Source organism: Clostridium hominis (assembly GCF_014287825.1).
GTDB lineage: Bacteria > Bacillota > Clostridia > Clostridiales > Clostridiaceae > Clostridium > Clostridium hominis.
Map to the genome: position 1 here is coordinate 1 of NZ_JACOOO010000015.1, position 57,671 is coordinate 57,671.

A 57,671-nucleotide genomic window follows, 5' to 3' on the forward strand; every position below is an offset into this window, starting at 1 on the left:
AAATAATCTTCATTTATTTCTTTTAGTCTATTATACTCCTCATTTTTTATAGATATTTCATCATCACTTACAACTATATCAACAACTTCTCTGTATGTATCTTTATTTCTCTTATACTCATTAAAAATTTTATATAAGTTATATAATGATAATATAAACACTACTGTCATAATATAAATTAATAATTTATTCAATAATTTTTTCATTTTCTCACCATCAACTTTTCAACATGTATTAGTAATATCAGTATTACATATTATAATTATATTATTTAATCTTAAATAAATATAGCCAATCACAAAAGTGATTGGTTATATTTAGAATATTGTTTTATTTACTTATTTAATATAATTGTCCTTAATCCTATATGAATACATGTAATTAATCATATTATTTTTTTTGTTTACGTTTCTTCGCTAAGAAAATAGTTGTGCCTGATGCTACAAGCATTGTAGCTGTAACTCCTAAAGAACTCATATCTCCAGTTTGAACTAAATTATTATTTCCTTTATCTGGTTTAGATACTTCCGGCTTTACTTCTTCCGGCTTTGGATTCTCAGGTTTTGGATCTTCTGGCTTTGGATCTTCTGGTTTCGGATCCTCAGGTTTTGGATCCTCAGGTTTTGGATCTTCCGGCTTCGGATCTTCTGGTTTTGGATCTTCTGGTTTTGGATCCGATTCATTTTTAACTAACCCATTAATTGCTTCATCAATTGCCTTAAATGCCTTAGTAATATTCTTATGTGTAGCTAACGATTCATCATTTAAAATAGTATTTGCATTTTCAATTGCAACTTGTAGTTTTTCTAATGATTCACTAGTATACTCATCTGTTTGATTTAAATATTCATTAGCCTCTAAAACACTTTTCTTTAATTGATCTAAAGTTACAGATTTTTGTACATTTATTTTTACATTTTCACTTTTTTCAAAACCATTTTTATTAAATGTTACACTTACCTCTGACATATTTTCACTAATAATAGTCTCTGGTTCATCCCAAGTCCAACCATTAGGTAATGCTATTGTTGATAAGGTATCATTTACGTATCCATCTAAAGATAATTCACTATTTTCTAAATCTGTTTGTAAACTACGCTCTTTAATTGTAAGATTAACTGTTTTTCTATCAAATTTATAATTTTCTTTAGCACTTGGTACTTCTACCCCACTAACACTTGAATCATACTTTAAACCTTTTGGTAATGCAGTATAATGTAAAGAATACTCACCAGCAGGTAGATTAGCTAATTTATTAAGATCATTTTTCCCTTTACATAATAAATCTACACTTGTAAGCCCATTTCCTAATGTCGCAGTTTCTTCTTTTATTGAAAATTGTGGTGAATCAGTTACCGAGAAATCAATATCCACGTTATCACTTATTGCTACATTAGATAATAAATCTGTATCACCTTCATAAATAGATATATCATCATATCCTAATATTTTTGGTGAATTACTATAGTATTCTGCTGCATCTGCTTTTTGTTGCTCATTTTGTGCATAGTAAACATAATCAATAGCATACTCAGTTCCAGCTAAACCTGGTGCAATTGGTCCTGGCCATGCTCCACCCATTGCTAAATTCATTTGAATATATTGTGGTCTATCTAAACATTTTTCTCCAATTGGATCACCTGCATAATTAACTGTAGCAACTATTTGATCATCTACATACCATTCTATTTTTCCTTTTGACCAATTCATTCCAAATATATGATATTCATCGTTGAAGTCTTCTGATATTGTATAGGAAGTACCACCAAACTTTTTATAACCATCATCTGTTCCATCTTGTGTATGAATTGTTTGATATACTGTTTTATTTCCAGCTCCACCTTCACCAGAACCTATTAACTCCATAATATCGATTTCACCACAACGAGCCCATCCATACCCTTGTTCACTATTAACATCTCCATCTAAAGTGAAATCTGATCCTAATGTCCAAAATGCTGGGAATACTGATTGCCCTTCTGGCAGTTTAGCTCTCATTTCAATACGGCCATATAAAAATTCTTCTTTACCATGAGTTCTAACACTTCCTGAGTTATAAATAACTCTTCTTGAAGCATCACGTGGATTATTATATTGTAATTCTGTCGGTCTATCAGTAGCTTTTAAAACTAATTCTCCACCTTCTTGATTCTGTCTCATGAAAACATTCTCTTCACTATCAACATAGTGTTGTTGTTCTATTCCACGAATTGATCCTAATTCATATTCCCATGTAGATAAATCTAATTGAGGTTCGTTGAAATCATCTGCCCAAACAATATCATAGCTCTCTTCAACGCCATCAGAATTCTTTTCTAATAATTGTACGTCATCTACATAAACTTGACCTTTATAAGTTGCACTAGTGTTATCTTCTGTCCATTTCATAACAGCAAGCCCTATTTGACTTTTATCTCCACTATTAAATTTTAGTTCTATATCTTGATATTGCCATTCTTGTTCTTTAGTGCAAGAAATAGTAACTTCAGCACCTTCTATTGACGAACTAAGATCTGGTGATTTAGCATTAAAAAATGCTGTTGCTCCTTCTTGTGCAAGTAAAACCTTTGCCTTAGCAATATATTCCGTGTTAGGTTTTACATTTACGACTTGGTAAACAGAAGCATTACCAGTGTTTGAAGGTAATAATCCACACCATTCACCTGTTAAAGCAGCACCTTCATAGTTTGTAAATTTACCATCCCCTGTTGTCTTCCAGTTACTTCTTTGTTCAAATCCACTATCTTTGATTAAGTTCTTACCATTTTTATTAAGATTTACTAAATCATACTGTGTCGATACAGTATTTTCTCTGTTAACATCAGCTTTTATAATAGTATTCATTCCAATGAATGATACCATCGTCATAGCAGTGATCATTCTCCATATTTTCTTTCTATTCATCAATATTTCCCCCTTTGTTTACCATATATTTTATAATGTTTATCTGTTTCTTCATTAACGATTAATTGAACGTGCAACCATTGATACAGTATGACGTACCCCACGAATCGCCTTGCTCATAGCAAAAATATTCTCATATGGTGCAATCCCACCGTAACCTGCATCTCCAATATGTTGAATATCTACTCCACAAATCTTATTTCTAATAGCTATTTGCTTAATAGTATCTTCATCAGAACTTTCTTGACTAGTTCCAATTGCACTTAATACAAGTGCACCTTTACTGTGTGATAATTTAACTACTTCTCTTAGCTCACTATCATCAAATCCAGGTACTGTTCCTACAGCTGGAACTAAGATAACATCTGCACCTGCTTCAATAAATCCTTCAATAGCTTTTATATCAGCAACTGGCTCATCAACACCTGCAGCGTGCATTTTACCTGCAATAATTAATCCTGAGAATTTTTCTTTTGCTAACTTAATTGTCTTTTCTATTTCTGTATTTGTTACCCCTGTACCTGGGTTACCTGTGAAGCAAACAAAATCCATACCAAGTCTTTCAATCTCTTCAATTGTCTTAACAGTAGCTTGTCTACCTTCGCTTATCGTTAAACGATCTTCAGCCATATCTGCCTCTAAATCTACTGGCTCTAAGTTTACTCCTATTGGACGTCCAACTAAACGATGTAATTCAGCTACAAATGACCCTTCTTTTACATCTAATCCAAAAATAACTGGATTTAAGACATCTACTCCGTTAAGGAGAATTAAATCTGCTCCAAAAGCTCTAGCAATTTCAGAATTAGTAATATCTCCTATAAATGATTCTCTTGGTGCTACGTTCTCTGAAAGAATAACCCTTCCTTCACTAGCTTTAATACTTTGTTTTAATTCTGCTGCAGTCATTTCTAATATTTCTGAAGCATTTGCACTAATAAGTCTTTTTCCCATAATCTAATCCTCCTAAATTTTCAGTTCATTATACTGTTATATCGCTTTCTGCTGCCTCTAACTCTAAGTTTTGTTTTTCCACTGTTCTGTAGAAGCCCCAGTAAATTGCTATGTCAACAATGATACATACTATTTGTAAAATAGCTCCGCTTATATGTCCTCCAGTTGTTAGGAATCCACTGATAATTGGTGGCATTGTCCATGAAACTGCAATACCAGTAGTTTTAGCAACTAATCCTGTTGACATTGCAAAGTAACATATTATAGCATTGGCCACTGGTGCTAATATAAATGGTATTAATAATGAAATATTCATTACAACTGGTAATCCAAACATAGCTGGTTCATTAATATTGAAAAGACCAGGTGTTAATGTTAATGGAGCCATAGTTTTAGTAATTTGACTAGCTTTCTTACGTCTTGCCATAATAGCAATAACTATTACTAAACCGATTGTGGCACCACCGCCACCCATATATACGAAGTTATCTATAAATGGTTCTGTAATAATATGTGGTAATTCTGCAAATTTATCTGCTTGGAATATTAAACGGTTAGCATCAGAATTCATTAACCAAATTGGTTTAAGAATACTATTTACAACGTTACCACCATGTATACCAACAAACCAGAATGCACTATTTAATAATATTGAAATTACAGTTCCAAATATATTGTTTCCAAGTAATCCTAATGGTCCACCTAAAACTTTAAGTAATAACTCATGAATATTACCAATACCAGTCATATCTAGTATTGCAAAAACAACTAACCATAAAGTAATAATAACTGCACCTGGAATTAAAGCACTAAAACTTCTAGCAACTGCAGGTGGTACAGCATCTGGTAATTTTATTTGGATATTATGATTAATAAACCATTGGAAAATTAAAGCTGAAATAATACCAAGTACCATTGCTACGAATAAACCTTTACTTCCCATAAATCCAACTGGGATTCCACCTTCACCAAAAGGTGTTACAACTATAAAAGAAGATAATGATATAATACCGGCTGAAACACCATCAACATTATATTGACGTGCTAAACTATTAGCTATTCCGAAACTTGCAATTAACCCCATTAGTCCGAAACTACTATCAACACCTTTCCATAAGTACCCATCAATTCCTATCTCAGTTAACCAGTTTGTCCACGCTTCGATTGGGAAACTAGCTATTACAAGAAATAATGACCCGATGATAATTAATGGCATACTTAATGTAATACCATCACGTATTGCAATTAATATTTTGTTATTTCCTAACTTTGCAGCTATCGGCAATAACTTTTCTTCAAGAACTTCATTTACTTTTTTCATATTTTTCTCTCCCCCATTTATTAATTAATTATAAAAAATAATTTATTTATATAATTAAAACCATTTCATATTGAACATTAATTATAAATAATTATTTATTAACTAAATAATATATTAATAGTAATAATCTGTCAACATCTTTTTTAAATTTATCCATATAGTTGTTTATAAATTATAATTAATATATACTTATATTAATTGAGAAAGGAGACAAATATGAAAATCACAAAAAATCAACAAAAATTAAGATTTAAAATTTTAGATAAAATTTATTCTAAAGGTCCTATTTCTAGAATTGATATTTCAAAAGAAAGCGGAATTACACCTGCAACTGTTAGTGAAATTACTGGTGATATGATTAATCAGAACTTAATTCATGAGATCGGAGAAGTTATTCCTGAGCAAAGTAAATCTGGGCGAAAAAAAATACTATTAGGTATATCTCCTAATCATAGCTTTTATATAGGAACTGAATTATCTCAAAAATATATATCCTTTTGTCTAACTGATAATATAGGTGAAGTTGTTAAGAAAAATGTTATTCAATTAACTAGTCACGATTCCACTAATGTCTTAACTCCAGAGCTTTACCTTAAGGAATTGCAAGGATTTATAGAAAGCTGTAAAGACTATAACCCAAAAGGGATAGGCTTTGCTATACCTGGTCACTTTGATTATAAAAAAAAATCAATCATTACCAATAATCAATTTTGGAAAGATTTCAATATTGAACTTATATTAGATAATATTAATCTACCAGTGTTCTTTGAAAATAACGTTAAATGCATGACATTAGCTGAAAGATTGTTCTCCAATAATAGTAATGATGATAACTTTATATTCTTCCATGTTGGTAGAGGAATGTTCTGTTCCTACATGTATAATGGTGAATTATATTCTAAAGATAATTATCTAGTTGGCGAAATAGGACACATAATCGTTCATCCTGATGGAGAGCTATGTGAATGTGGTAAAAGAGGTTGTCTTCAAACATACGGAAGTGAAGCTTGGATAATAAAGAAATCTCAAATTATTTTCGCTAATTCTGAAACTACATTCCTAAGACAATTAGTTACTGAAAAAGAAAAAATAACAATAAATACTATTTTAAAAGCATATAGCTTAGGAGATGAAGGTATAATACATATACTTCATTCAGCAATTAAATATCTTTCTATTACAATTAATAATTTATCTATGATGATAGATTCCAATAAAATTATTGTCCATGGGGAGCTATTCAGTGAACCTTTATTATCAAATCTATTAAAAGAATATTTAGATAAAAAAATTAATTTACTAGCTTTACAGAATAAGCAAGATGTCATAATTAAAGACTATCATAATTATACTGGTGCTTTAAGTGCTTCTGCTCTTTGTATATCTAATTTACTTATTAATTAAATCTAAATAAAAACCTCATTTACTCTTTTAAAAGTAAATGAGGTTAATTTTATCTATTACTTTCTCTTTCTAGCAGAAATTAATAACATCATTGGTCTACGCAACTCATCTTTCATGCCCTGTATTTCTTCTAACATTTCCTTTGGTGGCATTGGTTCAATTACTTCTTTTATTTCAAAACCACACTTTAATAAAGTATTTATGTAAGTAGTTAATGTTTTATGATATTTAATAACCTCTTCACCTAAAAAGTTACTGGTTCTTTTACCTTCAATGAAGTAATTATCTACAGGCCAATGCATAATATCTCCTGCCTCATCACTATACCACTCTTGCTTTCCTTCTGCTGTAAATATTGGATGTTCAACAGAAAATACAAAATCTCCATCATCTTTTAAGCCATCATATACCTTTTTACATACACTATTAAAATCTTTTATATAATGAAATACCAGCGAGCTTATTACAACATCAAAATAGTCTTTTTTAATAACTACTTCTTCTATTGATGAATTCATATATTCTATCTTTACATCATTATTAATCTCTCTTGCCTTACCTAACATTTTTTCAGAAGAATCTATACCAACAACTTCTTTAGCATTATTCTCAACAGCATACTTACAATGCCATCCATATCCACATCCTAAATCTAATACCGATTTTCCTTCTAAATTAGGAAACATTTTTTTAAATGTATGCCATTCTCCGGCACCCTGTAAACCGTAAATTGATCTTGCCATTTGACTATATTTATCAAAAAAATTTTCATTATCGTACTTATTCGTTCCCATTATTCATCCTCCATTAATCTTACTTATTTCACTAATCATTATTATATATATACTTAACAAATTCTTACTATAATTTATTCTCAATAATTATTATACATAATACATAGATATTAATTCCAGTTACCATGTTAATTTAACTTCATTTACACATTTTGTGGAATTATAATCCATAAATTATGTATAATGAGAATATAAAGTTTTGAACAATCGTATTATATTGTGAATTATTGAAGGTAGGCAAAGTTTTGTCTACCTTTAGTTATATATATCAATGAAAAGTAATTGTAATCTATGTAAAACTTTTTTTGATATCTCAAAATTGAATTGATTTTTAATAAAATATTTTCACTTGCATTATTCGACAAATATCACGAAAAAATCATGATATTATTAAAATGAATTTATATTATTATTGGAGGAACATATGCTTATAAATCTACAAGAAAATCAACTTAATATATTAGACGAATATAATAAGTGGTATAAAGTGTCACAGGAAGTAAAAAAAATCCGATATAGAAATAAATATATACATATATTACGTATAATACTTAAAATTTCATTCTATATTTTTGCTCCATTAGCAATACATAATATATTTGAAGGGTATCTATATGGTCCAGATTATTACTCTAAGCTTCTTATATTAGCAATACCACTTATTACAGCTTTTATTGTATTAATATATAGTGATTTAACCGGAAATAAAATAAAGAGAGATGGAATGATCCTTTATTATAAATCTGAAACTGCTAAATCAAACCCTTTTACCATAATAGATAGAGTTGAAATAGAAAGTACTTTATTACGCTTTTTTTCATCTGATAAACATTTAGAGATACAAAAAAAAGATATATTGATTGTAGATACGAAAAACACTATATATATTTGTTATAAAGGGTATTTTTTGTTTAAATCTGGAGTTGAATTTTGTATACCCCTAATAATTAATAAATCAATATTTAAAAGTAACGATGAAATCGAAAACTTCTATGAATCTATTAAAGATATAGATACTGTAACCTTATCTTAAAATTTTTAATCTCACAATATTAAATTTACATATGAATGGAGTATAACTATGGTATTAAACTTTAAAAATGATATTAATGATTTTGAAGACTGGTATTATACTTAGAAAAAATTAAAAAAACACTTACCGAAATATAGAATACTTAATATAATAAACTTTTTGTTTTATGTTTTTGCATTATGGTATATTTTATTTTTTCTAAAGAATGCATTTGCATCTAAAGGTAATAACGCGTTATCGATTTTTTTGGGAATTATATCACTTTTATTGTTTATCTCGGTAATTATATCAAAACTTAATAAAAGAATATTTAGAATACTTAATATAAATCGCTGGTATAAAAATTTATTAAAATTGGACAATAATTTTGAAGTAGAAAAGCAAGTTATTATTTCTGATAACATATTAAAAGTTATAGCTGGAAACTTTGAAAGAGTTATAGATGATGACTTTAAGATAGTAATAGATAATAAAAAAATATTTATTATAAAAGATGATACAAAATATGATACACTTCCAAAAGTAATCATACCTATCTCTGCAATTACCAAGTCTTATACTGAGGATGAATTTCTAGGAAAATTTAATAATGTTGAAATAATAAATATTAAGTAATAAAAAAACATCCTACTATTTCTAAATGAATATGCGATGTTTTTTAGTTCACAATTGTATTATTAAAAAAATTAATATAATGAGTAGGTTTGTGAGGAGGTACTAAATGGTTAAAAATATTTTATTTGGATTATTTATAATAGCAACAGTATCATTTGTTAGTTGTAATCATAGTAATCTTAATGTAAGACAGGAAGAAGAAATAGAAACTGGCAAAGAAGTAATTGATGGACAACAGAATTCATTTAAGTCAGAAGTTTTGTTAGAAAATGAAATAGTTAAAATTGTATCTACTGGAATAGATGAGAATAGTTCAGAAGGATCGGAAATTAAAGTTGAAATTGAAAATAAAATCGATAAAACAATTGTTGTACAAGCAATGTATACATCTGTTAATAATCTAATGTCTCAGCCTATGTTTATGTGTGAATTATTGCCTAAAGAGAAAGCAACTGATTCTATTGTTTTTTTTAAAGATTCTATTGAAGAACTAAAAAATATAGAAGGATTTTTTAGTGTATTTGACAAAGATGGTTGGGAAACAATTGGTAATTATCCGTTTGCTGCATTGGTAGATGAAAATAGTGCAGGATATAATATTAGTGATAATGGTTTAGTATTAATTGATAATGAGGCAATCAAATGTATATATACAGGACAAGGAGAAGATAATGTATTTGGGCCGTATATTATGCTAGAAATTGAAAATAAGATTGATGATAATGTAGTTGCACAGATACGAGAGATATCTGTCAATGGAAGTATGATGGATCCTTTATTTATAAGTGAAATAAGTGCTGGTAAAACTTCAAGGAATAAAGTTAAATTTTATGAAGAAGATGTCAATGGTTTTAAAGATGTAGAAGGAAAAATACATGTATTTTCTGGAGATACTGGGGATACAATTGGGGATTATCCTTTTAGTATTATAGAGTAAAATTTGAAATATAAAAATTATGTTAGTATTAACAAGTCGTATTATAATAAATGGTTTGTAAGTTAATTTGATTAATGAGGGGGATAATATGTTTGAGACAACAGGAATATTAAATGAAGATGTTTTAAAGATACTAAAAAAATATTCAATATCACCAAATGCTAAAAGGTTTTTTAAAATATTTGCTATTACATCTGCTATATTTTCTATAATATGCATTCCTATATCATTAAAGGGTTCTATATTTTTTGCATTTATGGTTTTAGTATTTATTTTAGAATATTTTTTAGCTATAAATATTTTTTACAAAAAGAGTCTTTCTATAATGAAGGAAAGCACAGAAGCAAATGAATATTGTTACAAAGTAGTTTTTGATGAAATTGGGGCAATAGTAAGTAATCTAACTATTGGAGCAACAGTTCAATTAAAATATGATGCATTTGTAAGGATAGAAGAAATTCATAATATGTACTTTCTTTTCACTAAATCGAATCAATATATTATAGTATTTAAGGATTGCTTAGATACTAAACAGGTAAATGATTTTAAAAGTTTTATTAAAGAAAGATGTAAAAATATAAAATAATAATTTCATTAGAATTCATAATTATATTATATATTTTAAGTTAACTACTTAAGAACATTCTTAATATTACACGAACTATATGTGGATGATAGTGAAATCTTTATACAATTAGGTGATTCAAAGTATATAGGATTAGTTTCAGTTGACTCAATATAAAATTGGATAAATGTGATAAAGGTAAAATTATAGAGAAACAATTTTAATATTTGGTTCGTTAATTAAAAAAGGAGGAGAGAAAATGTTGTTTGCATCAATATGGGTGTATCTGAATCTTATTTTAATATTAACTTTTGCAGTATTAGGTATATATGCTTTAATACTTCTAATAAAGGCTTTAAATATTTATATCAAGAAAAATTCCTAGAAGTCATTTAGAAGTAAAGTGGACAAATTACTTTGTCAACTTTTATAAGTCTAATTATCAAAATTAGTTTAAAGCAGAGCCTAAAAGTATTAAATCCAGCAACTGCTATGTTGCCGGATTTAATTAAATAACTTCAAATTTTATAGTAATGCTATCATTTTTTAACTCTTACTTTTGAAGTATTCATTATTTATTACTTCTTTCAGCTACTTCAAAATAATCTAGCTATTTCTCTTACTCATATATGTATAAATAGGTAATCCTATAATTGTTATAATTATTCCACCTAAAGATATCATTGGTGATGTTATAAGTTGATTTATTACAACAAATGCTCCTCCTAGTATAGCTATTATAGGTATTACTGGATATCCTGGAACCTTGTATGGTCTAGCAAGATCTGGCTTTTTCTTTCTAAGTATAATTACTCCTATAAATGTAAGTACATAAAATACCCAAACTGCAAATATAGTTAAATCGCTTAATAAATTAAATTGTCCTGTTAAAGCATAAATACAAGATAAAATTGCCACTAACCATATTGCATTATATGGTGAGCTACCTTTATTTACTTTTGATAATATTTTACTTCCAGGTATAAGTCCATCTTTAGTAAGTGCATATGGTATTCTTGGCCCTGTTAATAGGTAGCCATTTAATGTACCAAAAACTGATATCAATATACCTGCTGATATTAACTTTCCTCCAATTTGTCCAAAAATCTTTGTAGCTACAAGAGCCGCAGGTGAAGTAACTTTTGCTAATTCACTTGCTGGTGCTACCCATAAATATGCAATATTAATAGCTAAATAAACTGCCATAACTAGTGATAGTCCTCCAACTATAGCCTTTGGTAAATCCTTTCCTGGATTTTTCATCTCTCCAGCAATAGCTCCAACGTTTATCCACCCATCATAAGCAAATAATGTAGCTATAAGAACATGTCCTAAAGTAGTTACAGAATTCACTCCTTGGCCTACCATTGGATTAAATATTGATGTACTATTCCCTTTTACAAATCCAAAAATAATAATTAAAACTAATGGAACTAATTTTCCTAATGTTGCTATGGTTTGAATGTAACCACCAAAGGATGAACCTACAGTATTTAAAAATGCCGTTAATAATATTATTCCTAAGGCTATTGGCAACACCATCTTCATATTATCTGAAGTAGAGCCTAAAAGTTCTGAAGCTTGTTGCGCAAATATTACTGCAACAGCTGCAATTGTTCCTGGAAAGAATAAAACAGTTTGCATCCATCCAGTTAAAAATCCATAACGCTTACCATATATTTCTTCAATATATATCATCATACCTCCTGTCTTTGGTATAGCTGCTGATACCTCAGTTGCAGTAAGACCACCTGCTATAGTTATGAGTCCACCAATAATCCACGCTATTATTCCTAATCCTGGTGCTCCATTAGTTGCAGTATATATTGCCTGTGGCTTAAAAAACACTCCAGATCCTATTACTAATCCTACAACTGTAGAGATAGCAGCAGCGAATCCAAGATTTTTCTGAAGTTCTTTACTCATAAGTACCTCCATAATATTTAAATTATAAGGTTAGTATTTCCTCATTTTGATTAAATATTATGTCCTATTAAAGTAAAGCGTTGATATATTATGTCTTAAAGTGACTTTACATAAATATTCTTAGATAAATCCCTTAATTGATTTATATCTAATATATATATTTTTTTATCATCGCGTTTTATAATTAATTTTGATTCCATTTCTTTAAATGTCCTATTTAAATGTCTATATGTAGTACCTAAAAATTCTGCAATTTCTATATATGATGAGTTTAAAACTATATAATTTTTATCTTTTAAATTTTCAAGTAAATAGCTAGCTAATCTATTAATAAGTGGATATATAAAATTATATGAACTATTATTAATAGTTCCATAAAGTTTATCACTTAAAGAATCTACTAAATGATGTAATAGTCTTGTATTATTAAAAAACTTTTCTTTTATTACAGCGGAAGGTATTGCTACCATAAAAGTATCCTCTACAGCATCAATACTGCAAACTATAGGAATATCTTTTAAAAGTTCTAAATCTCCTATTGTATTATAATCCTTATAAAACTTTAAAATCATTGATTTACCATTCTCAAAGGGATAATGAACCTTAATTTTTCCATCCACAAAAAAATAATAATATTTAAGTTTTTCACCAGATTCTAATATATGCTCTCCTTCTTCATAAAAATGAAGTTGTGCATACTCCAATATCTCTTCATCAAGTATGCTTTCTATATTATGTTTTTTTATATAATTACTTAATAAACTACTCTCCAAAATTCTTTTCATAAATCCCCCTGGCATGACAAATGTCATGTTCTAACTTTTATAAATATATTATTTTATTTATATAATCTTGTAAAGAAATATAAAAATTTGAATAAATATAAGAAATTATCTTATTAAAATGTTATTCTTATATTAAATAAAAATTTAATTATTTATATAAACTAGGGGGATATATTATGAAATACGAAGTTATATTATTTGACGCAGATGAAACATTATTTGATTTTAAAAAATCTGAAAAAGAAGCTTTTAAGAATTCAATGATTCAGTTTGGATTTAATTATGATGAAAATTATCATTTAAAAATGTATCAAGAAATAAATACAGCTATCTGGAAAGAATTTGAGGAAGGACTTATTACACAAGCCAAACTAAAAATAGACAGATTCAAAAGATTATCTGATAGACTAGAAGTTAGCTTTGATGCTGAAGAGTTTGCAAAAGCATATATGGAGCATTTAGCTAATGGATCATTTTTATACGAAGGCAGTATAGAGCTTTTAGAAGATTTACATAAATCACACAAACTTTCAATAGTAACTAATGGACTTACTGCTGTTCAAGATAAAAGAATAAGAAAATCTACTGTAGCAAAATATTTTGATGCTGTAGTAATATCAGAAGAAATATTAATATCAAAGCCAAACCCAGAAATATTTGAACACACGCTAAAAACTATAGGTTATTCTGATAAAACTAAAGTTTTAATGGTAGGAGATAGCTTAACTTCAGATATACAAGGGGGAATAAACTTTGGTATAGATACATGTTGGTACAACCCTAAGAAGCTTGAAAATAAGACTTCGATAAAACCTACTTATGAGGTTTCTAATTTTGATGAGCTTAAAAAATTATTACTTAATTCATAAATAATAACAAAAGGTATAGAGCTAAATTTAACTCTATACCTTTTAGATATATATCACTACTTTCTATTAATTACAAAAAAGACACTAACTAAAATTAGTGCCTTTTAAATTACATAACCTTTTTATTTTTTAAACTTTATGATTAAAACTCTCTTGCTGTTGCTTGAGCTTTTTTAATTGCATTTTCAACAATTGCTTCTACATCTTCACCTATAACATCTACCTTGTCTGCTGATATTGTAGTAAAATCAGTTATTCCAAAGAAAGCAAAGATTGTTCTTAAATATCTATCGCCCATCTCAAACATTGCGGCTGGTCCTTCTGAGTATTCTCCACCTCTAGAAACAATATGCACTGCTTTTTTTCCTTCACATAAACCTACTGGTCCATTTGCAGTATATTTAAATGTAATTCCTGTAACACTTACATAGTCGATATACGCCTTTAATATTGCTGGTATATTTAAATTCCACATTGGTGCAGCTACAACATACTTATCTGCTTCAGCAAATTGATATGCATATTTTAAAATTGGATGATTTCTACTTTCATCATTTTTAGGTCCAAAAACAGCAGCTAAATCTTCACCCTTTAAGAAATCTATATTTTCTTCATATAAATCTAAAGTTACTATTTCATCTTCTGGATTTTGTAACTTATATTCTTCTATAAACTTATCAGAAACTTTAAATGTTCTTGATTGCCCTTCTGGTTTTACATTTGCTTTTATATATAATACTTTACTCATTTTTATATTCCTCACTTTAAATTAAATTTTTTTAAAAAGTCTATATTAATCTTACTACTTTTCTTTATTAAAAAGTACAGCTATTATTAAGTATCTCTTCAAAATTTTCTCTATAGTAGTATAATATAGTTAAAATAAATTTTTATCAAGAAGGCACTTTTTTGTCACATAGTTACCAAAAAGTCACCTATATGAATGTGAGGTATCTAAAATGATTGAAATATTAAATACGCATGATGAATGTTATATGAAAGATAAATGTGCTAAATATACAAAATGTCCCATGGTTTTAGTTCAAGATATAATATCTGGTAAGTGGAAAATACTAATTTTATGGTATCTAAGTTATAGTACTCTTAGATTTAGCGATCTTCAAAAAAAACTACCTACTGTTTCCCAAAAGGTACTTTCAAGACAATTAAAAAGTATGGAAGAAGATAATATTATAAATAGAAAGGTATATCCTGTTGTTCCACCTAAAGTTGAATACAGCTTGACAGATACAGGAAGAAAATTGATTCCACTCTTAGAAATGATGCATAAGTTTGGAGCTGAATATCTAGAAGAATCATTCGAAGCTTAAAGTAAAACTATATATAATTGTGTGTAATTGAATTTTTAGTTTATTAAATATTACTGGAAACCTTGATTCCCAGTAATATTTCTTTATTTATAAGCAAAGCTTACATATTTTTTCACCTTAAAAATTCGTCCTATAAATTATATAGTATATTATTTCAAACTTACCAATTAATCAAAAATAGTTTGCCAATTTTCATCTTCTGCTGCTAAAAAACACATCTTTATTTGTTCCTCATTATTCTTTTCTTCAGCTAATTTAGGTAATTCATCTAAGGCGAAATATCTACTTTCAGATGTTTCAATATTAGGCTTAAATTCTCCTCCAACTAAATTACATAAAACGAAAACCTTACATATTCCATAAGCATACCTTGGTGTATTATGCTTATTTCTATCTTGAACTGCTATTATTCTATCTGGAATAACATCAAGTCCAGCTTCTTCTTTAACCTCTTTAGCTGTATTTGAATAAATTGATTGGTTAACATCAACCCATCCACCAGGCAATGACCACTTGCCACTTTCTGTCTCTCTAACTAATAATATTTTATTTTCCTTAAAGATAGCCGCCCTAGTATCTAACTTTGGAGTTTGAAATCCAGTTTCATTACAAAATAAATCTTTTACCTTCTCAATGTTTAATTCACTTTGTGCAGAAACAATTTCCGCTGATATTTCACGAATTCTTTCAAATCTTTCTAAATCATAAGGATCCTTTGAATAAGTTAATCCAATCTGAGCTAATTGCTGCAACTCAACCGCCCAATCTAACCATTTCATATTAGATTCCTTCTTAACAATTAATAAGTCTAAAATTTCCTTAGGATTACTAAGCTTATAAGTAGCTGTTAACTTATCAGCATCATTTGCCCCCCATAAAGCTAATATAGAATCAACACCTGCATTTTTAGCACACTGCATATCATAAATTGAATCACCAATATATACAGTATCCTCTCTTCTGGCATCGGCAAGCTCTAAATACTTCTCCATAGGCTCTCCATCCGGTTTATGTTTTATAGTGTCATCAGCACGAATAACCACATCAAAATATGAATCTAATCCAAATCTTATAAAATCACCTTCATATTCTTTTCTGGTTTTAGATGTTATAATTCCTAAATTTATATTATTAGACTTTAACTCTTGTATTACTTGTCTTATACCATCAAAAAGAGTAACTTCATTAAGATATTTATTATAATTATTATCCCACTTTTCTAATATATCTTCTCTACTTTCTATATTTAGAATTTTTAATGCATCTTTTCCCGGTATGCCTAAAGCAAATTTTAACTCATCTAATTCTTTTTCTATTCCTACCTCTGTAATAAGTGTTTCCTGGAAAGACTTTAACACTGCCTTTTCAGAATTTATTAAAGTTCCATCAATATCAAATACAACATGTGAATATCTCATATACCCCTCCAATTATTTATATTTAATTTATTAATTCACTAGCCATCATGCTTAATCCAAATTCATAATCCTCTTTAAATTCATCTGATAATATAATTTTTGCCATTGCTTCTTCTGGAATTCTAACTTTACAATAATTCTTTATATCTTCTAACTTGCCCTTTATATAAACATTATTATATAAGACTATTAAGTTTGGATTTATTAAAGATACATATGATTGAATTACCTTTCCGTAATATTCAACAATATCACTTTCTCCAAATCCTTCTTTAGCATACTTAATATTATCATCACATATAGGAAGGTAATGAAGTTCACCAGCAAAGTTAGATTTCCCTTTCAATACTTTCCCATTTATAATCATACTAGCTCCCATTCCATTATCACCAATATATATATTTACTACTACTTCAATATCATTGCTACTGTGCCTATCCCAGTAACCCCTAACAGCAACATTCATATCATTTTCAATAATTACCGGAATACCATACTTTTCTTCAAAACGCTCAGTAATATTTATCCCTTGTAATTCTTTATATTCTATATGAGACATAATTTTACCGTTATTAACATTACTCGCTACCCCAATAACTATACTAGCTAATTGAGAATAAGATGATTTTATTGAATATATTATTTCATCCATCTCTTCTAATATTCTATCTTTACAATTTAAGTTCCCAGAAGCTATTTTATTTCTACAAAAATCACTTACTATCCAATTTAATTTATTTCCTTCTAAATATAATAATAAAGAAACTACATACATTGGATTTAAACTATATTTTTTTGCACATCTTCCTCCAATAGAATCTTCTACTCCAACCTCATTTACTTCATTTTTATAAATTAAATGCTCTATTACGGTACTAACTGTTGGAAAACTTAAACCTGTATACTTAGCTATATCACTTTTAGTTATAGACTCATGTTCACTTAAAGTCTTAAGAACACTTTTTATATTTATACTTTTTATAGTTCCTGAGTTTGCCATATACTTTTAACTCCTTTTTTCACTTATTAAAATACTTTTTAAAACTATTTTAATAAGTATATTGAAACATCTTATCCAACTAATGTCAATAATAAAATAGGATGTTCTAAAAAGAACATCCTTATATTACACTATTTATTTTTTTAACATTATTATTGTCTATATCCACTTCCAGCTCCAGTTAAAGCCTTTATTTGATGAAGATTAAGACTTCTATTAGCACTATTTAGTAATTGATTTATTTTATGACTTTTATGATTATAAGTCTCAGTTATATTATTGCTGATATTATTTATTATATTAACTATATTACTATGTTTATAGCCATTTCCTGCACCAGTTTGTGCTTTTATTTCATGAAGATTTACATTACTTCTTCTATTTGTTACTACATCACATATTCTCTCACTCTTATCAGTAGTAGTAACTACAGGAGTAGTATCACCAACTGAACTGTTATATCCATTTCCAACACCAGTCATAGCCTTTATTTCATGTAAGTTTAATCCTCTTCCATTCTCGTTAATAACCTCATAAATCTTTTTTATCTTATTGTTTTCCATTATAAATTCCTCCTAAAATATAAAACTTTTTTTATCAATTAATTCTGCTTCATTTCAAATTTCTTTTATACTACTATATACAAAAGTTATTTTTTCTTTAGGGACCTTTTAACTGAAAATCAAAATTTTAATTTTGCAATTTGAAGTTACTCCTACGAATTTACATAAGTAGCGAGTTTCCTTTTCAAAGCAAAAATTTTATTTTTCAACTTTAAATTACCCTTAATAACTTTGTCACTAATAAATACAATAATTAATTATCCTTTAGGTACCTTTTTAAATAAAAACATAAATTTTATATTAAAAAAATATTTTTTTTAATATATAACTTGTTAATTTTATAAGACATCTTTCATATAATAACTCTGTATTATAGTCCGTAAATTTAGGAGGCAAATAATGTATAAAATTGAAGTTGAAGAATTAGGAGAAGAAAAGGTCAGTCTTTGTGAAACTATAAAACATCTTTCTTATCATGACTTATATAATTTAATAAATCCTTATTTAAACATTGAACATCTATCCTTCTCTATTAGAAACAATTGCCCAGATGGTCGTGAATGGGGCTTCATATATGCAGGTAAAGAGCCTGTTGGCAAAATTAAAATAACTAAACTATTTGAGTAAAAACCAAAAGCCTACCCCATAAAGATAAAACTTTGGTGGCAGGCTTAATTAATCCCATCCTCTAACATTAACTTAAAGTCTTCCCAGCTTACAAACTTTCCGCCCATACTTTCTAAATGATTAGTATGCATTTGACAATCTAAAAATATATATTCTTCTTCTTCAAGTCTTTTGCAGATACTTATTAACGCTACTTTAGATGCATTAGTTTCAATTGAAAACATGCTTTCACCAAAGAAACACTTTCCAATCTTTACTCCATAAAGACCACCAATAAGCTTTTCATCTCTATATACCTCAACACTTGATGCAAAGCCTTTTTTAAATAAGTTTATATAAGCCTCCATCATATCATTATTTATCCAAGTACCCTCTTTATTTTCTCTAAGCTCTTTGCAATTTCTTATTACACCCTCGAAATCATTATCAAATGTAACTTTAAATTTACCACTATTAAATACTCGCTTCATAGATTTTGATATCTTAACCTCATTAGGTTTTATAATAAATCTTGGCTTTGGACACCACCATAATATTGGATCACCATCACTATACCAAGGAAAAATCCCATTACAGTACGCTAATAATAATCTTTCAAAACTTAAATCTCCACCTACTGCTAATAATCCATCCTCTTCTGCTAATTCTGGATTAGGAAATATTATCTCATCAGGGAGTTGATATATAGGCATAACTTATTCCCCTCTCTATCTTAGATATAAATCTTATTAATACTACTAAAATTCATAATATTACTTATTAATAAATATTTCAATTATAAAACAGCTCTTATTAAAGTTAATCATATTATTAGTGCTGATATTCAGCTAATACTTTTATCATTCACTGATGATTAAGAGTAAAACTTGTTTATTTTTGTAAAAACACCTATTATTAGTAATATAATTTAAATTTATATATAAAGAAAAAATACATTAAATCTGCAGCTAATAAAATGGAGGTTTTTTATGCAAAATATGAGATATTATTATGATTTTTCAGGTCAAAAATTCGGCTATCCTTTAAGCCTAAGTATTAACAGCTTTAGTCGACAGGTATTTTCTCGTCATAGTAGCCTAGAAATAACCTACGTTTTAAAGGGAGAATATGAAGTTATTACAGAAAATTTCTCTTATACAATTAAAGAACATGAACTAGTAATCATTGCTCCAAATGATATTCATATAATTCGCCCAAATTCTAAAGAAGAGAATGTAATTTTAACTATACATATTGATTTCTCCCTGTTTCCACCAGCAATGATAGGAGAAATAAAACATTCCTACGAATCGATTGTTTGCACTGATAAGAATAATCTAAAGTTATTGAAAAAATTAAAACTTCAAATAGGTAAATTAATCGGGGTTCTATTACGTGGTAACAACAATTTATTTGAATTAAATACAATAATGATGGAAGTCATTTATATAACTTCTAATCATATGGAGTATCCTATTGAACGCTTACCTCTTCAGTCCATTCATAGAGAAAACTATATGAAAGCTATTCAATATATAGATAGCCATTATCAAGAGGATCTACGTTTAACAGATGTAGCAGATACACTTATGTTCAGCGTTTCTTATACTTCCAAGCTCTTTAAGCAATATACAGGCATTCCATTTATAAAATATGTTGCTCTAGTAAGAATTCGTGAATCCATAGAACCTTTGTTAGAAGGAAAAAAATCCATTGAGCAAATTGCTGCTGATTGTGGTATGCCAAATTCTAAAGCCTATACTACAGCATTCAAAGAACTCTATGGAATTGTTCCTAGCCATTATCGTAAAAAGTTTGTTAATAACTTGAAATTTAATGAAGATAAAAAAGACCAGCTAATGTCTATAGATTATAACCAAAGGAAGCTTCTTGAACATTTGTTAGAAGCATCAGAAAATATCCTTTATGAAAATGCTGGTATAAAAATCAAAATGGAAGAAGGACATATTCTTTGCTCCATTCAAACAGATAAAGATGTAAAAAGCACTATAACTCACTATAATGATGAAATTATTGTAGATATTGCTAAAGTTTAAAATAAAGTCGCTTAAAATCCACCTTGTGACTTTCTATTATAAGTCATTTTTTACTTTAATCTTATCTCCTTTTGTCCTTAATCTTCAAATATGAGGATATATTTTAACCCTTAACATCAAGCTATGACAAGGATACCAGTTGAATAATATGGTAATATCAAGAAAAAGGAGATGAGGATATGAAAAAATATAATCATTTATTTTCACCTATTAAAATTGGTGAAACTACAGTTAAAAATCGTATTTTTATGCCACCAATATCTACAAACCTAGCAGATAAAGGTTATGTAACAGATACTTTAGTGGAACATTACGCTGCAAGAGCAAAAGGTGGCGTTGGCCTTATTGTAACTGAAGTAACTACTGTTGAACCTATTTACACATATTTACCTGGAGATATGTCCATAAGTGATGATTCTTATATTCCTGGTTGGAGAAAGTTAACAGATGCTGTGCATAAGTATGGTGCCAAAATACTTCCTCAATTATTCCATCCTGCTTATATGGCATTCCCTATTCCGGGAACACCTCGTTTAATTGCTCCATCAAATGTTGGACCTGCCTATGCAAAGGAAGCTCCAAGACCAGTAACCATACCTGAATTAAAGGTTATTATCAAGCAGTTTGGTGAAGCAGCCTTAAGAGTTAAAACAGCTGGAGGAGATGGTGTTGAAATCCATGCTGCACATGCTCACGGTCTACTAGGAGGTTTTTTATCTCCTCTATATAATAAAAGAACTGACGAATATGGCGGTGATATCAATGGCCGTTTGAAATTAACGCTAGAAGTTATTGAAGAAGTTCGTAAAACATGTGGAAAAGATTTTATCATTGATGTAAGAATTTCTGGTGATGAATACTGTGATGGAGGCTTAAATCTTAACGATGGAATATACATTGCTAAACAGTTAGAGAAAGCCGGCGCTGATATGATTCATGTATCTGGAGGAACCACTATCATGCGTGGCAGTTCAATACCTGCACCTGGTACAAAACAAGGTTCTCATGCTAAATTATCAGAAGAAATCAAGAAACATACTTCAATCCCAATAGCTACTGTTGGCCGAATTACAGAGCCTTGGATTGCTGATGAATTAATTGCTAATGGTAAAGCAGATATCTGCATGATTGGAAGAGCTAATTTATGCGATTCCGAATTTGCTAATAAAGCTGAACAAGGTATGGATGCGGATATACGTCCATGTATTGGATGTCTTCGCTGCCTAAACGGTATAATGTTTGGAAATCGTGTAGCTTGTACAATCAATCCTTCTCTTGAAATTGAAAATGAGGATACTATTAAATTATCTGACACAAAGAAAAAAATTCTTGTTATTGGTGGTGGACCTGCTGGTATGGAAGCAGCCTATGTTGCAAAAAAACGAGGTCATCATGTAGTACTTTGTGATCAAAATGAAGAGCTAGGTGGGCTTATGCGTATAGCCTCTGTTCCTATTGCTAAGCAAGATCTTTCAAAGGTTACACAATACATGGTTAGAAAGCTCAAAGAAGCTGGAGTTGAGATCCGTTTAAATTGTAAAGTTGATAAAGAGCTATTACAAAATGAATTCAAAGATTATGAGGTCATTATAAGCAATGGTGCTTCACCTATTGTTATCCAACCATTTACAGCCTTTAAACATTGGGCAACTGCCGATGATATTCTAGGTGGTAAAGCCTTCCCTGGCCGTAAAATAGTTATTATTGGAGGTGGTTCTGTAGGATGTGAAACTGCAGATTACCTAGCACCTCTAGTTTATGATCGTCTTCCTAGAAACAGAAAAGTCACCGTAATTGAGATGGCTCCAGAAATTATTGCAACAGAAACAGGAGCAGGTAGAAGTTTACTTGTACAACGCATGATGAATAAGGGCATAGAGCTAATCTGTAGCGCCAAGGTTGAAAAAGTAGAAGAAGATAAGATCTACTACAGCAAAGACGGTGAAATTCACTGCATAGCTGATGCCGATACCCTTATCTTTGCCGTAGGCTACCGCACAGATAATGCACTAGCTGATACATTAAAGGAACTTCAAATGACTTATCACACTATAGGCGACGCGAACAATGTTGGAACAATAAAAGATGCTATTCATGCTGGATATGATATTGCTAAAGAATTGTAAACTAATCCTACATTCTAGCCAGAGGATGGTAACGAGCTTAGTAACAAGCGCTCTCAAAACCCTACGCGTGTGTACGTGTATGAGAGTATCTTATATGCATATAATTTATATTTCATATTATAACTCTTGTTACCTTGTTACCAATCCCACTGTAATGTACTTATAGACTCATTATTGGTGGTAACAAGAATAGTAACGAGCTCAATTCTTGTTATCGCTCGTTAGCATTTTCCATATTAATTCTTGATTTTTAAACTTTTCTGCCACTTCTCATAACCTGATTACGAAGCTTGTTCCCTAGCTTGTTCCCTAGCTCGTTCTCTATCCTATCCCTTTCAATACAAATTGGAATTTATAAATTAGCTTCCACTTGATAACAATCATCAATCAGAATATAATTACAGTTATATTTTTCGCACATATCCAGATAGTAAGCGTTATCTTCAAGCGTAGAATCTATTGTACACCATGAGTCATCAATGCGCTTCTCAATTACATTGGCGTAATTCTTTATATCCGAAAAGTGATTTTCAATATATTTTCTGCTCATCACAAGACAATAATATTGAATCTCTTTCAAATATTCATCATCAAAACACTCCTTCCAATCAAACGGAATGTAATAGCCTTCTACCACAAGATTTTGTTTGTTCTCGATTGCTGTCTTTATCATTTCTTTAACAATCGGCCATAGTTAAGGGATGGTATTGGATATGCTTGAATTAATTATAAAGAGCTTTGTTGTTATTTATATAATTAGATTGGTTTTAAAACATAATCTTTTGGTTCATTATTTAAAGTCCTCCCTATAAATTGAAATTTATAATGAAACATTAATTTAAACCCATTATTTTTTAGAACTTAAATATTAATAAATCTCAATTCTTTTTCAGCTTCTAATTTAGATTCATAAAATACAACTTCATTGTATGGTTTAAGATTATTTTTCCAATTTTCAGTTCTTTCTAAAAACTCTTTCCCGCTATTTGCAATTAAAAAACACTCTTTATTTTTATTGATATAGCATATTGGTAAATCACTTTGTAAATCTGTAAATGAACCAACAGTTCCAATTAAACCACCTTCGCTATCTGTTGCGAAAACATCTACTTGAGGAACTGTATAAAATGATAATTTAGGAATATAACCATCAAAAATAAAATGTATATCATAATCATCAGCATATTGTTGATAAGTTTCATTTTTATCATTTAAATCCATATGATAAACAGTAATACCTGATTTAATAACTTCCGTATCTTTTATACCTATACATATAGCTGGACAATTTTCTCTTTTTGTTACATCTAAATATACTTTATTCACTTTCCCTCCATAAATATCTAATTTGTCTTTCACTTTAAATATATTACTTAACTTATTATAACATATTTTATAAATTTAACTTTACTTATGATACGGTATTTTCAGCTATAAAAATAGCCTTAAGCAAGTTATATCAATGCCTAAGACTACAAATATCATTTATTTATGATACGGTTCGCTTTTGTTTATTCTAAAACTCTTCCTCACTGGAAACAATAATCGGTAACGATCTCATTTATTGTTACCACCTGATACCATTTACCCCCTTAATTATTAATATTCTCATCTCCTTACCTATCATAACCTGATTACGAAGCTTGTTCTTTCTCTTCTTCCTTTCTAACAAAGGCTCTTTGTTTATTATAAATAGGAAACTTCTTAATTCCTGTCTTATTTCTGCTATAAGCTTCCCAACCTTCTATCTTGGACATTATAGATGTTATCTCATAGGAGTCTGACTTTTTTAGGCTTGCAGCATCTCTCCAAAAGCATTCACACCAAATCTCCATAGAGCAAACATCTTTTCTTTGTTCAGTTTCAACTTTGACTTCACCAAAGTTACCTCCATTAAGAAAGTTTCTTCTTTCATGTATATTCATATCTTTCCAATCGATTGGAAGTGGTTTTTCTAGATATTCTCTAACTAAACCTTCTCTATCATCACTTTCCATAGCTTCGCTTTGTTCTTTAGTAGCTATTTTTAGTAAATCTCCTTTTAGGTATAGTTCTTCTCCTTCTCTATAAATATATAAAGCTTCTGCCCATATTTGATTTATTTCTTCATTTTTCAAATCCCAAGGGGATTTTAAGGCTTTATCTTGTTCCACTGTCACAGGCCAGAACCTACGATTACCAGTAACATCTCTTAAAAAGCCTCCTTTATTATTGGTAGTACCTACAATAATACATTGTCTTGGATGGCTTTCTAGATTTATTCCATAGCTTGCCCTATATTTATCGTCAGCTCTTGTTATAAATGATTTAACATTTTCGACTTCTTCCTTTCTCATTCTAGCTAACACTCCAATCTCCATGATCCAAAAGCCTTATAATTTTTCTGCTGAAGTTTTATCTTTAATATCTTCTAAAGTTTTACATTTATTTTTTATATTTTTTTAAACAAAAAAATTACTGAAAATCAAAATTCTCAGTAATTCTTAATAAACCTAAAAAGTTATTTATATTAAAGTATCTCTTATTTAATTTCAGTTCCGTCTCACTAACCTCTTATTTTTGTTCTCTACCTTTGAAAAAATCATCTATCTTTACTGGTCCTTCTAGTACTTCTCTTTCTACATACAAGCTTCTATCTTGTCTTGTCATCATACTCCATTTAACTAAACTAATTTCCCCTTTTTCAATCTCTATTGATGTAATGCATCTTGGATGAACGCAACTTCCGTCATTGAAATACATTGGCTCTCCAACTTTAGGGAAACTAGGTCTATGTGTATGACCTGCTATCAACATTTTATCTTCATCCTCTGTCCACTTCATTAACCTTTTCTCAATTTTGTTCTTTTTATTATAGTTTTTGCCAGCTCTTGTAGGATCCCTAATCCCCCAAAGCTCTAATACTCTCCAAAAATATCTTACTAAGAACCTTCCTAACCTCCAAGCGCTATCATTAATAAAATCTCCTTGATTTCCATGAGTAAGAAAAATTCTATTGCCATTATCTTCATCTTCTAAAATTAATCCTTCATAAACCTTCATTGAAGGAAAAAGAGGACAAACCTCTTTTCTAGTCTCACAGTAATACTCTGTACAATTCCGACTAAATAATCTTTCGTTTTTCTTTTCTTTATCATGATTTCCATAAAGCATATATAACCTATTTTCATTATAAAATTCAGCCATCAACCAAAAGGCATTACTATGGAGTTGAATAATCTCCTTCATATTTCTATTTTCCCAAAGTTCATCACCATCACCTAATTCAATATAGGTAAATCCTCCTTCATAATAGTAATTTAACGCTGCCCAAAAAAGATGTTGATTAGCTAAAAAATTATCTCCCCAATTTCCAATCCCTCTATGACAATCGCTCATCATAACAAACTTAGAATTTAAATCATAAGGAATAACTGTTGCTTCCTCATAAGCTTTTGATAGAGTTTTTATTCTATTCATACTATTCCCCTACCCCTTTAAAGATTTTTGTATATCTTCATAAAGCTTCTCTATTTTTTTACTTCTATTGCTATTAGCAATAAGTCTAAATAATATAGGATAATAAATTCGTAAGAAATCAATCTTGTCAATTGTACGTGTAAAATCTTTAGTTACCAAATTAAATAAATTACAATAAAATCTATTGAGTATTTGAATAAATGCTACTATCAATTTATTGTATTTCTGTGGCTGCTTGGTTTTAGGGCTTTTGAAAACTATCTTTACCATTCTACCATCTATAGTAACATCATTAGCCTTATATCCGGCATAATCAAGACCGCTAATAAAAGCTTTTTGCATATTCCAATATGGGAAAGTGATTTGAATCTCTAAAGATAATTGCTCTGGTTTAGAGAATACTCCTACATCAAATCCTGTTAACCACCAGTGCTTTTCTCCTCTTTTAATTATTTTCTTTCCATTCTTCTTTAAAATATATTGCATTTGTAAAAGTTCATAATCAGATACGCTATCATAGAAAGTCCCTGTGAAAACACCTGGTATATCAATATCCTCCTTGTCCGTTACATATACCCCAACTTCACCACCAGTTGTCATACCATATTGGCCTTTCCAAAACTCAATAAGCCACCTTCTCCCATCATACTGAAAATAAATTGGTTCACAATCTATAATCATATTTAATGAGGGAGCTAATTCATCATAAAGTTTACAGTATCCAAGCTTTCTCTGCGGTGGGTACATGCTTGAATAAACAATATCTTTCTCTACATCGAATAAAAAACCATATAAATTTAATGCTTCATTTATATCTTTTAACTTTTGTTCATCAGTTCTTTCCTTTACTTTTTCTATTGCTAATTTTCTGCGTTTCCACCACCAACGTAGAAGTAATACTATTGCCGAAATTACCATACAAATTACTAATATAAGTGATTGATCCATATGATATATCACCTCTTTATATAAATGTATTTTTACAATATTTTATTCCTCCGTAACATTATTGGTGATATAATTTCCTTATTGTAGCCAGTTTAAATAATGAAACTATACTAGCAGAAATCAAAAAAGCCAAGATATTTATTTAAACATCTTGACTTAGCCCCTGGCATTACATTCCCCATTATTCGGGATAAGTAATACTAATGATTATTTTCATTATATCTTTAGTAAATTATATTAAATATAATAATTGATTTATTAATTAGTTTATTTTAAGTTTTTAAATATGACTTCAAAACATGTCCCTTGAGGGATATTATCTTTTACCCTAATTATCCCTCCATGCTTTTCAATTATATTTTTTACAATAGTAAGACCGAGGCCACTACCAGCAATATCTCTACTTCTTGATTCATCTACTCGAAATAATGGCTGAAAAATTCTCTCTTTCATTTCATCTGGAATTCCTATTCCTGTATCAGAAACTCTTAAAATAATAGTATTATCCTTTTGTAATATTTCAACTTCAATTTTTCCATCTTTATTATTATATTTAATTGCATTTTCTATTAAATTATAAATAGCTTGCTGTAACAATCCATCGTTACCATTCACTACAGTATTATTACCTTTTAATGATATATCTATATTATTCCTAATTGCTTCATCTTCTAGTTCATATAGCACTTCCTCAACTATCTCCTTAATATTAACCTGCTGTGACATATCCACGACTTGTTCATTTGTAAAATTAAGTAGACCCTTCACTATTCCAGAAAGTCGTACTGTATTTTCTTCAATTGTAGCTAAAAACTCATCATATTCTTCCATAGAGCGCTTTTTCATCTTAAATACATCTATCTTTGTCTGAATAACTGCCAAAGGCGTTCGAAGCTCGTGAGCGGCATTAGCAGAAAAGTTTTTCTGAAGTATATATGAATTATGAAGTTTAGAAGTCATAGTGTTAAAAGATTGGGTTAACTGATCTATCTCATTCCCTGTATTTTGTAATTCTATATTAACATTTAAGTTATTTATATTAATCTTATTAATCTCATCATTCAACTTCTCAAGGGGCTTTAATGCTTTACTTGAAAAATAATAAGTCATATATGATCCAGCTACTATTAAAATAAACATAACTGTAATATTATTAATACGAAAAGTTTTTGTTGCCGCTTCTGTAGATTGTGTAGTGCTAGCTGCAGCATAGCTATTAGTTGGTTCTTGTATATACTGAGAATCCCCAGGTAAGAGACTATTTATACTATTTGTTATAACGCTTGCTGAATAAATTGCTGTCATAGTTAATAATATACACATAGAAGTTAATATCACAATAGATGTAAATGTCAGCTTTATACGAAGTGACATCTTTTTATTTTTCATTCCACTTCTCCTCTCTGAGTATATAGCCTTTGCCAATAATATTCTGGATAGGATCAAAGCAGAGTTTTGCTTTTAATTTCCTGCGTAATGATGAAATATGCATCCGCACAGAATTAGAAAATTCATCTACATTTCCATCCCATACATGATTTAGCAATTCCTGTCCTGTAACAACAATACCTTTATTTAAAATAAGATATTCAAGTAAAGCTGTCTCCTTATTTGTAAGCGGAATATGTGTATTCCCAACCAAAGCACTCCTTGATAGAGTATCAAAGCTTAATTCTCCGCAATGAATTATAGTATCTTCTTGAATAGTTTTACGTCTTAGCAAAGAACGTACACGGGCATCAAGCTCTGCAAAATGAAAAGGCTTTGTTAAATAATCATTTGCACCTAAATCAAGACCTCTAACTTTATCCTCTACGTTTCCACGTGCTGTTAAAATAATTATATTTACCTTTTTATTCACTTCTCTAACTCTCTTTAAAACCTCTAACCCATCTAATTTAGGAAGATTTAAGTCTAATATAATCATATCGTAATCTTCAGTAAAAGCTTTTTCTTCCGCAGACTCACCATCAAAGCAAGTATCTACCGCATAACCATTAATCTTAAAACCTTCTGCAAGAGAATCACAAAGAGTTCTCTCATCCTCCACAATTAAAATCCGCATTTTTTCACCCCATATTAATGTAAAAGTTATAAAATATAATGTCTATTCTCTTAGTATACCATCTTCTAAATATACAATTCTTTTACCAGCCCTTGCTACATTAATATCGTGACTTATTTGAACAATTGTGTTTCCAGCTTCATTTAGCTCCCTGAAAAGTTCTAATATTTCTTTTCCTGTTTTTGAGTCAAGGGCACCAGTAGGCTCATCGGCTAAAAGTATTTCCGGCTTTGTTACAAGAGCTCGTGCTATTGCTACTCTTTGCTGTTGACCACCTGAAAGTTCATTGGGTTTATGGTGAATTCTATCCCATAAGCCTACCATCTTTATATTTTCCTCCGCTACATCAATTGCCTCTTTCCTTGTCATTCCCCTAATTAATAAGGGCATCAATACATTTTGCAATACATTATATTGAGGTATTAGATGATACTTTTGAAAAATAAAACCAATCTTTTCATTTCTTATTCTAGCCAACTCATTATCACTACATAGGTGTACTTCTTTATCTCCAATAGAATAGGTACCACTATCCATAGTATCCATACATCCAATTATATTCATAAGTGTAGATTTTCCTGAGCCTGAAGCTCCGAGAATAGTAACAAATTCACCATCTTCAACATTAAGATTTACATCTTTAAGGACGTGTAATTTATTTTCTCCCATAACATAGAACTTATTTATATCTTTTAATGTAATCATATCTAGTCCATAATTGTAACGTCAGCAACAACGCCACTTTCCTTATTTGCAAGAATCATGATAACAGAGCCTTTTTTCAATGAAGATATTTTTCCTTCTTGACCAAGACCTTCAGTAATTTTTGCCCCTGCTGGTATAGTAAAGCTCTTAGTTTCACCTGTGTATTCCATCTCTATTCTATCTTTTGCTCCACCTTGATCTTCATTATTTCCATCAGCTAAAGTAGCTTCACTTGACGTAGTCATAGCCATCGAACCATCTATCATATCATCATTATTTTGAGAATCTTGTCCTTCTAAATTTTCATATGGGTCTTTGGCAATGCTAACTTCAATCTCATTCCCTGCAACAGATGATATCTTTCAATAATAAAGTTCATAGTCCTCCATATTAGTTATATTACTATTTTCTGGATCATTGTTCATAGGCGCCTCTTTTTGTTTACTTCCACAGCCTGTTATAAAAAATGTCATTAAAATACTAAGTGTAATTGATAAAAATTTCTTCATAACTATCTTCCTTTCCTAACTACCAATTAAAATTAAATTTTATCTAATATCTATTTACTATAATTCTTATTTAATTAAAGGAATTTCCTATTCATAACTAAGGGCTTCTACTGGTCTTAACTGTGAAGCCTTATACGCAGGATAAAATCCAAATACTGTACTTGTTAAAACTGCAAATATAAATGCAATTACCTTCCCTTCTATAGATTGAGCTATCGGTAAATCTGTATATACCATAAAGTTCATTGCACCAAGACTGAGAATTATCCCAACAGCTCCACCAAATACTCCAATCGAAACTGATTCCAGTAAAAACTGTAACATTATATCTTTGCTTGTACTTCCTAAGGCCTTTAACACTCCAATCTCCTTAGTTCGTTCCTTTATAGTAACAAATAGCACATTCATTATACCTATACCACCAACTATCAATACTATAGTAGCTACAGAAACCAGCAATAATTTCATAGTACGCGCTGATTGTGTTGCAGCATCTATTCTGCTACCTGCATCTTCAACTATATATAAATCGCTATCATTCAAATAATAATCAAGTGTACTCTCTATCTCCTTCATTGCAAGTTTCACCATATTAAGTTTTTTTGCTTTTCCAACAATTTGAGGTATTACCATATCATCTAATATTTTATTTTCCTTCACTGTTGTATATGGTATATATATGCTATTATCATGATTCATACCTTGAAGACCATCTTCATTACGCTGAAGAACTCCAATAATTTCATATCTATCTTCACCGATTTTTATCTTTTGCCCAAGAGCATCTGCCTCACTTGTAAAATATTTCTCTACTATACCATTTCCTATTACAGCTACATTAGTGCCTTCTTCTAAATCATCAATGGAAAAGTCAGAGCCCATAGAAAAAAGTAAATTTGAAACATCTGCATACCCCTCTGTAACTCCTACAATAGATAGATACTCTTTCTGCCTTCCAATACCTACCTCTTTAGTTGTTTCAGCCCGCAAATATATATCACTTAATGCTGTACTTTCTTCTTTAATCTGATTTAAATTTTCCTCTGTAAGTCGTTCAATCTTTGTAAAATCAAACTCTCCACCCATTGCTGCATAATTTAAATTTACATATATAGTGTCTGCAGATAATCCTGAAAATTGTGCTGCTGCCTGCTGCTCAGCTCCTTGTCCTATAGCAATAACAAGAACAATTGTCATAGTCCCAACAATAATTCCAAGGGAGGTTAATATTACCTTGAATTTGTTTTGCATCATATTTATCCATACCATGCGTAATAGTTCAATACTCTTCATTGCTATCCCTCACTTATTACAACATCCTTATCATTTAGACCACTTAGTATTTCACTAATACGTCCATCTGAAAACCCTGTTGTAATTTCTCGTTCTTCAACTTTCCCCTCTGCATTTCTCACCTTTACGAATTGCTTATTATCCTTTAACTTTATAGCTTTATTAGATAAAGTTAAAATATCTTTTTTCTGTTTTATAATGATAGTTGCCGATGCTCCCATACCTTCTAATAACTCAGCATCATTTTCATCTACAGTTACCCTAACTTCAAGTTTTTTATTCTCATCTTGTACATAAGAACGTGATTCAACCTTTCCAGTAAATGTATCTTCAGGGTATGCATCCACATAGAAACTAACTTCTTGCCCCTCAGAAATATCAATAACATCTATTGAATCTACAAATAAAGTAAGGGCCGGCTTTGTCATATCACCTATTTCTACAACTGGCTTAGCTGTTGAAATTGTTTCTCCTGGTAAATATGGTGTGCTTAATACTACCCCATCAAGAGTTGCCTCAAGTTTTGGTGAAGCTATTAAGCTATTGACCTCTTCAAGCTCTTTGTTTATTTTATCAAAGCTATTCTGTGCACTTTCTAAAGCACCTTGAAGACTTTTTATCTGAGATTCATTTTGTCTTTTTAATAACTCTATATCTTCATTCTCTTTTGCTACTTCTCTGTCTCTCTCTGTCTCTAGTCCTGATAAAGCTGATTTTTCTATATCAAGGTCCGATTTCAGCTTATTACTTTCTTCTTGATACGCTGATATCTCTTCGTTTATTTTATCTATTCTCGTAGTATTATTTTCATTTTGTGCCTCAGATTCTAGTTTTTCTTTCTCCTGTTTTAAGGTTACTATCTTATCTTCTATTGAAGAAATCTTATTATTAAGATTATCAATTAATCCTTTTATTTCACTTGTTTTGCTGTTATATACTGCTTCGCTATTTCCTCTGATATCTTTAACCTTTTTATCTGCCTCTACTTCAAAAAGCTCTTTATCACTTTTTGCTTTGCTTAAGACATTTTGAGCCTCTTTAAGTCTATCCTTAATTTCTGACTGCTTGTCCTCTAAATCTTTCATTGACAATTCAGCTAAAATATCTCCTTTTTTTACTGCATCTCCGACCTTAACATAATATTTACCGAATACAGCAACCTCTTTAAATGTCTGTTCTTCTCTCTTTAGTTTTATTACACCTGATCCATCAATTCCAACTGTAATATCACCTATGCTTGCAACATATTCTCTTTCTCTTACTAAATCTCCTTCTTTTGATGCTGTATCTTTCTTAATAAAAAAGAATCCTACCATAGCTAAACTTACTACAATAGCTATTAATATCACTATACTCTTCTTTTTATTTGTAATGTTAATCATAATTCGATACCATATCCTCCCCAATATATAAAAATAGATGTCGTCTGAGAAATCTCCTCATTCAACGACATCATTATATATTAAGCAGTATAAATTTTATGTAAAGAAAATATAAGTATAAAAAATAAGTCATTAATATGCTTCATTTGAAGATTTAATTTACCTACTTAATAGTTCTAAACTCATATCCCTTAGCTTGTAAATATTCTATAACTTGAGGTAATGCTTTTACTGTCTCCTCTTTTCCATATGTATCATGCATTAAGATTACAATACTATCTGCATCTTCTCCTAGTCGTTCTATATTATCTTTAGTTACCTGGAATAACTCTTCTGCATTTTTTATTTTACCTTCAGCATCTTCATTTAATGCATTCCAATCGATATTACAATACCCTTTTTCTATCATCTTATCTCTCATAGACTCACGTCCATTCCATGACCAATACCCACCTGGAAATCTAATAACTCTTGTATAAAAATCTTTACCTAACGCTTCTTTCAAAAGATCATTATTTTTCTCAATATCTGATACTATGTTATCTACATTCATAGTTCCATTAGGATATAAATATGAATAGTCATGGCTATAAGTATGATTTGCTATAGCATGTCCTCTTTTAACTTGCTCTTTTAGTATTTTTCTAGCCTCTTCATTAGATTCTATTGATTGTCCCAAAACAAAAAATGTTGCTTTAACATTATATTTATCAAGGATGTCCAATATTTCTGGGGTGTTAGTTGTAGATGGACCATCATCAAAAGTCAGGTAAACTACCTTTTTACCATCAGTTCTTACTGGATATGTCTTAGTTCCAGTTAATAAATCTTTAGTATTTTCAGCAACCATAGCAGCATCATCTGCATAAGGATCATCCTTTAAATCTAAATACCCACTATTGTCTAAGAAATTACTGTCTGATAAGTTGTCCTCTATATTTTCTTCTAGATTGTCCTCTATATCTTCATCTTTAATATGCTCTTCTTTAGGCTTCGTAGTTTGTAAAATATAATCTATTTTACTTGAAGCAATATTAATAACACTAAAAATTATTATCAATAATACACCAATAGATGTTATTCCCCTAATTAATTTCCTTCTTCTTTTTCGTCTTATATGTAATCTTCTATTTCTTCTATTTTTATCTTTTAATTCGTAACTTTTCATCTTATCTCCCCAATATACTTTTATTAGTTTGTAGCTTGTACATTTAATATACAATACACTTAAATAAAGTATCGTTACAAAAATATTACAAATAGATTTCAATTTTGTTAATTATGTATTTATTATATGGCAACTAAAATAAAGTTTATATTATATGGAAAAAGCTATAAGACCTCTCTACAGTCTTATAGCTTTTTATTACTTCATATAATTAGATATTAATTCATAACATCTTTCTTTTGTACTTTCTCCAAGGCTTGTTGTATGCGCTAGGGGTTCCATTGTACCGCCCTCAAATTCCTTTGCGCTTTCTTCGGCCTTTGAATCTCTTATTGTTAACCATTCAATTTGTTCCGCTCTAAGTTTGTCCATTTCATCTTTAGATAATTGTTCTTGTAAAACTCCATAAACCTCATTAAGCAAGTCATCCCAACTAGTATACTCTATACCTGCTGCTTCTCTCATATCAAGTGTTGTTCCATTATATTTTTCTGCTAAGGAATCTTTTAGTTCTTTTTCTAACTTAGCATATTTATCTAAATAGTATTGAACCTTACTTTCACTCTCTTCTTCCAAAGGCTCATTACTTTCCTCTATATCATCTTTTTTCTCTAAGTCAGTATTATCTTGTACATTATTATTTTCTCCAATATTACTCTCATTTTGCTCAGAACTTACTGCTTTATTACCTTTATTATTTTCTGTAGCCCCATCATTAGTTTTATTACCACAACTTATAAACAAAGTTGTACTTAGAATCATTATAAAAACAAATAACTTTCTCATAATTTATACCCCTTTAAAATTTAATATTATTAATTAATCTTTTCATAGCTTGTCCAGTTTTGTGATAAAAACATCACACTTGGAACTAATACCACTGCTACAAATATAACTATAGAAAGAGCTATAAACATATTCTTTAACAAGCCACTTACTACTAAATTAACAGTGCTACATAATAGTACGGTTAACCCCATACATACTGATGTACTAACACCCTTATGACATTTCTCTTCTACAAATATACTTTTGCAGTTGCTACACTTTATTTCCCCATACTTTTTTACCATTGATTTTATTCTGTCTCTTAATCTAAACTTTGAATTGCATTCTGGACAAATCATAAAATCGCCTCCGTTATCCATTTTATATTTTTACCATTAATAATTTACTATTTTCTCTTTATCACTAATCTTGTAAAAATACTACCTACTAAAACATTTTCATATATAATTATACTCAAAAATAATTTTATATAAAGTAATATTTACCATACCACCTTGAATATCACCTTAAAAACTCTCTACATCTATGATAAACTTATACTAATTTATTATCTATAAATATTTTTAGGGGGATGATTATCATAAAAAAATATATATTATTTGACTTAGATGGAACTGTTACAGATCCAATGATAGGAATAACAAAATCAGTTAGATATGCATTAAATAAATTTGGAATCGAGGTTGAAGACTTAAATACTCTTTGCAAATTTATTGGTCCACCATTAAAGGATTCCTTTATGAATTTCTATAACTTTACTGAAGAAGATGCATTAAAAGCTATTGCTTACTATAGAGAATACTTTTCAACTAATGGACTTTACGAAAATACAGTTTATGAAAACTTTGAAGATATGCTTATAGCATTAAAAAATGATGGTAAATCTCTAATAATTGCTACATCAAAGCCAACAGTCTTTGCTGAAAAAATCCTTGAACATTTCAATCTAAAAAAATACTTTGATTTTATTAGTGGAAGTAATCTTGATAATACTAGGACAAAAAAAGCTGATGTAATTAGCTATGCCTTAGAACAACAAATGATAAATAATATGTCAGAAATAATTATGATTGGTGATAGAGAACATGATATCATTGGTGCAAAAGCTCTAAATATCGAATCAATAGGAGTTTTACATGGATATGGTTCATATGAGGAATTATCTAGTAGTGGTGCAGATTATATTGTAAAAGATGTTTCTGAACTTAAATCACTACTTTTAACACTTTAATTTCTCATAATATTCTATATAGATTATTATATTATTTTAAAAAATTTTTGATTTTACAATTTTTTAAGTTACTTATATTATTAATTCTCTAAAGTAAAGAATAATACATTATATAATCCAAAAGTGGAATAATATATATTAATAAATCTTAGGAGAATATATAATGAGTAAAACTATTTATAAAAAGATTTCAATAGTCTTAGTATGTTTATTAATTTTACCTGTAAAGCCAGCATCAGCCTTTTATTCTATTAATAGTTCATACATTAATAAAATAAGTCCAACTGCAAACTCTGAATTATTAGGATATATACAAAAGATACAACCACTTTATAACGAGTTATATTATCTAGGTGAAAGTGTTTATTCTTCTTTAATGAAAAAGCAAAACCCAGAAAGTTTAATAAACCAAATAGACTACGAAATAGCTAACTTAAATAGTCTACGTGAGAATCTATTTATGTTTAGTAATAACCCTGGTATATCATCAAGTGATCAAAGTATTGCCTTAGAGATTCTTATAACTACAGGGTATTATAAGCTTGCATATCAATCCCTTAGAATAGCACTTAATACTAAAGATAGTGCTATGCAAATTAAATACTTAGCGGATTTTTTTAAATATAATACCTTAGGCTCTACAACTCTTAACTCCATAGAAAAAAACGCTAACTTATAATCATCAAAAGATAAAGTCTAGAAATAATGTTAAACGAAAGGATATTTCTATGAAAAAGACAGTATTCTATATAATAAATATATTAATATTAAGCTTATTTATTTTTAATAACCTTCAAATTACTGCATATAGCGATATAAATATAGATTCATCGCCTGACGTAATCAATATTATGAATGAGCTAAAAAAGACATCATCAGATTTTAATTCTAATCTTAATAAAGCTTTTAATTATAAATTAGCAAATGAAAAATCTAATGATATTTTAAATACTATAAATACTGAAATTAATGAATTAAACAAGTTAAGAGCTTTAACACTAAAAAATGTTCAAAATGCTACTATTAGCAGTAATGATAGACAATATTATTTAATTTTATCAATAATATCTGGATACTATCGATTATCATATGAAGAGTTAAAAGATTATTTAAATACTGATAATGTAGAGCAAAATTATAAAAGCTTATATGGTATATATACCAATATGTCTCAAGGTAGTATACTAACTAACTCTTTAGAGAATGAATTAAATTTAGCCTCTTAATTCCTTTAAATAAAATAAAAAGAAACTATAAATCTCATTTAGATTTATAGTTTCTTTTTTATTTTATTAATTTTATCATTAATTTTATTATATCGTTTTAACTTTAAAATTAATATTTTAAATATTATTATTAATTTATTTAATTTTATTCTTTACACTTTATAAAAAAAGGTGTAAATTAATATTATAGTTTGGAGGTAATTTATGTATAAGTTATTAAGTCGTTGTCCAGTATGCTCTAATAAACTAAAAGCAATAAGATTGAGATGTAATAGTTGTAATACTGTTATAGAGAATGAATTTGAATTATCTAAGTTTGATTATTTAAGTACTGATCAATTGTATTTTGTAGAAACCTTCATTAAATGTAGAGGTAGTATAAAAGAAGTTGAAAAAGAACTTGGCATTTCCTATCCAACAGTTAGAGCAAAACTAGATGAAGTTATTGAAAGTTTAGGATATTCAGCAAGAGAAACTAAAGTTAAACAAGATAATAAAGACATTTTAGATTCCCTTAAAAACGGAGATATTTCTGTTGATGAAGCAATTAGTAAATTAAAAGATTAAATTTAGGAGTGTTATTATGAATGAAGAAATTCTTATGATATTAAAAATGGTTGAAGAAGGTAAAGTTTCTGCTGATAAAGCTAAAGAGTTAATTGATGCTTTAGGAAATTCATCAAAAGATACTGAAGCTATAGTATCTAAAAGATATGAGGATAAATTTTTAAAAGTTGTCGTTTTAAGTAATGAAGGCGATAAAGTCAATATACAGTTACCAATTAAGATAGTTAAAGAGATATTAAAGGTATCTGGTAAATTACCAATAACAAAATATATTGAAGGTATGGACGGAATTGATATAGATGCGCTAATGAATACACTAGTGTCTTGCTTAGATAATGAAGTTATGGGTGAAATAGTAAACATATGCTCCAGCGAAGGAGATATAGTTAAAATATTTATAGATTAGAGGTCTCTAAATGATAGTTTCAATAAAAAGTGAAGGTTTTAATTTGACTTTACCAATCCCATTGTCTATGGGAAGTGTAGCAATAAAATTCATCCCAAATAAATTTCTTAATACTGAAGAAAAAAAGTTAGCCTTACAGCTTTTTAAATCAGTAAAAGGTACTTTAAAGAATTATAAAGGATTAAAAATTGTAGAAGTTATATCTCATACTGGTGAGCATATCCTTGTCAAAATATAGTTATAAATATCAATATTTATAACTATATTTTAGACTTTAAAGAACTTTATTTAATCCTTAATTCCAATCTATTATTACATAATTTTACGTATAAAAATAAGATAAGCTATCTCTTATATAACTTATCTTACTATTATTTGTATTATCTATCTATTCTATCCATGGAAATAACCTGTCCTTGATGAAACTACAACAAAAGGTACTTCTGATCCATTTTTGTTTACATAAGCTTGATATAAATCTCCTTCTAAATGTTCTAATTTAACAACTTCTTCTCCATATGTTTCTTTTAAATCACTTTTAAATAGTTCTTCCCAGTTGCTTAATATAGGTGCATTTAATGTAATATATTTAGTGAAGTCTTCTATATTTTCTGCGTTATTTCCTGCTGATATATATTGATTATATAAACTTTCTATATCAACCTCATTTAGAAACCTAGTACTCCATTTATATTTTTCTGCTTCTGACTTATCATTTTGTCCATTAATAATATAATCTTTAACCTTCTTACTAATATCTTCTTTAGCTATATCTTCACCTGAAGAAGCATTATTATCTTTTGATGTATTATTTGATTGAGATTTATCTTTAGAATCACTTACTAAACATGAAGTTAAAAAGATTATAGATATTAATAAAGAAATAATAATTTTTTTCATAATTTCTTTATCCTCCTATTTCCATATCCCTTTTAATTTATGATAATTTAAACCTATTGATTCTTAATAGTTAAAACTAATCATAATAAATGATTCTTCTATTTCTTCAACTATCTACTTTGGGTAAAAATACTGTTATTCTAGTTCCAATTTCTTTTCTACTTAAAACACTAAAGAATCCCTTATGGCTATCAATAATCCATTTTGCTATAGATAGTCCAAGCCCTGTACCTCCATTCTTTCTTACCCTTGCAGTATCTGCTCTAAAGAAACGTTCAAATATATATGGTATATCTTCATTATCTATTCCTATTCCATTATCTTGTATATAAAAATATGGTTCTCCTTTAGGATTTGTCCCTACTTTAAGTATTATTTCTCCTCCGGACTCAGTATACTTAGCAGCATTTTCTACTAATATTCTAGCGGTTTGCTTAAGTAGTCCACTATCTCCATTAATGCTTATATTTTCTGAATTGATATATCTATATATATGATTTTGGTCTATCATCTTAGACTCTTCAAAAACTTCACCTATCATATCATTTAGTAAAAATTCTGTTCTTGTAAGTTGAGTTTTTCCATTAATACCTCTAGCTAAGAATAGTAATTGTTCAACTAAATTTTTCATATTTTCAGACTCAGATTTTATTGCTGCAATAGATTCATCTAATATTTCTTTATCATTTTTCCCCCAACGATCTAGCATATTTGCATAACCTTGTATTACAGAAATCGGAGTTCTAAGCTCATGAGATGCATCTGAAACAAACCTTGCCTGCTGTCTATAAGAATCTCTCATTCTATCTAATAACTTATTTATAGCATCCTCTAACCCATGAAGCTCACTATCCCCTATATGTATTCTTTCATCCGTACTTACAGGACTTATTTTAGCTATAGCATCTTCTAAGCTTTGGAACCTTTCTTCACTAAAGTCCATATTACTAAGTCTACTTGCTGTTTCAGCTATATCATTAAGTGGTTTTAATCTTTTTCTAACCTTTGCTGTTCCAAATATTATTTCTTCTAATAAGAATATACCTTCAATAATTCCTAGTATTATAACTATCTTTCTAAGAACATATAAAAACTCACTAGCATTTTGGACTAATGTCTTTCCACTATCTAAAGTTACTGTGTAGGTGGCTGTTTCTATAGGATAAAAATCAACATGTCTTTGTGCATTTTGTACAACCTCTCCAAAAAATCTCTTTTCTGAATCCATACACCAAAGAACTATTAGTATAAACATTAAACATGCATTAAGTATAAGAAACTTTAAGAATAAGTCCCTTACAGATATAGCATTAAGTTTTATTGCAATAGATGTAACATTTTTATTTTTTTTCTTCTTACTCATCTTTAATTACGTACCCTACTCCACGTACTGTAGTTATTATTTTAGTCTTGAAGGCATCATCAATTTTTGCTCTTAAAAATCTTACATAAACATCTATCACATTTGTTTCTCCAACATAATCATAACCACAAACCTTATCTATAAGTACTTCTCTAGTTAAAACTATATTTTTATTTTCTAATAATATTTGTAACATCATAAACTCTCTATTGGTTAACTCTACTTCTGTATTATCATAAGTTACCTTATGTCTCATCTTATCTAAAGTTAATAAACCACATCTTAATACATCTTCATCTTTTTTCACAGTAACTACTCTCTTTTTAAGAGCTGTTCTTATTCTTGCAAGCAATTCTTCTATGGCAAAAGGTTTTGTTACATAATCGTCTGCTCCTGCATCAAGTCCAGATACCTTATCCATAACAGCATCCCTAGCAGTAAGCATTATAACTGGAACATCTGAAGTTCTTCTAAGTCTCCTTAATACCTCAAGCCCATTAATTTCTGGAAGCATAACATCAAGTATAACAAGATCAGCTTCACCTCTCTCAGCAATTTCAAGACCATCTCTTCCGTTATTGGCTTTTATTACTTTATATCCTTCATGTCTTAATTCCAACTCTATAAATCTTGCAATTTTTTCTTCATCCTCAACAATTAAAATCTTAACCATAAATTAAACCTCTCTTAAAATTTTTTCTTTATATCTTTAACAACTTTCGATATTTTGTTAAATACAGCATTTACTTTATCTATATTATCGGTATTGAATCTCTTCGATGAAAGCATAAACTCTATATCAAAAAATAATCCTACAATAGCTAAGGGAATAATTATCCAAAAAGCAAAAAATAAAAGTACTATAACTACTGTAAGTGGAATATTCACAAGTACTCTACTATCTTTTTTTATTTGAAGAAATATATTATTACATGTATCTATAACCTTACATATAGCTTCGAAAATACCATCAAAACTATCTTTACTCTTAGAATTATTTTTATTTATATTATCATCACTATAAACTTCCTTCTGCTTATTATCATAGCTTTCCTTATATTCATTAGAATAAAATATACTGACAGAAGGACCTTCTACTATTCCTCTTCTCTCTAAATAAAGCATAGCATCTAATATGTCCCAATTACTATTTTCCAAAGCAATCTTAGCTTCTTCATAGCTTATATTAGCCTTCTCTCTTAACTTATCTACTAATTTCAACTTATCCACAAATAATCCTCCATATTAAGCTAAAAATAAAGGAACAAGCTATTTCACCTATTCCTCTAATTCTTTTCTAATTACTTTTATTTCATTTAAAAGCTTATAAAAATTTTCTATATATTCAACATACTCTTCATGTGTTAATACTTCATAATCATCTGAAGCATATCTTCTACTAAAATAAAAATCTTTTAAATCTCTGCATAAGCTTTTATATTTCTTTAACTGACTATAATCTTGTAAATATAATACCTCTAGTAATTTTACTAAATTATGCTCTCTTGAAATCATTCCATATTTTTTTTGTATTATTGCCTTTAAATTTTTTTCGATACATTGCTGGCAGTGTACAAGAACTCCATCTTCAAGTCCTACATTATTCTTAGTTGAATCTATAAACTTTTCATCTATATCAGCAAAATAAAACATATCTCTTTTAACCATACTACCACATCCTTATATCTATTAAATCTTCTTTTATAGCTTGCTCAAAGCTTACCTCTTTAGCCAGCTCAAAATATCTATCTTTGTTATATAGCTTTATATCAACGTTACGACTTAACTTAACTTTATCTATTTCATCTTCTAATAAATGCCTTAAATCCCTTAACTCTTTCAAGCTATTATTACTATCTATTAAAATCAAAATATCTATATCGCTATTCATTTTATACATTCCCTTTGATATTGAACCAAATAGATAAACTTCAGCATTATTTAATATACCTGTACAAACTTTTTTTACCTTAATTATTTCCTGTCTTAGATTACTCTCAAGGCAATATCCAACATCATTTTTCATACTTCACTACCTATCTATTTTTATAAATAATCACTATTCCTGCTAGATATATTATATACCAGTAATACATTACTCTTCTACTTTATTTAATACAATAGTTTCTTCTTTATCATTCCACTTAATAATAACTTCTAATGACTCTTTATTCCTATACTTTGATACATCTCCATTTATCTTTTTATCATAGTCATTTTCAAAGGTAAATTCTCCAAATACTTCGCTTGCTAATTCCCCATACTCTACGCACTCTCCACTACCATTTTCCCCCTTTATTCTCTTACCTTTATTATACTCCATATATTCCCATTCATAAACATAATGCTAAGCTAAATGAAATTAACCTCACCAAACAGTAAAAATGACAAATGAACAGTTAAGCCATTTGCCATTTAATCCTTGAATTAAAAATTATCAATTATAAATTCTTAATTGTCATATCCTTCTTTAAAATCTTTTTTAATAGTATCTGCTGATTTTGATACTTCTTCAAAAACAGTATTTACTCCTTCATAATTCATACTTGGTCCTGATATTGAATACTTATATCCACAGAATAAACCTACTATTAATAACACTATACTTGGTACAGATAAGAATATTAATAAAAGTAATGATATTGTTAATGATATTCTTATTGGTTTTTCACTCTCTTTTCTAACCTCAAAGAAATTTTCATTTCCTTTTCTTATAAACTTACCTAAGAACTTAAACATTCTTCCGATAACTTCGCCAATACCACCAAACTTTTCTTCATGCTTTTTATTTTCTTCTTTTTTCTCTTGCTCCTCTGCTTTTACCTCGATTATTGTAGTAGTTTCATTATTTTCTACTTTTCCTCTTCTCTCTAAATAAATTACAGAATCTAAAAGATCCCAATTACATATTTCTAAAACCTCTCGAGCTTCCTCTCTACTTACATTAGCCTTTCCCATTAAAACTTCGATCATTTCATTTCTTTCCATACTATATAACCTCCAAAAACTAAATCTAATATTTATTTAACTTAAACTTACACTGTAAGTGTACTTCTACAAATTTACCTAAGTAGTAAGTTTTATTTCCTTGCTATAGTTATATAATACTTTTGGAAGATTAATCTAAAATATAAGAAAGATTAAAATTAGATTAAAATATTAATTTTTTTAATTAATTTAGATCTAATAATTATAATTTAATACACATTATCATTAATAATATAAATACGAAAGCTATTGCTATCCACATTACTTTTTGAATAAAAAACTGCCAAGGAAATCCACCTCTATTTATGTCCTTTACCCCAATCTTTTTTAAAGAATCCATAAATCTTAACAAATCTTCTTTATTTCCACCATAATTAGGATCTAAATAAATAGTTGTATTTGGTAATATAATAATCTGTTCATCTTCATGCATATGACATTTAGCTTTACCTGCTAAACCTGCTCCCTTAATTTCTTCAATGTTTAATTTATAATGGCTAAATATTTTATAATGTGAATCAAAAGAATATATAATCAACTTATCTTTAGTTAAGAAAAACTTATAACATACAGCAGCACCTCTCCACCAATTAGGAGCATGTACATTCCTAAATAATTCATCTACTATATCTTCTTTATCTAAACCTTCCTTTTCTCTAACACTCTTTAAGATAAGTGCTCTCATAAGCCCTGCACTTTCAACTCCAAAGATAGCCTTATCAGCATTATCCCCAAGCTTTTCTTTTATCTTTAAAGCATCCTCTAAATTAATATCTAATTTTATATTTTTATTTTCATTTTGTAAGCTATTAATAACACCTATAACTTTATTCTTGACTCTATTAATCTCTTCTTCATTGATGTTTACATCTGGAAGCTTATTTTCATCAAACTCTTCAATTAAATCATAATATTTTTTATCCATTAAACTCCCCCCTTTTCTAACCTTTCGCTCAACATTTTTCTTCCTCTTAATATTCTTATATTTACAGCATTTTCACTAATTCCAAGGCTTTTACTTATTTCTTTTATCTTTTCTCCATAATAAAATCTCCGTATAAATATCTCCTTATCCCTTGTATTCATAGAATTTATTTCATTCCTTATAATTAATAAATCATTACTATTTTCGAAATTACTTTCTATAGAATCACCTTTATACTCAATCTTCTCATCAATACTTAAATTATTATCATGCTTCTTAATCTTTCTTAACATGTCGATAGCTGTATACTTAGCTATTGTGCATATCCAATTTTTAAATTTCTCCTCATCACTCTTAAACTTATCTATGTTGTTCCATATTTCCATAAAAACATCATTAATACATTCTTCAGAGTACTCTCTATTGTTTAAAACACTATATGCAACCTTAAATAATATATTTGAATATGTATCAACTATATAATTTAAAGCATCTATATTCTTTAATCTAAGTTCATTTATATAATTATCTTTATATACTATCAAAGTATTATCACCCCTAGCTCTTATGTTGTTAGCTAACATCCTTCAATAATATAGTCGCAAAAAACAGTAAAACCTTTCAAGTTTTTTACTAAATATTTTTTATAAATATAAAAAGCAGGATATTCACATTCATATCCTGCTTTTCCATATTACCTATAGATATTTATTTATAATTTTCATATAATGGTTGATCATCATTTTTCATAATCCAACCTCTATCTAATAAAGTTAGTAAAGATATGAGATTCCTTTTCAGGTAATCCAAATTGTTCCTTACCCAATTGAATACTCTTCATTAAAAATGCCATATTTTTACCTAATGTACGCATCGTTTGCATTCCTTCAAGGTCTTGTTTTACTTCTTCTGGAGAATTACCATGAACCATATTCCAATACTGACTTGATGCAACTGGCATACCTGAAATAGTAAAGTATTTATTGATTTCATCGAAGGTGCTAGTATTTCCCCCTCTACGGCAACTAACTACTGCAGCTCCAACTTTCATTGTCTTATCTGCTGGCATACTATAGAATAAACGGTCAATAAAAGAAATTAATGTTCCGTTTGCAGATGCATAATACACAGGTGAGCCTATTATAATTCCATCACATTCGTTAAACTTTGGAGCAACCTCATTAACTATGTCATTAAACACACATTTCCCATTTGTTTTACACTTACGGCATGCTATACAACCTCTAATATCTTTATTTCCTACATGAATGATTTCTGTTTCTATACCTTCTTGATTTAATGTCTTAGAAACTTCTTCTAAAGCTGTATAAGTACAACCTTTAGCGTTTGGGCTACCATTTATTAATAATACCTTCATTTATCCTTCCTCCTATCTAATAAGGCTTGCTAACATTTCTATTGATGATGCTTCTTGATGGTTAAAGAAAGAGCTTTCTTTCTTATCTAAAGCAGAAATTTTATCCATGTCATCTTTAGTTAATTCAAAGTCGAAAATATTTATATTCTGCAACATTCTTTCTTTATTCACAGTCTTTGATAGTGGAACAATTCCTCTTTGAAGTAACCATCTTAAAATAACTTGTGCAATTGATTTGCCATGCTTGTCTCCAATTGACTTTAAAGTAGGATTATCAAACATTCCATTTTTTCCTTCTGCAAAAGGAGCCCATGCTTGTAGTTGTACACCATACTTTTTGTTAACTTCCTTTGCTATTAATTGTTGGTGAAATGGATTAATCTCAATTTGGTTTACCGCTGGTGTTACTTCATTAAATAAAGCTAAGTCAACTAAGCGGTCTGGATAGAAGTTCGATACCCCTATTGCCTTAATTTTCCCCTCTTTATATAAGTCCTCCATAGCTCTATAAGTTCCATAGTAATCATTTAATGGTTGATGGATTAATACTAAATCCAAATAATCTAATTTCATTTTCTTTAGAGATTCTTCAATAGACTTCTTTGCTTTTTCATATCCAGCATTACTAATCCATACTTTAGTAGTAATAAATAATTCTTCTCTAGGCACCGACGATTTAATAATAGCTTCTCCGACAGCCTCCTCATTCCCATAAGCTTGTGCTGTATCTATTAATCGATATCCAACATCAATAGCATCTAGTACAACCTTAACACATTCCTCTTTATCCGTTATTTGAAAAACTCCAAATCCAACTGCTGGCATATTTATTCCATTATTTAAAGTTAAATATTCCATTTAAACCTCTCCCTTATTTATATTATTTTGTATTTTATAATAATATTACCAGTCGGTAGTTAATACCGGGCAAGAGTTTTTTAATTTTTTATTACCTTAAATAATATAAATCTCTATTATCAAATTTATAGTCTGATATTGTCCCTTCAAAAATAACTTCATCTTCATTATTGAAAAGTATATATTCAAACCCTTTTACTCCATAACCTGTATATTTACTTTCACCTTTTTCCATCAACTCTTGACTTATATATAAGGTTTTATCTTCTTTAGGATGCAGTATATACTTTTCAGCTAAAGTAACATAATCTTTATCTATATCTTCTTTAACTACAGCTGGAGCTTTTATTTTTATGTAAAACTCCTTAGTCTCATTGCTACAATTTTTAATATCTATTTGTCCATCTACAGTTATTACTTCATCATTTTTATTAATATTAATATGAGTATTTTCACGATTAAGATATATTGAATTTAAATCCTTATAAAATCCCTTATAAATTTGCACACAATCATTCCATACTGTAGGAAACATATTTATTAGTAGCATGGTTACAATAAATCTTCTAAATCCTGTCTTAATTAATCTATTTTCTTTAATTTCATTAAGTTTATATAAGCAATAATAAATTCCACCTATCACTATAAAGCCAGAATAATTAAAGGTCGAATTATTTCTACTAATAGGCTTAAATATCCTCTGAATAAATATTTCTGGTGAGTTATTACTGTTTCCCATTAAAATAAATATTACCCCTAAACCTATAAAACATAGTATTCTTTTTTGCATACTTGTTAGTTTATTCAAAAACCTCTCCCCCAATCAAAGTATCTTAATATATATTTATTTAATAAAAAATATATATTAACTAAAACTCCTATTACTCCAATTCCACATAAACTTCCTGTAAATAGCCTCCTTAAATTATTAGAGATCTTAATCCCTCGATGCTGAATAAACCAATCAATAAACATAATTAATATAAAAATCACATTAAATATAAAAGAAATTTCCCCTATAAAAATAAATATTAAAACACCTAAAAAATATCCTAGTAATAGCCCTGTACATCTCGCACATATAGGAAATTGATATTTATTTATAAAAAAACTTCTCTCAGCTTTCTGATGACACGAATTAGAAAATAAATTCATTAGAGTGAGCCATATCTTATCTTTTATATTATCCATTAAACCTCATCCCACAATCATTACATATACAAGTTGTCCTCTTTTTCTCTCCTTCAGCACAACATAATCCACATAACATCCCTATTGGCCCAATACAAACTGCTCCTAATATTCCACTAAATAAATCATAATTCTCATTTTCTTTTTCTACTATTATCTTTAAATTATTGCTTCCACAAGATGGACAACAAATATTATCCCTTATATTTGATTCACTCACAAAACCACCCCTAATTACCATATTATCTATATTATACTATAAAATTGAAATAATAAAAAAAGCTGTATAGCTTTAGTTGCTAAACAGCTTTAAAAATGAAAAATATAATTTAGTATATCTTATAGTTTAATTTTTTTACCTAGCTCATCTATTATTTTTTCTTCATTATCTTCACAGCTTATTCCACCAATACTTATACTTGGTTTTGTCTTACCATGAAAATCACTTCCACAAGTAATAATAAGATTATTATTTATTGCAAAGTCTTTATAAAAGGTAGTTTGTCTTTCATTATGATAACTGCTATAAACTTCTAATCCTTTGACTCCTGCTTTAATGATCCTTTTTAATAACTCTTTATTTTCTTTTATATTATTACCTGGATGAGCTAATATAGGAACTCCCCCATTGTCTTCTATAACTTTGATAGCTTCTTGTAATGAAATAAATTTCACTTCAGCATATGCAGGCTTTCCTTGTGAACAATAATCCCAATAAAAATTTACATAAGGATTATCACTTCTTACTCCACCATTATAGTATGGCTTAAGTAATGTATTCTCTTTATTCTTATCAAAAATCATTGCAGCTTCAGCAATCATTTCACCATTAACTACACCATTTTTAGATAGTCTCTCTATTACTGAATCTTCAAAATCAATTCCTATCTCTCTAACTAATCTCATACGTTCTTTAGACGCTACTTGCTCTTGAGATATTATATTATCTTCTATTACCTCAAAATCATCACTTTTATAATTTACTCCATATCCTAAAAGATGAAGATTCACTCCATCAATAGTACAATCTAATTCTATTGCAGGAATTATTGTAATATCTTTATCCTTACAATATTCTTTAGCTTCAGCTATCCCCTTAGTAGAATTGTGATCTGCTATAGAAAAGTACTTTATTCCTTTTTCTAAACATAAATCTACTAATTCCTTAGGATAAAATTCTCCATCATCACTATAATTTGAATGCATGTGTAAATCTACATAGCTCATAATTTTCCTCCTTATACCTCTTATATATTTTCTTTAGCTTTACATACCTTGCTAACTCTTTCCGATGTCACTAACATAAGAACCATTAATATTATTAAAAAATAAGGTAAAATATTAAATCCTATTATTCCAGATAAAAATCCGAATACTGGAGGTACAAATGTACTTCCTACATAAGCTGTAGACATTTGAATTCCCATAATACCTTGAGATAATTCTTTGCCAAATCTATTTGGGGTTTCATGAAGCATAGCTGGATATATTGGTGCACATCCAAGCCCTATTAATATTAAACCAACTAATTGTAAAGTATTTGAAAATGGCATCATAAGCGAAATAGCACCTATAATACATATAACTTGTCCAATTCTTATCATCTGTTTATTGTCTAATTTAATAGCTACAAAGCCTGATAAAAATCTTCCAACTGTAATACCTAAGTAATATAAAGATACCCATTTTGCTGCTTTTTCAGCTGATAATCCATTATTAACAACTAAAAATGAACTAGCCCATAAGCCTGTTGTTAACTCTATTGCACAGTAACAAAAAAAAGATATAAGAGCTGGTTTTGCTCCAGGCAATTTTATTAAAGTAGATACCTTCACCTCTATGTGAGTATCTTCCTCATCATTATCCTTTACCTCAAACCTTTTCCATAATGGAAGTGATGCAAATAAACATACAACTAATATTGCTTGAATTATTCCTATTGTTAAGTACCCTAACCTCCATCCATTTTCTTTTAATAAATATAATGACATTATGAATGGCCCAGCTGTAGCCCCTATTCCCCAGAAACAATGTAGCCAATTCATATGCTTTGCCTCATAACGTAGTGCTACGAAATTATTTAATGCTGAATCTACTGCTCCTGCTCCTAATCCTAGTGGTATTCCAAGAATACATATCCATACAAAACCATGTGAAAAATAAATTCCTAAAAGTGCTGCTGCTGTTAGAAATACACTAAATGTAGTTACTTTTCCTGTTCCAAATTTCTTTATAACCTTTCCACTAAAGAAACTTGAAACTATAGTTCCTCCAGCAACAATCATAGTTACTACTCCAGCATAAGATATAGGTACACTTAAATCTTGATGTAAAGCTGGCCATGCTGATCCTAATATTGCATCTGGTAACCCTAAACTAATAAATGCAATATAAATAATTACTAATAATACCGTTAACATATTTTCTCTCCCTTGTCGTCATAGTTTTTCAATTATTTACTAACATTATTTACTTTATAATAATATTCCATATAATAAAGATATAATATAAAAATTATCTAATATTTTATAACAATCGTATTTTTTATTATCAATAGGAGGTCTATATGATTGAAATAAAGTTATTAAATGATAACTCTGAGGTTATTACTTATAACTTTGAGAGATTTCCGATTCTTTCAAAGAAATTATTACTTTCAGAATACCCTAATATGGCTGCTCCTAACCATTGGCACGATGACATAGAATTCATAATAATTCTAGAAGGAAAAATGTCATACTCTGTTAACGGAAAAAGTTATGAGCTTAAAAAAGGGCAAGCTATATTTGTAAATTCTGCTCAAATGCATTATGGCTATTCATGTGATGGTTCTGAATGTAATTTTATCTGTATAATATTAAATCCATTAATTCTTTCAGAAATTACTCTTATAAAAGAATCATATATAATTCCAATATGTACTGATACTTCCCATCCATTTTTTATCTTTGATCCATCTATCGGATGGCAAAAAGACTTTATAGAACAACTAATTAAAATTTATAAATTTTGTTCTGATAAACAAGATGGGTTCCAGTTACAAGTTATGTCTAACCTTTATTCAATCTTTTATAGTCTTTATCATAATATAAAAAACTCTAAAGACTCTCAAGAATATTATTATGATAAAAACTTAGATTCTCTACATACCATGATTGGATATATACAAAGGAATTATAAAAATAAAATTACATTAAAAGAAATTGCATCATCAGGAAATGTATGCCGTAGCAATTGTTGCGAAATTTTTCAATCAATATTAAATAAGTCTCCTATTTCTTATCTCATAGAATATCGTTTAAACAAAAGTATTAAATTACTTAATGATACTTCATATACAATTACAGAAATAGCACTTAAATGTGGTTTTAATAGTTCAAGTTATTTTACTGAGATATTTCATAAACAGCTAGGATGCACACCTTCTCAATATAGAAAAAATAATGCTAATAAAGCTTAGGAGGATATCATGAATATTTTTACTCAATTAAAAAACACAAAAAACCTAACTAATAACGAGAAGCAAATAGTCGATTTTATCTTAGATAATCCTAATGCTTTTTTAGATATGAGTTTAGAGCAAATTTGCAAGGAATGTTTTGTTTCTACAACAACCTTATATCGTCTATGTCGAAAGTTAAATTTATCCGGCTTATCTGACCTTAAGGTTAAAATGTCTGGTTCAGTAAATAGTTATCTAAAAGAAAATAGAGATTTTGATTTTGACTTTCCTGTTAAACAAAATCAAAGCCATTATGAAATACTTACAAGGATACGAGAAGATTATGACCAAACATTATTATCAACATTTAATCTATTTAATCTTGAACAATTAAGACTTGCTGTTAATGCCATGAAAAAAGCAAAACAAATCGATGTTTATACTTCGGCTGGCAATATCTATTTTGCTGAAAATTTTAAATTTCAAATGCAAGAAATAGGGATTACAATCAATGTTCCTGTAGAAGAATATAATCAAATGCTAGTAGCTGCCTGTAGTAATGAAACACATCTGGCTATAGTGATATCCTTTGGTGGTAGAGGATTTTTAGTAGATAAGATTGCCAAAACTCTAAAGAAGAATGGGACCCCAATATTATTAATATCCTCTACAGAAGATAACCCAATAAAGGAATATGTAAATTATCAGTTACATCTATGTTCTAACGAAAATCATTATAATAAAATATCCTCTTTCTCAACTAGACTATCTTTACTTTATATCTTAGATATACTATTTGCATGTTATTTTAAAACTGATTATGATAATAATCTAAAAAAGAAGTTGCTTTACTACAAAAAAATGTGTGAATTTTAAATAAAGTGCGAAGCATACTTCGCACTTTTTTCACTTCCTAAACACAAAGTAATTCTGGCATATGTTCATGTAATGATACTGCTATTCCGTCTTCTTCGTTAGATGAAGTTATTTCATCTGCTATAGCTTTTAGATCCTCTACAGCATTAGCCATAGCAACTCCTATACCTGCATATTTAACCATTGAAGCGTCATTATGACCATCTCCAAAGGCAATCATCTCTTCCCTCTTATATCCCATAGGTATTAATACGGTATCTAAAGCTTTTGCTTTATCTATTCCATTAGCAGTGAATTCAAAATAAAATGGTGCTGTAAACATACAGCTTAATGAATCTTTAAAAGGTTCCATCATAGCTTTATAATTTTCTGCTAAATATTCTGCATCTCCTGCAGTTAAAATCTTATTTAATGGATAATCAGCAAATGCTGCTAAATCATCTTTCTCACATAATTTAAACTTTCCTCCACGAGCTTCGTATTGAATTATATTAAATGGCTTTCCATTTACCTCTATTTCATTATCAAAAACATCATTAACATACATATAATCATCTTTATCAATCATAGGCTTAACCTTAAACTTCTTCATATGTTCAAGAACAGCTTGTCCTTCTTCTACGCTCATAGCTTGATTAAATAAAACTTTATTAGTTTCGCAATCAACAACCTTAGCTCCATTAAAGGATACTAAAAGCCCATTATGTTTATCCATCTTTAACTCTTTAGCAAAATCTATTAGTCCTGATGTAGGTCTACCTGATGCTAAAATCAACTTAGCTCCTGCTTCTTGTGCCTTAAGTAAGGTTTCCTTAGTTTTTTCTGTAATCACTTTTTTGCTATTAGTTAATGTTCCATCAACATCCATTATTATTACTTTTATACTCATAATATTTATCTATCCCTTCTGCTACTATTTATTACAATCGATAGATAAAGAATGTATATTATTGATGACTATTTTTAGGAATTATATCAACAATATTTTATTAATATGTACTTGTCTACTTTTAATAAAATATTTTTTCTTTATCTATCGTTATACTAAAATTATAATTAATATAAAAATAAAATAAACATTCTAATAACCTAAAGAATTATTTTTTCACTTCAACCATATACATTTATGCATATTTTGAAAAATATTTATCATATTAAAGCAATTAACCCCCTACCAGTATTATTAAACTTTGTTGTTGCCTTTGATGATATTATAAAATTTTCATAATAAATAACACTATAAAATTATTAAACTATATTTCCTTATAATTTAGGCAATATTATTAGATGAAATTTAACTTCAAATTGATATATAATAATATTGATTATCTATTCTAACTTTATAATTTGACTTATAATACAAGTAAGAAAAAACGAGGTAATTTAATGAATATTTTAATAGAATTTTTTAATGATACATATGATTGGATAGCCGACTGTTTCGATACAACTACTAAACGTCTAAAAGAAGAAGGTACTCCTATGGCTAATTTGGCATGGAATTTTTGTAGAATCGGACTTAAATTAACCTTTTATCTTTTTATTCTATTAGTTACAATTGAAAATATATTGCTTATTATATCTCTTGTATCTGCTCTTTTTTAAAATTATATTTTTAATTTCAAGTATGGGGGCTAAAAATGAAAATATATATTGTTGGTTCAGTGTCTAGCGGTAAATCAACTCTTGCAAAAAAATTATCAAAAGAGTTAAATATTCCTTATACATCTCTAGACGATGTTGTATATGAAGTTGACTCATCTAATCGTTGTAGTAATACTAAAAGAACAGATTCAGAAAGAGATAAATTATTTAATTCAATAATAAGTGGTGATAATTGGATTATTGAAGATGTAGGTAGGTCTTGCTTCAAAGATGGATTGAAGAAAGCTGATAAAATTATTCTACTAGAAACAAATAAATATATAAGAAATTATAGAATAGTTAAACGCTTTATGAGGCAAAAACTTGGTATTGAAAAATGCAGTTATGATCCTAATTTTAAGATGCTTAAGCTTATGCTTCAATGGTCAAAAGATTATGATTCTGGTAAAGATAAATTGAAAAGTAAAATTTCTAACTATGAAGAAAAAGTTATTATTTTAAGAAATAATGATGATATTAATAATCTTATCATTAACAAGCTAAGTTCGCTAAATAAATAAGAATGTCAATTATAAAACATAATTGGCATTCTTATTTTATTTTTATAAACTTCAACTCAATTATACAAATCTTAATTTTTAATAACATAGATTTTTATCTAGTTATGTTATAATATTTTTGAAATATTGGAGGTGTTTTTTTATGAAGGTAGATAATACATTCAGCTTTAAATCAGTTTGCTCCTTGCAAAGACTACTAAAAGCAGCTATGCTTTGTCTGGAGCCTAAGTCTTTAAGTTAGCTGAAAATTATACTTTAGGTTCTATGCACATAGCTTTTTTGTATTCTTTGCTTCAAACTTTATTAGGAAATTAAGGAGTAAAGAAATGAAATATATAAAAGCATTAGATGTGTTGCCAGAGGAAATTATTAAAATAATACAAGAATATATAGATGGAGAATATCTTTATGTCCCACGAAAAGATGAAAATCATAAATCATGGGGAGAAAATAGTGGCATAAAAAAAAGCTTGAAGATTAGGAATAATGAAATCTTTCAAAAATATCTTAAAGGTTTTACTATTAATGAACTTGCTAGAGAATATTTTTTATCTGATAAAAGTATTAGAAGAATTATAAATGAAGAAAAACAATTATGCTCATAATCATTACATAATTATTTATTAGATTGAACTTGTATTTTAACTTATGCTATCCTTTCTTTTGAAGGTTATAATATCTAATTTAAAAGGATTTTGAGTATATAATATATTTAAATTAAGATGATCATTATTGCTTTCAATATAAGTAATAATCATCATCTTTTTTAGTTATCATAAACAATATATATGAGTAATCTTATCTAACTAGGCTTGAAATCTAAAATAATGGAGGTGTTTTATGGATTCTTTTATAAAAAAACAACAATTTAATTTTATCAAAAAATGTTTATTTGATTTGAATGGTGCTTTTAGAAACTGTATAGATGCTAATATAGTGGACACTACTAAGGCTTGTATTCAAAATAAAATATATGATTACTTTACTGACTTAACTGAAGAGCAAAGAACCATTCTTGATATTAGCAAAATAACTGATCCACTTCATATTGATGGTTACATAAAGGATTTAGATCAATATGTATATGGAATGCCAACTATCACAGCTTCACAAATCAACAAGGTTTTTAAAAAAGAAAAAAAACTTAAAATTCCTAATTTAAACGATGAAGATTCAAAAATAGTATATTTAGGTTGGATTGATGAGGCTATCCGAAAGCTACTTATAATATATAATCTTGACGGAAAATTTGTAGGTATGGCTTGTAGACTTCCAAGTACAAACTCTAATAATACTAATATTTGTACTCTTTGTAATCATGTAGGTCCTGAAAGTGAAATAGCTTTTGTCTCTCCTATATGTAAAACTTCAAATCCTGGATTAGATTCTTATAAATCAATAGGCTTTCATGTATGTCTCGATAGCAAGACGTGTAATGATAGAATTACATCAACTGAAAAGCTTGAAAATCTTTTAATAGAAGTAAATAATATAAAGAAAAAATAAGTTAAACACCGCATATTATAATTGTTTTATGCGGTGTTTAGCTTATAAAGCAAAATATCAATTTAATAAAGTTAACTTAAACATCTTCACTTAAGCTTAATACATATTCATTAAACGCTTTTCTTATCTATGTCATATAACTATCTCTATTCCATCCTATATAAATACTTTTATATCCTATATCCTCTTTTATCTTTATAGTAGAAATTTTATTTGTATTTATCATAGGCGTATTTATAATTATAGCTATACCTGCTCCTGCTGCAACTAACCCAGAAAGTACACTTGCTTCTGTTGGTTCTGCTGATATCTTAGGCGTATATCCCATAAAATCTGAGTAGGATATTCTCTTATCAGAACTTTTATCATTGTAAGCTATAAAGTATTCATCTTTTAATTCTTTTAAAGATACCTCTTCTCTATTCGCCAATCTATGATTTTTAGGTACTATTAAAACATACTCCTCCCTTTTAACCAATATTGATTCTATTTCTGGATAATCATCAATATCTTCTATATTTGTAAAAAAACCAAAGTCTACCTTTTTATTTTTTAAGTCTTTCAAAATATCTTCTGTAGTTTCATTATTTATATTGAATTTTATCTGCAAGTTATTTTTAAAAAAGTTACTTATTAAGAAAGGTATAAAAGTTGCTCCAATACATGATGTAGAAGCTATTGAAATAATATTATCATTACAACCTTTCATATCATTAAGCTTCTCTTTACCTTTTTCAATATCATTTAATGCTGACTCTGCATACTTTAAAAATACTTCCCCATACTTAGTAATTTTTATATTGCGTCCTTCTCTCTCAAAAAGATTTACATCTAGCTCTTCCTCTAATTTTGATATAGCTTTACTTAAAGCTGGTTGAGTAACCGCTAATATATTTGATGCTATAGTAAAATTCTTAGTTTCTGCAATTACTTTAAAATACTCTAGTTGTTGTAAATTCATTTTCTCTCCTCATAATACTTTTATTTATATATTACTAGTATTTATATCATTTTTGTTGCTATTCTTTTTAGTTAATATATAACTTTTAGTTATATATTTATGATTTTTTTCAATTAGACCCTCATCACTATATAGTGATATAATCTCATTATCAAAAGAATA

At 28.7% G+C, this 57,671-nt stretch carries 69 protein-coding genes; 23 read left to right on the plus strand and 46 right to left on the minus strand.

Translation table 11 applies throughout. The annotated features are described in order from the left end of the window. The 4 genes from H8S20_RS07700 to H8S20_RS07715 form a co-directional block, all read right to left on the minus strand. Nucleotides 1–206 (minus strand): hypothetical protein (locus H8S20_RS07700; protein ID WP_186859729.1); only part of this gene is annotated, 206 nt, incomplete at its 3' end. 184 nt (nt 207–390) lie between these two features. Then, complete coding sequence (locus H8S20_RS07705) at nt 391–2,904, minus strand: family 16 glycosylhydrolase (RefSeq protein WP_207725281.1); 2,514 nt, start codon at nt 2,902–2,904, stop codon at nt 391–393. 54 nt (nt 2,905–2,958) lie between these two features. Then, the gene (locus tag H8S20_RS07710) at nt 2,959–3,858 is read right to left on the minus strand and encodes a DUF7916 family protein (protein ID WP_186859730.1); all 900 of its coding nucleotides are present in this window, start codon (nt 3,856–3,858) and stop codon (nt 2,959–2,961) included. Nucleotides 3,859–3,886: 28 nt separating this feature from the next. Next, the gene (locus H8S20_RS07715; RefSeq protein WP_186859731.1) at nt 3,887–5,179 is read right to left on the minus strand and encodes a PTS sugar transporter subunit IIC; all 1,293 of its coding nucleotides are present in this window, start codon (nt 5,177–5,179) and stop codon (nt 3,887–3,889) included. A 216-nt stretch (nt 5,180–5,395) separates the two neighbouring features. Here H8S20_RS07715 and H8S20_RS07720 point away from each other — a divergent pair, with 216 nt between their 5' ends. Beyond that, nucleotides 5,396–6,583: an ROK family transcriptional regulator gene (locus H8S20_RS07720; RefSeq protein ID WP_032117390.1), complete on the plus strand. Its 1,188-nt coding sequence runs from the start codon at nt 5,396–5,398 to the stop codon at nt 6,581–6,583. Between the two features lie 56 nt (nt 6,584–6,639). Here H8S20_RS07720 and H8S20_RS07725 read toward each other — a convergent pair whose 3' ends face one another. Then, on the minus strand, nt 6,640–7,377 hold the full coding sequence (locus H8S20_RS07725; RefSeq protein ID WP_186859732.1) for a class I SAM-dependent methyltransferase: 738 nt from the start codon (nt 7,375–7,377) through the stop codon (nt 6,640–6,642). 424 nt (nt 7,378–7,801) lie between these two features. Between H8S20_RS07725 and H8S20_RS07730 the strand changes: the two genes are divergently transcribed. From H8S20_RS07730 to H8S20_RS20670, 5 genes are all read left to right on the plus strand, one after another. Continuing rightward, nucleotides 7,802–8,410, plus strand: coding sequence for a hypothetical protein (locus H8S20_RS07730; RefSeq protein ID WP_186859733.1), 609 nt, complete (start codon nt 7,802–7,804; stop codon nt 8,408–8,410). 354 nt (nt 8,411–8,764) lie between these two features. After that, nucleotides 8,765–9,025 carry a hypothetical protein gene (locus H8S20_RS07735; RefSeq protein ID WP_186859734.1) on the plus strand — a complete coding sequence of 87 codons (261 nt, stop codon included), beginning with the start codon at nt 8,765–8,767 and terminating at the stop codon, nt 9,023–9,025. A gap of 106 nt (nt 9,026–9,131) precedes the next feature. Continuing rightward, entirely contained in the window at nt 9,132–9,962 is an 831-nt protein-coding gene (locus H8S20_RS07740) for a hypothetical protein (protein ID WP_186859735.1), read from the plus strand. An 88-nt stretch (nt 9,963–10,050) separates the two neighbouring features. Continuing rightward, complete coding sequence (locus H8S20_RS07745; protein ID WP_186859736.1) at nt 10,051–10,548, plus strand: YcxB family protein; 498 nt, start codon at nt 10,051–10,053, stop codon at nt 10,546–10,548. Between the two features lie 238 nt (nt 10,549–10,786). Further along, nucleotides 10,787–10,912: a hypothetical protein gene (locus H8S20_RS20670; RefSeq protein ID WP_279288169.1), complete on the plus strand. Its 126-nt coding sequence runs from the start codon at nt 10,787–10,789 to the stop codon at nt 10,910–10,912. 221 nt (nt 10,913–11,133) lie between these two features. Here the strand turns inward: H8S20_RS20670 and H8S20_RS07750 are convergent, their stop codons facing one another. After that, entirely contained in the window at nt 11,134–12,453 is a 1,320-nt protein-coding gene (locus H8S20_RS07750; protein WP_186859737.1) for an APC family permease, read from the minus strand. Nucleotides 12,454–12,548: 95 nt separating this feature from the next. Next, the gene (locus tag H8S20_RS07755; protein ID WP_186859738.1) at nt 12,549–13,238 is read right to left on the minus strand and encodes a Crp/Fnr family transcriptional regulator; all 690 of its coding nucleotides are present in this window, start codon (nt 13,236–13,238) and stop codon (nt 12,549–12,551) included. Between the two features lie 176 nt (nt 13,239–13,414). Between H8S20_RS07755 and yjjG the strand changes: the two genes are divergently transcribed. Then, complete coding sequence (gene yjjG / locus H8S20_RS07760; RefSeq protein ID WP_186859739.1) at nt 13,415–14,107, plus strand: pyrimidine 5'-nucleotidase; 693 nt, start codon at nt 13,415–13,417, stop codon at nt 14,105–14,107. Between the two features lie 142 nt (nt 14,108–14,249). Here the strand turns inward: yjjG and H8S20_RS07765 are convergent, their stop codons facing one another. Continuing rightward, nucleotides 14,250–14,855 (minus strand): FMN-dependent NADH-azoreductase, encoded by a 606-nt coding sequence (locus H8S20_RS07765; protein ID WP_032117383.1) that lies wholly within the window; start codon nt 14,853–14,855, stop codon nt 14,250–14,252. A gap of 211 nt (nt 14,856–15,066) precedes the next feature. Between H8S20_RS07765 and H8S20_RS07770 the strand changes: the two genes are divergently transcribed. After that, nucleotides 15,067–15,438, plus strand: a complete 372-nt coding sequence (locus tag H8S20_RS07770; protein ID WP_081921670.1) for a winged helix-turn-helix transcriptional regulator — start codon at nt 15,067–15,069, stop codon at nt 15,436–15,438. Between the two features lie 167 nt (nt 15,439–15,605). Here the strand turns inward: H8S20_RS07770 and H8S20_RS07775 are convergent, their stop codons facing one another. The 3 genes from H8S20_RS07775 to H8S20_RS07785 all read right to left on the minus strand — a co-directional run bounded on the left by H8S20_RS07775 (nt 15,606) and on the right by H8S20_RS07785 (nt 18,419). Beyond that, a complete protein-coding gene (locus H8S20_RS07775; protein WP_186859740.1) occupies nt 15,606–16,856 on the minus strand; it encodes an NUDIX hydrolase in 1,251 nt (416 codons plus the stop codon). A gap of 22 nt (nt 16,857–16,878) precedes the next feature. Continuing rightward, the gene (locus H8S20_RS07780) at nt 16,879–17,856 is read right to left on the minus strand and encodes an ROK family transcriptional regulator (protein ID WP_186859741.1); all 978 of its coding nucleotides are present in this window, start codon (nt 17,854–17,856) and stop codon (nt 16,879–16,881) included. Nucleotides 17,857–18,008: 152 nt separating this feature from the next. After that, on the minus strand, nt 18,009–18,419 hold the full coding sequence (locus tag H8S20_RS07785; protein WP_186859742.1) for a hypothetical protein: 411 nt from the start codon (nt 18,417–18,419) through the stop codon (nt 18,009–18,011). Nucleotides 18,420–18,818: 399 nt separating this feature from the next. Between H8S20_RS07785 and H8S20_RS07790 the strand changes: the two genes are divergently transcribed. After that, nucleotides 18,819–19,046 carry a hypothetical protein gene (locus tag H8S20_RS07790; protein WP_032117379.1) on the plus strand — a complete coding sequence of 76 codons (228 nt, stop codon included), beginning with the start codon at nt 18,819–18,821 and terminating at the stop codon, nt 19,044–19,046. Nucleotides 19,047–19,090: 44 nt separating this feature from the next. Here H8S20_RS07790 and aat read toward each other — a convergent pair whose 3' ends face one another. Beyond that, nucleotides 19,091–19,738 (minus strand): leucyl/phenylalanyl-tRNA--protein transferase, encoded by a 648-nt coding sequence (gene aat / locus H8S20_RS07795; RefSeq protein WP_186859743.1) that lies wholly within the window; start codon nt 19,736–19,738, stop codon nt 19,091–19,093. 276 nt (nt 19,739–20,014) lie between these two features. On the opposite strand from aat, the gene H8S20_RS07800 reads away from it, so the two are divergent. Both H8S20_RS07800 and H8S20_RS07805 read left to right on the plus strand, forming a co-directional pair. Further along, nucleotides 20,015–21,082: a helix-turn-helix transcriptional regulator gene (locus H8S20_RS07800; RefSeq protein WP_186859744.1), complete on the plus strand. Its 1,068-nt coding sequence runs from the start codon at nt 20,015–20,017 to the stop codon at nt 21,080–21,082. A gap of 179 nt (nt 21,083–21,261) precedes the next feature. After that, on the plus strand, nt 21,262–23,208 hold the full coding sequence (locus H8S20_RS07805; protein ID WP_186859745.1) for an oxidoreductase: 1,947 nt from the start codon (nt 21,262–21,264) through the stop codon (nt 23,206–23,208). A gap of 352 nt (nt 23,209–23,560) precedes the next feature. Here H8S20_RS07805 and H8S20_RS07810 read toward each other — a convergent pair whose 3' ends face one another. From H8S20_RS07810 to H8S20_RS07880, 15 genes are all read right to left on the minus strand, one after another. Further along, nucleotides 23,561–23,881, minus strand: a complete 321-nt coding sequence (locus H8S20_RS07810; protein WP_366455850.1) for a hypothetical protein — start codon at nt 23,879–23,881, stop codon at nt 23,561–23,563. 188 nt (nt 23,882–24,069) lie between these two features. Continuing rightward, nucleotides 24,070–24,534: a hypothetical protein gene (locus tag H8S20_RS07815; RefSeq protein WP_186859746.1), complete on the minus strand. Its 465-nt coding sequence runs from the start codon at nt 24,532–24,534 to the stop codon at nt 24,070–24,072. A gap of 308 nt (nt 24,535–24,842) precedes the next feature. Beyond that, on the minus strand, nt 24,843–25,568 hold the full coding sequence (locus H8S20_RS07820) for a VapE domain-containing protein (protein ID WP_186859747.1): 726 nt from the start codon (nt 25,566–25,568) through the stop codon (nt 24,843–24,845). 193 nt (nt 25,569–25,761) lie between these two features. Continuing rightward, complete coding sequence (locus H8S20_RS07825) at nt 25,762–26,667, minus strand: metallophosphoesterase (RefSeq protein WP_186859748.1); 906 nt, start codon at nt 26,665–26,667, stop codon at nt 25,762–25,764. Between the two features lie 9 nt (nt 26,668–26,676). After that, complete coding sequence (locus H8S20_RS07830) at nt 26,677–27,615, minus strand: DUF4474 domain-containing protein (protein ID WP_186859749.1); 939 nt, start codon at nt 27,613–27,615, stop codon at nt 26,677–26,679. Between the two features lie 267 nt (nt 27,616–27,882). After that, nucleotides 27,883–29,004 carry a sensor histidine kinase gene (locus H8S20_RS07835; RefSeq protein WP_186859750.1) on the minus strand — a complete coding sequence of 374 codons (1,122 nt, stop codon included), beginning with the start codon at nt 29,002–29,004 and terminating at the stop codon, nt 27,883–27,885. Further along, a complete protein-coding gene (locus H8S20_RS07840) occupies nt 28,994–29,680 on the minus strand; it encodes a response regulator transcription factor (RefSeq protein ID WP_186859751.1) in 687 nt (228 codons plus the stop codon). Before H8S20_RS07840 ends, H8S20_RS07835 begins: the two co-directional genes overlap by 11 nt. A 42-nt stretch (nt 29,681–29,722) precedes the next feature. Further along, nucleotides 29,723–30,385 (minus strand): ABC transporter ATP-binding protein, encoded by a 663-nt coding sequence (locus H8S20_RS07845; RefSeq protein WP_186859752.1) that lies wholly within the window; start codon nt 30,383–30,385, stop codon nt 29,723–29,725. Between the two features lie 2 nt (nt 30,386–30,387). Further along, a complete protein-coding gene (locus H8S20_RS07850; protein WP_186859753.1) occupies nt 30,388–30,651 on the minus strand; it encodes a hypothetical protein in 264 nt (87 codons plus the stop codon). 96 nt (nt 30,652–30,747) lie between these two features. Continuing rightward, nucleotides 30,748–30,894: a hypothetical protein gene (locus H8S20_RS07855; RefSeq protein WP_186859754.1), complete on the minus strand. Its 147-nt coding sequence runs from the start codon at nt 30,892–30,894 to the stop codon at nt 30,748–30,750. 87 nt (nt 30,895–30,981) lie between these two features. Beyond that, a complete protein-coding gene (locus tag H8S20_RS07860; RefSeq protein ID WP_186859755.1) occupies nt 30,982–32,187 on the minus strand; it encodes an ABC transporter permease in 1,206 nt (401 codons plus the stop codon). A gap of 2 nt (nt 32,188–32,189) precedes the next feature. Further along, on the minus strand, nt 32,190–33,569 hold the full coding sequence (locus tag H8S20_RS07865; protein WP_186859756.1) for a permuted SH3 domain-containing protein: 1,380 nt from the start codon (nt 33,567–33,569) through the stop codon (nt 32,190–32,192). A gap of 163 nt (nt 33,570–33,732) precedes the next feature. Further along, nucleotides 33,733–34,737 carry a polysaccharide deacetylase family protein gene (locus H8S20_RS07870; RefSeq protein WP_186859757.1) on the minus strand — a complete coding sequence of 335 codons (1,005 nt, stop codon included), beginning with the start codon at nt 34,735–34,737 and terminating at the stop codon, nt 33,733–33,735. A gap of 198 nt (nt 34,738–34,935) precedes the next feature. After that, nucleotides 34,936–35,523, minus strand: a complete 588-nt coding sequence (locus H8S20_RS07875) for a lysozyme inhibitor LprI family protein (RefSeq protein WP_186859758.1) — start codon at nt 35,521–35,523, stop codon at nt 34,936–34,938. Between the two features lie 29 nt (nt 35,524–35,552). Further along, nucleotides 35,553–35,885 carry a hypothetical protein gene (locus H8S20_RS07880; protein WP_186859759.1) on the minus strand — a complete coding sequence of 111 codons (333 nt, stop codon included), beginning with the start codon at nt 35,883–35,885 and terminating at the stop codon, nt 35,553–35,555. 212 nt (nt 35,886–36,097) lie between these two features. On the opposite strand from H8S20_RS07880, the gene H8S20_RS07885 reads away from it, so the two are divergent. From H8S20_RS07885 to H8S20_RS07910, 6 genes are all read left to right on the plus strand, one after another. Beyond that, nucleotides 36,098–36,757, plus strand: a complete 660-nt coding sequence (locus H8S20_RS07885; protein WP_207725282.1) for an HAD family hydrolase — start codon at nt 36,098–36,100, stop codon at nt 36,755–36,757. A gap of 163 nt (nt 36,758–36,920) precedes the next feature. Next, nucleotides 36,921–37,436 carry a hypothetical protein gene (locus H8S20_RS07890; protein WP_186859760.1) on the plus strand — a complete coding sequence of 172 codons (516 nt, stop codon included), beginning with the start codon at nt 36,921–36,923 and terminating at the stop codon, nt 37,434–37,436. A gap of 49 nt (nt 37,437–37,485) precedes the next feature. Further along, on the plus strand, nt 37,486–37,983 hold the full coding sequence (locus H8S20_RS07895) for a hypothetical protein (RefSeq protein ID WP_186859761.1): 498 nt from the start codon (nt 37,486–37,488) through the stop codon (nt 37,981–37,983). A gap of 204 nt (nt 37,984–38,187) precedes the next feature. Then, nucleotides 38,188–38,550 carry a DUF2089 domain-containing protein gene (locus H8S20_RS07900; RefSeq protein WP_032117364.1) on the plus strand — a complete coding sequence of 121 codons (363 nt, stop codon included), beginning with the start codon at nt 38,188–38,190 and terminating at the stop codon, nt 38,548–38,550. A gap of 16 nt (nt 38,551–38,566) precedes the next feature. Continuing rightward, nucleotides 38,567–38,956 carry an SHOCT-like domain-containing protein gene (locus tag H8S20_RS07905; RefSeq protein ID WP_186859762.1) on the plus strand — a complete coding sequence of 130 codons (390 nt, stop codon included), beginning with the start codon at nt 38,567–38,569 and terminating at the stop codon, nt 38,954–38,956. A gap of 10 nt (nt 38,957–38,966) precedes the next feature. Beyond that, nucleotides 38,967–39,194: a hypothetical protein gene (locus tag H8S20_RS07910; RefSeq protein WP_032117362.1), complete on the plus strand. Its 228-nt coding sequence runs from the start codon at nt 38,967–38,969 to the stop codon at nt 39,192–39,194. A 155-nt stretch (nt 39,195–39,349) separates the two neighbouring features. Here the strand turns inward: H8S20_RS07910 and H8S20_RS07915 are convergent, their stop codons facing one another. The 17 genes from H8S20_RS07915 to H8S20_RS07995 all read right to left on the minus strand — a co-directional run bounded on the left by H8S20_RS07915 (nt 39,350) and on the right by H8S20_RS07995 (nt 50,979). Then, complete coding sequence (locus tag H8S20_RS07915) at nt 39,350–39,856, minus strand: hypothetical protein (protein ID WP_186859763.1); 507 nt, start codon at nt 39,854–39,856, stop codon at nt 39,350–39,352. Between the two features lie 106 nt (nt 39,857–39,962). After that, nucleotides 39,963–41,219 carry a sensor histidine kinase gene (locus H8S20_RS07920; protein WP_186859764.1) on the minus strand — a complete coding sequence of 419 codons (1,257 nt, stop codon included), beginning with the start codon at nt 41,217–41,219 and terminating at the stop codon, nt 39,963–39,965. After that, a complete protein-coding gene (locus tag H8S20_RS07925; protein WP_186859765.1) occupies nt 41,212–41,892 on the minus strand; it encodes a response regulator transcription factor in 681 nt (226 codons plus the stop codon). The genes H8S20_RS07920 and H8S20_RS07925 overlap by 8 nt, the downstream gene beginning before the upstream one ends. A gap of 14 nt (nt 41,893–41,906) precedes the next feature. After that, nucleotides 41,907–42,449 carry a DUF4342 domain-containing protein gene (locus H8S20_RS07930; RefSeq protein WP_186859766.1) on the minus strand — a complete coding sequence of 181 codons (543 nt, stop codon included), beginning with the start codon at nt 42,447–42,449 and terminating at the stop codon, nt 41,907–41,909. Nucleotides 42,450–42,497: 48 nt separating this feature from the next. Further along, nucleotides 42,498–42,887: a HEPN domain-containing protein gene (locus H8S20_RS07935; protein ID WP_186859767.1), complete on the minus strand. Its 390-nt coding sequence runs from the start codon at nt 42,885–42,887 to the stop codon at nt 42,498–42,500. Between the two features lies 1 nt (nt 42,888). Beyond that, a complete protein-coding gene (locus H8S20_RS07940; RefSeq protein ID WP_032117356.1) occupies nt 42,889–43,245 on the minus strand; it encodes a nucleotidyltransferase domain-containing protein in 357 nt (118 codons plus the stop codon). Between the two features lie 69 nt (nt 43,246–43,314). Continuing rightward, the gene (locus H8S20_RS07945) at nt 43,315–43,542 is read right to left on the minus strand and encodes a hypothetical protein (protein ID WP_186859768.1); all 228 of its coding nucleotides are present in this window, start codon (nt 43,540–43,542) and stop codon (nt 43,315–43,317) included. 128 nt (nt 43,543–43,670) lie between these two features. After that, complete coding sequence (locus H8S20_RS07950) at nt 43,671–44,207, minus strand: UBA domain-containing protein (RefSeq protein ID WP_032117355.1); 537 nt, start codon at nt 44,205–44,207, stop codon at nt 43,671–43,673. Between the two features lie 202 nt (nt 44,208–44,409). Beyond that, a complete protein-coding gene (locus H8S20_RS07955) occupies nt 44,410–45,132 on the minus strand; it encodes a hypothetical protein (protein ID WP_186859769.1) in 723 nt (240 codons plus the stop codon). Then, nucleotides 45,132–45,677: a sigma-70 family RNA polymerase sigma factor gene (locus tag H8S20_RS07960; RefSeq protein ID WP_186859770.1), complete on the minus strand. Its 546-nt coding sequence runs from the start codon at nt 45,675–45,677 to the stop codon at nt 45,132–45,134. Before H8S20_RS07960 ends, H8S20_RS07955 begins: the two co-directional genes overlap by 1 nt. A gap of 215 nt (nt 45,678–45,892) precedes the next feature. Beyond that, on the minus strand, nt 45,893–46,510 hold the full coding sequence (locus H8S20_RS07965) for a flavodoxin family protein (RefSeq protein WP_186859771.1): 618 nt from the start codon (nt 46,508–46,510) through the stop codon (nt 45,893–45,895). 12 nt (nt 46,511–46,522) lie between these two features. Continuing rightward, entirely contained in the window at nt 46,523–47,368 is an 846-nt protein-coding gene (locus H8S20_RS07970) for an aldo/keto reductase (RefSeq protein WP_186859772.1), read from the minus strand. Between the two features lie 91 nt (nt 47,369–47,459). Continuing rightward, the gene (locus tag H8S20_RS07975) at nt 47,460–48,176 is read right to left on the minus strand and encodes a hypothetical protein (protein ID WP_186859773.1); all 717 of its coding nucleotides are present in this window, start codon (nt 48,174–48,176) and stop codon (nt 47,460–47,462) included. Continuing rightward, a complete protein-coding gene (locus H8S20_RS07980; RefSeq protein ID WP_366455864.1) occupies nt 48,173–48,559 on the minus strand; it encodes a DUF2085 domain-containing protein in 387 nt (128 codons plus the stop codon). Before H8S20_RS07980 ends, H8S20_RS07975 begins: the two co-directional genes overlap by 4 nt. Further along, nucleotides 48,552–48,779: a hypothetical protein gene (locus H8S20_RS07985; RefSeq protein ID WP_243177569.1), complete on the minus strand. Its 228-nt coding sequence runs from the start codon at nt 48,777–48,779 to the stop codon at nt 48,552–48,554. Before H8S20_RS07985 ends, H8S20_RS07980 begins: the two co-directional genes overlap by 8 nt. Nucleotides 48,780–48,898: 119 nt before the next feature. Next, nucleotides 48,899–49,786, minus strand: a complete 888-nt coding sequence (locus tag H8S20_RS07990; RefSeq protein ID WP_186859775.1) for a PHP domain-containing protein — start codon at nt 49,784–49,786, stop codon at nt 48,899–48,901. Between the two features lie 20 nt (nt 49,787–49,806). After that, the gene (locus H8S20_RS07995; protein ID WP_186859776.1) at nt 49,807–50,979 is read right to left on the minus strand and encodes an MFS transporter; all 1,173 of its coding nucleotides are present in this window, start codon (nt 50,977–50,979) and stop codon (nt 49,807–49,809) included. Between the two features lie 146 nt (nt 50,980–51,125). Here H8S20_RS07995 and H8S20_RS08000 point away from each other — a divergent pair, with 146 nt between their 5' ends. Next, the gene (locus H8S20_RS08000; RefSeq protein WP_186859777.1) at nt 51,126–52,019 is read left to right on the plus strand and encodes an AraC family transcriptional regulator; all 894 of its coding nucleotides are present in this window, start codon (nt 51,126–51,128) and stop codon (nt 52,017–52,019) included. A gap of 9 nt (nt 52,020–52,028) precedes the next feature. After that, a complete protein-coding gene (locus H8S20_RS08005) occupies nt 52,029–52,877 on the plus strand; it encodes a MurR/RpiR family transcriptional regulator (RefSeq protein WP_186859778.1) in 849 nt (282 codons plus the stop codon). Nucleotides 52,878–52,914: 37 nt separating this feature from the next. On the opposite strand, the gene H8S20_RS08010 is transcribed toward H8S20_RS08005, so the two are convergent. Then, entirely contained in the window at nt 52,915–53,769 is an 855-nt protein-coding gene (locus tag H8S20_RS08010) for a Cof-type HAD-IIB family hydrolase (protein WP_032117344.1), read from the minus strand. 455 nt (nt 53,770–54,224) lie between these two features. Between H8S20_RS08010 and H8S20_RS08015 the strand changes: the two genes are divergently transcribed. From H8S20_RS08015 to H8S20_RS08030, 4 genes are all read left to right on the plus strand, one after another. Further along, nucleotides 54,225–54,482, plus strand: a complete 258-nt coding sequence (locus H8S20_RS08015; protein ID WP_141395431.1) for a hypothetical protein — start codon at nt 54,225–54,227, stop codon at nt 54,480–54,482. 35 nt (nt 54,483–54,517) lie between these two features. Beyond that, a complete protein-coding gene (locus H8S20_RS08020; RefSeq protein ID WP_186859779.1) occupies nt 54,518–55,042 on the plus strand; it encodes an AAA family ATPase in 525 nt (174 codons plus the stop codon). 326 nt (nt 55,043–55,368) lie between these two features. Continuing rightward, nucleotides 55,369–55,647, plus strand: a complete 279-nt coding sequence (locus H8S20_RS08025) for a CD3324 family protein (RefSeq protein WP_032117341.1) — start codon at nt 55,369–55,371, stop codon at nt 55,645–55,647. A 235-nt stretch (nt 55,648–55,882) separates the two neighbouring features. Then, nucleotides 55,883–56,548, plus strand: a complete 666-nt coding sequence (locus H8S20_RS08030) for a FusB/FusC family EF-G-binding protein (protein ID WP_186859780.1) — start codon at nt 55,883–55,885, stop codon at nt 56,546–56,548. A gap of 127 nt (nt 56,549–56,675) precedes the next feature. On the opposite strand, the gene H8S20_RS08035 is transcribed toward H8S20_RS08030, so the two are convergent. Next, nucleotides 56,676–57,509: a LysR family transcriptional regulator gene (locus H8S20_RS08035; protein ID WP_186859781.1), complete on the minus strand. Its 834-nt coding sequence runs from the start codon at nt 57,507–57,509 to the stop codon at nt 56,676–56,678. Nucleotides 57,510–57,671 lie beyond the last annotated feature (162 nt).

Bases quoted from the DNA above. Each gene is read 5' to 3' on its own strand.
- H8S20_RS08020 (WP_186859779.1), top strand. From the start codon at position 54,518: ATGAAAATATATATTGTTGGTTCAGTGTCTAGCGGTAAATCAACTCTT.
- H8S20_RS08000 (WP_186859777.1), top strand. From the start codon at position 51,126: ATGATTGAAATAAAGTTATTAAATGATAACTCTGAGGTTATTACTTAT.
- H8S20_RS07990 (WP_186859775.1), bottom strand. From the start codon at position 49,786: ATGAGCTATGTAGATTTACACATGCATTCAAATTATAGTGATGATGGA.
- H8S20_RS20670 (WP_279288169.1), top strand. From the start codon at position 10,787: ATGTTGTTTGCATCAATATGGGTGTATCTGAATCTTATTTTAATATTA.
- H8S20_RS07980 (WP_366455864.1), bottom strand. From the start codon at position 48,559: ATGGATAATATAAAAGATAAGATATGGCTCACTCTAATGAATTTATTT.
- H8S20_RS07755 (WP_186859738.1), bottom strand. From the start codon at position 13,238: ATGAAAAGAATTTTGGAGAGTAGTTTATTAAGTAATTATATAAAAAAA.
- H8S20_RS08025 (WP_032117341.1), top strand. From the start codon at position 55,369: ATGAAATATATAAAAGCATTAGATGTGTTGCCAGAGGAAATTATTAAA.
- H8S20_RS07835 (WP_186859750.1), bottom strand. From the start codon at position 29,004: ATGAAAAATAAAAAGATGTCACTTCGTATAAAGCTGACATTTACATCT.
- H8S20_RS07970 (WP_186859772.1), bottom strand. From the start codon at position 47,368: ATGGAATATTTAACTTTAAATAATGGAATAAATATGCCAGCAGTTGGA.
- H8S20_RS07850 (WP_186859753.1), bottom strand. From the start codon at position 30,651: ATGATAGATGGTTCGATGGCTATGACTACGTCAAGTGAAGCTACTTTA.
- H8S20_RS07925 (WP_186859765.1), bottom strand. From the start codon at position 41,892: ATGGTTAAGATTTTAATTGTTGAGGATGAAGAAAAAATTGCAAGATTT.
- H8S20_RS07900 (WP_032117364.1), top strand. From the start codon at position 38,188: ATGTATAAGTTATTAAGTCGTTGTCCAGTATGCTCTAATAAACTAAAA.
- H8S20_RS07945 (WP_186859768.1), bottom strand. From the start codon at position 43,542: ATGGAGTATAATAAAGGTAAGAGAATAAAGGGGGAAAATGGTAGTGGA.
- H8S20_RS07770 (WP_081921670.1), top strand. From the start codon at position 15,067: ATGATTGAAATATTAAATACGCATGATGAATGTTATATGAAAGATAAA.
- H8S20_RS07830 (WP_186859749.1), bottom strand. From the start codon at position 27,615: ATGGATCAATCACTTATATTAGTAATTTGTATGGTAATTTCGGCAATA.
- H8S20_RS07775 (WP_186859740.1), bottom strand. From the start codon at position 16,856: ATGAGATATTCACATGTTGTATTTGATATTGATGGAACTTTAATAAAT.
- H8S20_RS07895 (WP_186859761.1), top strand. From the start codon at position 37,486: ATGAAAAAGACAGTATTCTATATAATAAATATATTAATATTAAGCTTA.
- H8S20_RS07745 (WP_186859736.1), top strand. From the start codon at position 10,051: ATGTTTGAGACAACAGGAATATTAAATGAAGATGTTTTAAAGATACTA.
- H8S20_RS07870 (WP_186859757.1), bottom strand. From the start codon at position 34,737: ATGAAAAGTTACGAATTAAAAGATAAAAATAGAAGAAATAGAAGATTA.
- H8S20_RS07785 (WP_186859742.1), bottom strand. From the start codon at position 18,419: ATGGAAAACAATAAGATAAAAAAGATTTATGAGGTTATTAACGAGAAT.
- H8S20_RS07825 (WP_186859748.1), bottom strand. From the start codon at position 26,667: ATGAATAGAATAAAAACTCTATCAAAAGCTTATGAGGAAGCAACAGTT.
- H8S20_RS07805 (WP_186859745.1), top strand. From the start codon at position 21,262: ATGAAAAAATATAATCATTTATTTTCACCTATTAAAATTGGTGAAACT.
- H8S20_RS07860 (WP_186859755.1), bottom strand. From the start codon at position 32,187: ATGAAGAGTATTGAACTATTACGCATGGTATGGATAAATATGATGCAA.
- H8S20_RS08035 (WP_186859781.1), bottom strand. From the start codon at position 57,509: ATGAATTTACAACAACTAGAGTATTTTAAAGTAATTGCAGAAACTAAG.
- H8S20_RS07840 (WP_186859751.1), bottom strand. From the start codon at position 29,680: ATGCGGATTTTAATTGTGGAGGATGAGAGAACTCTTTGTGATTCTCTT.
- H8S20_RS07890 (WP_186859760.1), top strand. From the start codon at position 36,921: ATGAGTAAAACTATTTATAAAAAGATTTCAATAGTCTTAGTATGTTTA.
- H8S20_RS07905 (WP_186859762.1), top strand. From the start codon at position 38,567: ATGAATGAAGAAATTCTTATGATATTAAAAATGGTTGAAGAAGGTAAA.
- H8S20_RS07880 (WP_186859759.1), bottom strand. From the start codon at position 35,885: ATGGATAACGGAGGCGATTTTATGATTTGTCCAGAATGCAATTCAAAG.
- H8S20_RS07855 (WP_186859754.1), bottom strand. From the start codon at position 30,894: ATGAAGAAATTTTTATCAATTACACTTAGTATTTTAATGACATTTTTT.
- H8S20_RS07790 (WP_032117379.1), top strand. From the start codon at position 18,819: ATGTATAAAATTGAAGTTGAAGAATTAGGAGAAGAAAAGGTCAGTCTT.
- H8S20_RS07780 (WP_186859741.1), bottom strand. From the start codon at position 17,856: ATGGCAAACTCAGGAACTATAAAAAGTATAAATATAAAAAGTGTTCTT.
- H8S20_RS07965 (WP_186859771.1), bottom strand. From the start codon at position 46,510: ATGAAGGTATTATTAATAAATGGTAGCCCAAACGCTAAAGGTTGTACT.
- H8S20_RS07765 (WP_032117383.1), bottom strand. From the start codon at position 14,855: ATGAGTAAAGTATTATATATAAAAGCAAATGTAAAACCAGAAGGGCAA.
- H8S20_RS07715 (WP_186859731.1), bottom strand. From the start codon at position 5,179: ATGAAAAAAGTAAATGAAGTTCTTGAAGAAAAGTTATTGCCGATAGCT.
- H8S20_RS07940 (WP_032117356.1), bottom strand. From the start codon at position 43,245: ATGAAAAATGATGTTGGATATTGCCTTGAGAGTAATCTAAGACAGGAA.
- H8S20_RS07920 (WP_186859764.1), bottom strand. From the start codon at position 41,219: ATGAGTAAGAAGAAAAAAAATAAAAATGTTACATCTATTGCAATAAAA.
- H8S20_RS07705 (WP_207725281.1), bottom strand. From the start codon at position 2,904: ATGAATAGAAAGAAAATATGGAGAATGATCACTGCTATGACGATGGTA.
- H8S20_RS07725 (WP_186859732.1), bottom strand. From the start codon at position 7,377: ATGGGAACGAATAAGTACGATAATGAAAATTTTTTTGATAAATATAGT.
- H8S20_RS08005 (WP_186859778.1), top strand. From the start codon at position 52,029: ATGAATATTTTTACTCAATTAAAAAACACAAAAAACCTAACTAATAAC.
- H8S20_RS07750 (WP_186859737.1), bottom strand. From the start codon at position 12,453: ATGAGTAAAGAACTTCAGAAAAATCTTGGATTCGCTGCTGCTATCTCT.
- H8S20_RS07995 (WP_186859776.1), bottom strand. From the start codon at position 50,979: ATGTTAACGGTATTATTAGTAATTATTTATATTGCATTTATTAGTTTA.
- H8S20_RS07740 (WP_186859735.1), top strand. From the start codon at position 9,132: ATGGTTAAAAATATTTTATTTGGATTATTTATAATAGCAACAGTATCA.
- aat (WP_186859743.1), bottom strand. From the start codon at position 19,738: ATGCCTATATATCAACTCCCTGATGAGATAATATTTCCTAATCCAGAA.
- H8S20_RS07910 (WP_032117362.1), top strand. From the start codon at position 38,967: ATGATAGTTTCAATAAAAAGTGAAGGTTTTAATTTGACTTTACCAATC.
- H8S20_RS07820 (WP_186859747.1), bottom strand. From the start codon at position 25,568: ATGGAGATTGGAGTGTTAGCTAGAATGAGAAAGGAAGAAGTCGAAAAT.
- H8S20_RS07885 (WP_207725282.1), top strand. From the start codon at position 36,098: ATGATTATCATAAAAAAATATATATTATTTGACTTAGATGGAACTGTT.
- H8S20_RS07915 (WP_186859763.1), bottom strand. From the start codon at position 39,856: ATGAAAAAAATTATTATTTCTTTATTAATATCTATAATCTTTTTAACT.
- H8S20_RS07950 (WP_032117355.1), bottom strand. From the start codon at position 44,207: ATGGAAAGAAATGAAATGATCGAAGTTTTAATGGGAAAGGCTAATGTA.
- H8S20_RS07955 (WP_186859769.1), bottom strand. From the start codon at position 45,132: ATGGATAAAAAATATTATGATTTAATTGAAGAGTTTGATGAAAATAAG.
- H8S20_RS07800 (WP_186859744.1), top strand. From the start codon at position 20,015: ATGCAAAATATGAGATATTATTATGATTTTTCAGGTCAAAAATTCGGC.
- H8S20_RS07875 (WP_186859758.1), bottom strand. From the start codon at position 35,523: ATGAGAAAGTTATTTGTTTTTATAATGATTCTAAGTACAACTTTGTTT.
- H8S20_RS07845 (WP_186859752.1), bottom strand. From the start codon at position 30,385: ATGATTACATTAAAAGATATAAATAAGTTCTATGTTATGGGAGAAAAT.
- H8S20_RS07720 (WP_032117390.1), top strand. From the start codon at position 5,396: ATGAAAATCACAAAAAATCAACAAAAATTAAGATTTAAAATTTTAGAT.
- H8S20_RS07730 (WP_186859733.1), top strand. From the start codon at position 7,802: ATGCTTATAAATCTACAAGAAAATCAACTTAATATATTAGACGAATAT.
- H8S20_RS07710 (WP_186859730.1), bottom strand. From the start codon at position 3,858: ATGGGAAAAAGACTTATTAGTGCAAATGCTTCAGAAATATTAGAAATG.
- H8S20_RS07935 (WP_186859767.1), bottom strand. From the start codon at position 42,887: ATGGTTAAAAGAGATATGTTTTATTTTGCTGATATAGATGAAAAGTTT.
- H8S20_RS07865 (WP_186859756.1), bottom strand. From the start codon at position 33,569: ATGATTAACATTACAAATAAAAAGAAGAGTATAGTGATATTAATAGCT.
- yjjG (WP_186859739.1), top strand. From the start codon at position 13,415: ATGAAATACGAAGTTATATTATTTGACGCAGATGAAACATTATTTGAT.
- H8S20_RS07810 (WP_366455850.1), bottom strand. From the start codon at position 23,881: ATGATAAAGACAGCAATCGAGAACAAACAAAATCTTGTGGTAGAAGGC.
- H8S20_RS08030 (WP_186859780.1), top strand. From the start codon at position 55,883: ATGGATTCTTTTATAAAAAAACAACAATTTAATTTTATCAAAAAATGT.